Source organism: Candidatus Gromoviella agglomerans, assembly GCF_021065005.1.
GTDB lineage: Bacteria > Pseudomonadota > Alphaproteobacteria > CAJXXZ01.
This window is the reverse complement of the sequence record NZ_CP069247.1, coordinates 403,701-461,371: the sequence shown is the minus strand read 5'-3', so window position 1 is coordinate 461,371 and position 57,671 is coordinate 403,701. Positions and strand designations below refer to the sequence as shown.

Here is a 57,671-nt window from a genome sequence, read left to right as displayed (position 1 = left end):
AAACTAATAATATCAACAATAAAAGGAAAGTGAATGCAAAATATGCAACTCAAATATCAAAATCTCCACATACATTCTGTGTTTTTTTCTCTCAATCTGTAGACCAAATTCCTCAGCAATATTTGCGGTACATTAGAAATATGTTTGCTGAGAAACTTAACTTACATGGTGTGCCAGTTTTTATTGTGCCTAGGAGTAAAAATGAGCTAAAACGCTAATATTCAATCATCAATATATGCTGCAAGTTGAAATATTGTACGAATGAATGCAAAATTACAACAGACTTATTGTCACTACACATATATGGAACATAACCTTCTTCATCAGAAAATGGATAGTTTTAATGACAGAAAATTAGTGTTAAATAACTTCTTGATTGATAATTGTAATATTATTTGGAATTAAGTTGTATATTATGTCGCAATTTGCAACAAATTTTTGAATAATCTTAATATTTTTCATAAATTATTACAAACTTTACAGGACATCATTGCAAACAATGGAATTGCTTCAAAAAATCTTGAAATGAGCTAATATAATCTCTGAAAGTACAATATTTTTGAAAAAAGTACATCTTAATATTTTTCATAAATTATTACAAACTTTACAGGACATCATTGCAAACAATGGAATTGCTTCAAAAAATCTTGAAATGAGCTAATATAATCTCTGAAAGTACAATATTTTTGAAAATAGATTTAGTAACCTTTTACAAATCATTTCTTCATATTATCAAAAAAACTCTGTACCTTGTCAAAGAACCCCTTTCCCTGAGGATTACAAACACTACTCTGCGTTTCTTTATCAAATTGCAATAACAAATCCTTTTGCTTGGAATTTAAATTCACTGGTATTTCTATTTTCACTATAACATACAAATCGCCTCGAGATCCTGAATTTGTCTTCATTCCCTTTCCAGAAATACGCAATTTAGATCCGTTTTGAGCTCCAGAAGGTACGTTTAAAGCCACCAATCCATCTAAAGTTGGAACATCTAACTGTCCTCCTAAGCAAGCCATAATCATAGGTATTGGAACTTCACAGATCAAATCATTGCCATCTCTTTTGAAGATCGGGTGACTTTTTATAGATATTACGACTTGTAAATCACCATCTCTTATAGTTCCAGCCTCTCCAGCACCACTAATAATCCAATGGCTTCCGTGTTGTGCTCCAACAGGAATATCGATAGTAACAGATTTTGTACCATTTGCTAATCCAATTCCATTACAGATTGAGCAAGGATCTTTTATTTGCTTTCCAGATCCACTACAATGATGACAAACCTGCATCATTTCTAAAAATCCATTTCTAGACCTAAATTGTCCAGTTCCGTTACATGTTCTACATTTATCAGGTACAGAGCCACTCCTACTTCCAGATCCTCGACAGGTATTACATTTTACTTTTGTAGATAGTGTTAACTTTTTCTGACATCCAAAAAAAGCTTCTTCTAAAGAAATACTAACTTCAACCTGCAATGCAGCTCCTGTTTCGTTAGAAGATTGTCTAGATCCTCCAAAAAATGTATCAAAAATATCGGCAAAACCTCCAAAACCAGATCCTCCGCCAAAACCTCCACTAAAATTACCAAAACCTGAGAAGCCTTCAAATCCAGATGCATTTGAGTATCTTGAACCTTCACTTCCATGCATATCATACATTTTGCGCTTATCAGGATTACTGAGAGTCTCGTAAGCATTAGATATGGTTTTGAACTTATCTTCTGCACCTGGAGATGAATTTCTATCAGGATGATATTGCATTGCTAATTTTCTATAAGCTTTTTTTATCTCATCCTGGGATGCATTCTTAGACACACCTAAAATTTCGTAATAATTTTTCTCTGCAGCCATTTGTCCTCCATTTACAATTTGAAATGTATTAATTATGTCAAAAATATTATCATATATTATTCAAAACACATATCAGTATCAATCAATAAAATGATGAATAATAGAAAAAACATGTATATGTTTGAAGCAATAGTTTTTAGATTCAAGTAGAAATTTAAAATCTACAACAAAGCAACTACATAGAATCTGCATATCTTTGCGGAAATTCCAACATTCATCACTTCATTAAGATTTCGAGAAATTTAAATTGGAACAGAAAATATGAATAATTAAATTACTTCACAGAAAATTCAGATTATACTCAAGATATGTAACCAGCACATGCAACAAATTACAGCGAAAGTTTTCATAAAACTTTGTATAATCGCATAAACTGTTCAATAAAGATATTTATAGTCAAAAAGCTTCAATAAATTGCAACCATTCAAAAGATAGAACTTATAATACATAGCAACTCTAAATCATTCAAGCAAATCTCTTAGCCCATCAGAAAAATATACAACTTTATGCAAATCAACGCTCTTGACGAAATTGTCATTAAAAGGGAGTAATATTCCATTATCAATTTGCAAAATATCTCCTGCTCCAAAGTTATGCACATCAATGATTCGACCAACCAGCTGATCATTATCACTAAATACCTGCAATCCTAACAAATTTGCAATATAATCTTCTCCATCAGGTAAAATGGGTAACTCATTAGAATCTATATACATGAACTTACCAGCAAGAGACTGCGCTTTTTCAACAGAATCAATTGATTCTAACTCTAAAACACACGGTCTGCCGATTCTGAAACTCAACACAGAAAGTTCATGCAAAAATTCCACATCCCAATAAAAATTATACTGCAGTAGTTTTTCAAAATCATTCAAGTAAACCTCTGCAAGAACCTCGCCTTTTAGTCCACGTGGTCTAAGTACCTTTCCAGCAACAATCGCAGCCATAAATCTAGCCAGTAATCACCTTATTCACATATGGCTTTATCTTTGGAAACAAGGAGAAATCAAATCCAGCTGTTTGCAAAAGATACTTCACACGATCAGATGGATTAGCTCCAACAGACAATCTATAACGTACTCTTTCGGAATCAAATTTGAACCTCATATCATCAGTTTTTGGAACCATAGGATTATAAAACCCTAATTTTTCGACATACCTAGATCTTATTGGTCTTCTAGAATCAATAACAACTAGATAATAGAAAGGCTTGTGTTTTGCTCCAAACCTCATCAATCTCATACTCAGCATAAAAACAAAAAAAATACACGAGTTTATGATACGACATTTCATTCTATAGTCCAATATATAATTCATGAACTATTCGCAATTAAAATTCTTTTTACATATTATTCACTGTTCAAAAATTCATTCATTTACTAGAAATCATTTCACCATTTCTGTCAATTCAGCAATATAATCATTAATTGTCATTCCATTCCAAGGGCCTTGAGCAAAGAATTCACTTCCGCCTCCGGTAATTTTCATTCGTTCTAATATTTTCTTCGCATCAAATATATGACTTTCTTGCACTAAGTCCTTTGTAATCAAAACCATACAAACACCATGTTTTGACATTGAAACTCCAATAAGCATAGCACGCTTAACAGACTTTATCTTTTTAGTTAAAATCTCCTTCATAACCATGGAGTCAATATTTTTTTCGCAAAATGCATGAACATCAAAAGAATTCAGGTGAAATCTTTCGAACTCAACGCAAATGATGTTTCTTTTTTTTGACTCTTCAACCAATAGTTTTATTCTTTCAAGGGCATTTTCACTTTGAGTATTGAGCATTAAAGACAGAGTTTGGATTTGATTATTACAACGCTGAAAGCACTTTACTGCCTCCATTCCTGTTATAGCTTCAATTCTTCGAACTCCTGAGGCAACTGATGATTGAGAGACAATTTTAAATACTCCTATTTCTCCTGACCGATCTACATGAGTTCCTCCACAAATCTCTGTTGAATTTCCAATCGACACAACGAATACTGATTTTTCATATTTATCTTCAAAAGTTCCAATCGCACCATTCTTAATTGCTTCTTCTGGAGCCATAATAGACTTATATCTAAGAGAATTTTTTTGAATTTCTTCATTAACTATATTCTCAATTTGCACAATCTCATCTTCAAGTAAGGATTTATTATGACTAAAGTCAAATCTGAATTTTTTTGCATCAACGAGAGATCCTTTTTGGACAACATGCGGGCCTAAAACTCTTCTCAGAGCGGAATTTAATAAATGAGTCGCAGAGTGATTTGCCGAAACAGCCTTTCGATTAAGCTCATTCACTCGCAGAATCGCTTCTGCAGAGTCAAACGACAAAAATTTAAATTCACAAATATGAACGTATACACCATTTAATTTTTCAGTATTAAGAACATGAACCTCAAAATTATTAAATACAATTTCTCCACAGTCTCCAATTTGCCCTCCACCAGTGGCGTAAAAACATGTTTTATCAAAAACCATGAAGAGTTTATTATCATGCAATGCGTATTTTAGCAACTTTGCCTTGGTAGATAAATTATCATATCCACAGAAATCAGTAGCCGGCATTTTATATACAAATTCATTCATAAAATTCTCAGATGAATCTCTTTTCTCATGCCAAGATTCTTTAGCTTTTTCTTGATGTAAACTGTAGTATATATCGAAATCTGACTCAAACACTTCACACCCATAGCATGAAAGTAGACTTTTTGTAATATCGAAAGGAATACCGTGAGTTTCGTACAAAAAAAATGCATACTCTGCAAGATTTTTGTTTGAAACATCAGATCTCATATATCTATTTATTTCTGCCTCTGCGTTAGTCAATATATTGAGAAATTTTTCATACTCTATTTGAATGTTCATGAGTATCATTTCTCTATTTATTGATAATTCTGAGTAGACATTTCCGATAGAATCTAAAAAAACATCATAAAGCTCAGTGAGCATGCACTTTTTGTAATCTAATTTATTTATATTAAGAAATGCTCTTCGCATAATTCTGCGCAAAACATATCCTCGACCCTCATTTGAAGGAGTTATTCCATCAGACATCATAAACGCACAAGATCTTAAATGGTCAGCAATAATTCTAAATTGACTTTTGAAATCAGAATACAATTTCCCTGATAGCATTTGAATTTTCTGTATTATTGGCATAAAAATTGTTGTCTCATATGCACTTTCTTTACTTTCAAGAATTGCCATCACTCTTTCTAATCCCATTCCGGTATCTATACATTTTTGCTCTAGTTCTGTCATTTTGCCATCTTCATCTCGATTAAATGACATGAAAACTATATTCCATATTTCGACATATCGATCTTTTTCATCTCCTTGACCTGGAAGATTTCCCTCGTATTGGTGTCCTTTATCATAGTATATTTCCGAACAATAACCACATGGGCCAGTACTACCCATACTCCAGAAATTATCTTCTATTTCAATAATCCTTTCACTTTTGACAAATTGCATCCATATTTCTCTAGCTTCAAAATCACTTGGATGTATTGTTATCCATAACTTGCTCTCATCAAGATAAAGACAATGAGTTAGAAATTTCCAAGCAAGAGCAATCGCATTTTTTTTAAAATATCCTCCAAATGAAAAATTCCCCAACATCTCAAAGAATGTATGATGTCGATTTGTATGACCAACATTATCTAAATCATTATGCTTTCCTCCAGCTCTAACACATTTTTGACAAGTGGTAACGTTTTTACTTGGAGCATTTTCTAACGCAAGAAAAGCTCTTTTAAACTGCACCATTCCAGAATTTGTAAATAATATCGAAGAGTCATTTGATGGAATCACAGGAGAAGATTTCACCAATAAATGGTCATGGTCTTGAAAATATCTTAGAAACAGATCACGAATATTCACTGCACTATTACATTAACTTCTTACAACTCTATCATAAAATATAGCAATTTATATTAGATATTTTTTGAAATTTTACTATAGGCAAAAGAACATTCAAACCACTGACACTCATGCAATTCTTAGAAAATTTATAATTTGTTAGTCACATACACTTATCGCAAGAATATAAAATTCTACTAAGAGTTTCTTCCTTGCCTAGAAGTACCATTGCTTCAAAAATTCCAATTGAGACTCTACTACCTGAAATAGCAATTCTCAATGCCTGTGCAATTTCTGATAATTTCATCGATTTCATTTCTGCAAATTCTCGAGTCATGATATCAATTTTCTTCATAACCCAGTCTATTTGAGAAAGCATTTCAACATACTCACGCAAATTTCCCTTACTTTTCGCAATAATAGCAGCACTTTCTTCATCAAGATTATTTATCAAATTCTCAAAATATTCAGCAGACAAGTAAGAATCAAGCATGTGCAGCAGCACTTTTAATGTATTAGCTCTTTTTTTCATCTCAGGCAATAATTGAATAGCAAGTTGGCGATTTTCAATTTTTCGTCCAGAGAACTCTTCCAATTTTACCAATAGATCATCATTTTGCATCATATTTATGTATTTGAAATTCATATCCAGCAATTTTTGCCAATCAAACTTTGATGGAGCGGATTTTAGATCCTTTAGGTCAAAATACTGTGCCATTTGATTCAAATCAAAAATATCACTTATAGGCAAATTATGCTCTTTTTGCACTCTTTCATAACGCCAACTCAGCATGATAAGATAATTTTTTAGAGCATCAGATAAAATTCCATCATCAATGTAATTCAAAATATTTGTCACAGCATTCCTTTTTGACAATTTCGCTCCATCTGGAGCAAGCAACATCGGAAGATGAGCAAAATCTGGAATTTGCCAATCAAGAGCCTGATATATATGAATTTGTTTAAAAGTATTCGTTATATGATCTTCTCCTCGAATCACTAATGTAATATCCATATCATGATCATCCACAACAACACAGAACATATAAGTTGGCATTCCATTACTTCTAACGATTACGATATCTTGGAGATTTTCATTTTTCTGCACTATCTTTCCCTTCACTTTATCTTCTAAAATTATTTCTCCTGACTTGGGAACAATAAGCTTAATGGCAGTATTTGAATCAAAAATTTCACGATTTTTACATACACAGACATCATTTGAATTTTGTACACAATTGCATCTATAAGCTTTATTTTGGTTTAACAACATATTTGCAATTTCAATATGCCTCGATAATCTCTCAGACTGAATGACAACATCACCTTGCCAATGTATTCCCAGCCAATTCATGGATTGCAGAATAGCTTTTGTAAATTCAGGCTTTGACCTATCTGGATCTGTATCTTCTATTCTTAATCTCATTTGTGCAGAGTTTGATCTCGACTTAATATACATACAATTCACAATTGCAGTTCTTAGATTCCCTATATGAGGCATACCAGTAGGAGATGGAGCAAATCTAAGTATCTCTTTTTGATTCTTCATAAATGCAATGCAATGAAATGATGCAGTGTTTTACATGTTAGTTCACAAGTTTGCAATATTTTAGCCATAGCATAATCAACAATTGATGTACTACAATTACACAACACATAATAAATTGCCTTCAAATTACAATCTCTGGACAAAAATCAGATAATAGCTAATTTAGCATGTAAGTATCATGACAGATCAATCAATTGAAATGAATGCAAACTTTTCTATGGTGATTTGTTATACATAACAGATGTGGTATAATTTTAAATTACACTTAAAATTGCATCTTGTTTGAATCCATATCGATTTTCCAATTTTTTGTTCTACTTATTCTAGGTATTTCTTCTGGAGCTGTAGGTTTATTAATGCGATTCATAACTTTATCATTTATGATAGATGTACTATCTCATGGAGCTATTCTAGGTATAGGAATAAGCAAATATTTTGGCATTAATTTATCTCAATCGATAATTCTATCAAATCTCCTCATTGCATTCGTAATAATTTTTGTAAAAGAAATCAATGAAATGCTCGCAGTTGTATCGTACATATGCAGCGCAATGGGGTTAATTCTTATGTACGAATGTGGGTGTTATCAAACATCATATTTCTCGGGAGATGGAGCTCTATTTGACACTTTTGATATGGTATTCATATTATTATCCATGATCCTCGTTTTTGGCATTTTCATTATTAAGCGAAAAGTTCTATTATCTACAATTTTCAACAAAGAACTAGCAGAAATCGAAGGATATAACACCAAATTTGTCAAGGTAATCGCAGTATTTTGCGTAGCATGCTTAGTCAGCATAGCCATGAAAGTCGTGGGTTTAATTTGCTGCGGAAGTATGTTTTTAATTCCAAGCATGGCAACAATAGGATTTAAGTACAAAAACGCAATTTTAATGTCATCATTAATAAGCTTATTTGGAGTGCTGATGGGCATTTTATGCCAAGAATTTCTGAACTACGCCTTTAGGCCTAGCATGGTAATGGCTATCATTTCAATGACAATTATCGTAAAATTCACCTCCAAGGTTATGTACAAAAATTGATATTTTGAGTAAAAATTATAAGCTCTACAAATAAATAATTTGAATATATTGACTTTTTATTAAGCTGAATCAATAATCTAGCCGTCGTATCGTTTGTCTTATTATGTATAAAATTGCTTCTCTATTTCTATCATTCGTTTTTTTGACTTCTTTTGCTTCATCTGTAGAGAACTCTACGTCTAATTCTGAAGCTACATCAACTGAAACAAATGAAAATTCTAATCATACAGCCTCTTCTAAACAGAAGGCTACTAAACGTTCTGGCTGTTGCGAACCATCAAAGAAAGTATCGAAAAATACAAGTAATCAGAAAAATGATAATGTAAATGCTCATCAGAGTGAAAATAATACAGAAAATAGTGCAAAATCTGAGTAATTAATTTGTTTTGATTTTTGTAAATCTAGTGAATCTTTCTCAACAAGATTATTTATCACAAGTGAGCATCATTTTTTGCAATAGCCTAGATAAGTTATCCCAATTGCAGAAAATATTATCATTGGTTGATTCATTCTTGCTTTGTCATATGATCAATGTGAGCACGTAGAGAATTTACTCCCATACTGTTCTTCGCACTTGTAGTAAAAATGCTTTTTAACCCAAATAATTGCAACTGATCAGAAACAGATTGAACTGATTTATCAATTTCTAACTGCGATAATTTATCACACTTTGTCATAATAACACTTAAATCCTTGCTACAATTAGAGATAATATGAATATCAATATCTTTGAGACCAATTTTTGTATCAATTAGAATATATAACTGCTTCATCTGAACTCTGTTCATTGTTAAATAATCGAAGATCAATCCCTCCCATTCATTTTGTTGCATTTTAGATGCTTTCGAATATCCATAACCTGGCAAATCAAGTAGATTCATCTTATTTCCAACGGAAAAAACATTTATAGTCCTTGTCCTTCCAGGGGTTTTAGACACATTTGCAATATTCTTTCTAACAATTGCATTTATTATGCTAGACTTACCAACATTTGATCGTCCATAAAATACAACTTCAGGTTTGTTGAGCTCTTCCCTACAAAATTGGGAAATATTACTTATGCTAAATAAAAAATCACAATTCAAATCAAATAACTTATTCATTTATATTTCTTATTAAACCACATCTGCTGCAAAATAGACAGAATGTTACTAAAAGACCAATATATAATCAAACCAGCAGGGAATTGCGCCATCATGAAGCTAAAAACAACCGGTAGAATCATCATAAACTTCCTTTGATTATCATCAACAATACTAGCACTCGCAAATTTTTGTTGTAAAAGCATGGTCATACCCATGAAAATTGGCCACAAACCAATTTGCAAAAATGGAGGTGGATTCCACTTGATCAAACCAAACAGATTGAATAAAGAGGTAGGATCAGGCATAGACAAATCCTTTATCCACCAAATAAAAGGAGCTTGCCTGAGTTCTATACACACAAACAATACCTTATAAAGTGCAAAAAATACTGGCAATTGCATTATCATTACGAGAAATCCACTGATAGGATTAATTTTCTCCTTTCTATACAAATCCGCCAAACTCAAGTTCATTTTCTGCTTATCATTTGCATACATTTGCTTTATGTAATCCATTTTGGGCTTTAAATTACGCATTTTTGCCATCGCTAAGTGTGATTTTTTAGCAAATGGGACAAACAGAACTTTCAGAAATAATGTAAGGACTATTATGGCGAGCCCAAAATTTCCAACAACCCAATATATCCATTTCAAAAAGTATAATAAAGGTCGTGTAATGAAATATAATATTCCGAAATCTATTGCTAAATCAAACTTGTCGAGAAAATACTCATTCTTATATTTGTCTAGCAAATTTATATCTTTTGGCCCACAGAAAAATAGTGAAATAATTGAATGATCTTGATTAGAAAAGACTTCAACACCCTGAGACTCAAACTTAATTGAATCCGAAGTTGAATTTATGGACAAATCATCAGACATAGCAATGACTGTAAGCCAATATTTATCTGTGATACCTCCCCACCCTTTCTTGTTTTTGACCAAGAATTCATGATTCTTATTACTTTTTGGCACCAAATCAGAGTATTTTTTCTCAATTAATTCTCCATCAAACATTCCAACGAAACCTTCGTGAGCACTCACTATTGATGAAGTTGATTCTTCAGGAACAACATTTGTAAAATCTCGACAAATTCTAGCTATAGGTTTGAAAAAATGTGTACGATTTGATCTATTAAGAATAGTAAATTTTATCTCAAACATATAGTCTGATAATTCAGTAATATGACAAATCACCTTACAATCTTTAAGAATTTTCTCAAATTTCACCGATTTATCACAGATTTCGATGATATGCCACATAGATGGATCTTCAATAGAATTTAAAGAAAAATTCAACTCAACATACATATTGTTATTCTTTGCACGAGAATTTAATACGAAAATCTTAGATTCGCGACTGTCGGTAAATGAATTTAGACGCACAGATGAAATATAAATCTTATCTCCAACTCCAAATCCCATACTTAAAGGCTTAAGATTCAGAGATGTAATTTCATTGATAATTGATCTTTTATTCGAATTATTATCTTGCTGAACAGTCAAAACTTCAGGAGTTTTATGAGAAAAATCTAAAAAGTTGTTAAACACAAATAGTATGATAAAAGACAGCAAAGATACTATAAGTATGTTTTTGTTATCCGACACAATTTTAAAGTGGATTAATCATTAGAGATTAATATATCTCGAAAATTTGTCAATATCACTAGCAAAAGCCTTGCATTTATCATCAAAGTAAGTAAAAATATTGGAGTTAGTTTTAATTCTAGTTTGCTATGTTTTTTGAACAAACAGTTTTATTTGACGATGAGAATCATGAATCTGCACAACAGAATTCTGCAAATGATGATGACAAAAAAAATGATACCAGCAGAGATAGTATGCAAATGTTGAGTATTATCAAAGAAATGCAAAAACAGATCGAAGAAAAAGATGATAGAATAGTCAGAATGGCATCGGATATCAGCAATATCACTAAGAGGCAATCAAAATTACTTGAAGATACTCAAAATTTTGCTATTACTCGATTCGCAATTGATATCCTTTCGGTTGCAGATAGCTTAGAAAAAGCAATTGCTAGCATTTCACCAAAAGAGAAGGATTTATTAAATGGAATGGAAGCTGTATCAAAAGAGTTTTCACATGTACTCAAAGTACATAATATATCAAAAATAGAATCAAATGGAGCTAAATTTGATCCAGAATACCATGAAGCCATCAATACAGTCAGTGACTCTGAGAAAGATGACAACGCAATTGTAGATGTCTTGCGAAATGGGTATATGATAGGTAATCGGTGTTTGAGAACATCATTAGTAATCGTTAACAAACTTTGAGTTTTGCTTAATGAGATTTGCTCCATCTCCTACTGGTATGCCTCATATAGGGAATCTAAGAACTGCAATTGTGAATTGTATGTATATTAAGTCGAGATCAAACTCTGCACAAATGAGATTAAGAATAGAAGATACAGATCCAGATAGGTCAAAGCCTGAATTTACAAAAGCTATTCTGCAATCCATGAATTGGCTGGGAATACATTGGCAAGGTGATGTTGTCATTCAGTCTGAGAGATTATCGAGGCATATTGGTAAATAGATTTCTGCAACAAAGTACCATTTGAAATTGTCTTTAACTATCAAAGTATCTTATATATTGAATTTCATTGAAATCTTCTGATACTTCGCAAGCTATATTTCCGATTATGAAAGCTGCAGATTTAACGATTATGCAGTCTATAGATTTAGCTTGATTATGCCTGATTATGAATGTACAACTTGGCTGATTAAGCCACTCCCAAAGCTATAGAAATAAAGGCTTTCCCAAAAGCAATGTCACCTCGTAATATGAATCATCTTTATCATCCGCATCACTCGTATAACAAACCCTAATAATAGCATCAACTCTATCATTGTAAACATTAACAATTTTAATAAAAACACCATTTGATAATTGAATTTCTTGCATATTTTTATCAATTTTTATTCCATTTATAATCAAATACCAATAGCCTTTTATTATCACTATAGCTTGTAAATTAATGCTCTTATTTATTTTCAAATCTTTATTCTCAAAAAACATAGATTTCCGATCTTTATAAACAATCGAATTAGTATGAAATAATGAGAACAGGCTCAGAACAAAAATAACAGCATTAATCATCTTTCATAATTATTATATTCATTAGTAAATATACAAAAATTTCAGATTTATGTCTCTTCAATGTAATGTTATTTACTCTAACCAGCAGAGCATTTCTTAATTTCTTTATAAATTTCAATATATCATTTTCACTAAAGCAAAACATACTCAGCTCAACTTCATATTCCTTAAATTGGGATTTATCTAAGGCATGGACATCCACTTGCAAGTCAAAAAATTCAAAACTCTTAGCAAAATCGCTTATAATTTCAATAATCTTACTTGGTGAGTAATTTTTTTTAGACAAGCTATTTAACTTCTTCAAGTAATGCTTGTCATTAATTAGTTTCATCAAAAATTCATATTGATGATACTCGTTTGCAATAAGATTATCCAAGTAAAAGATTTCATTTTTAATATCACATAATTGCTTATATCCATATAAACAACATATAGAAAGTGTACTTACAAAAATGATCAATTTTATATATTTCATATCTATGTTTTCAAAAAACAACAACTAAAGATCTCTTGCATACCGCATCAACATCACAAAGCTTATCTTCTGAGAGATGAATTTTATCCACATAAATATCTTGCAGCTGACTTGCTAATCGACCAAAGTCCTGTCCTGAACATATCAAACCAACTTTTACTCTAACTTCTTTTTTTTCATTATAGTGAAAAATCATTTTAATTTTATTAACAACAATATGTTGTCCAAGAGCAATCCTCATATTTGAAAAAAATTGATAAATAGAGAATTCAATATTTCTATATTCAATAAATTCACTTAAAAGCTTCAATTTTTCATAATTGATATTAATATCTTTCTGCAAAGCTTGTCTCTTTAGTAAGACAGTCTCATAACCAGCTTTTTTATTATTGGCAATCTCAATTAATTTATTAACATTAGCTCCCATAAATAATAATAGAGTAGAAATGAGTATTACTATGGCAAGTACAAACCATAATTTAAATTTAATTAACAAATATAAAGAAGATTGCAAATTATTTTTTTTATTATTGTATAAAAAATACTCCGCCAGAGTAGATAAATACTCACCATTTTTTGAAGAAAGACCAAATTTTCGAGAGATTTCATCAACAGATACATTAAAGTAATTTGGATGACTATAATTCTCAATCTCTGCATTCGAAGAGATTTGAACGATTTGTAAATTATCTACCAATTCATCTGTAATATAATCAGCAGAAAAAATTTGCGTTGCATAGTGAATGGTGTCTCTTATATCATTTTCAAGAAAGAACTGAGTAAACATTTCAGACTGTTCTTGTAGTTTTACTATTCTATCAACAAACAATTCACCAGAAAATAATATGTGCTTAGCGTATTTTGAGTTCATTTTTATTATCATCAGTACTCCATTATTTGCTTGGACATAAGAACTTATCATTTCAATTTCGATACAAGTACATATTGATATAGATTTGATTACAACGTTAGATTCTAACATCTTGATGATTATCTGACATGCACTCTTATTTACAGACACGATAGAAATAAAGTTTTCATCAACTTGCTTAACTTTAAAGTAATAGTCTCTTAAATTTTTTTTAATTGATCGTTTCCATAAAAATTTTTCAAAAGTTCCTATTGTTGAAGGTATTCTCTTTATTTCTTTAGATTGAGTTAATGAATCATCATGCAAAACAATTACATGTCGGTTCTTTAGAAATTTTACAACTCTATTTATATCTGCAGAGGAGATTACCATCTCAAATGGTTGAGCAGAATACACCATTATCAATTCAGAATTTATAACAACGATGTAATCAAATTTCATGGTCATAGCATATCTATCTGATTTATCATGTCATATATAGGCATGATCGTGGAGTAAATAAGAATAATCATGATTAATCCCATAAAAATCAGAGCCATAGGTTCAATCAACTTTATCAAAAAACCTTGCATCTGTAGAAATTTCTCATAATAAAAGACACTTACTTCAGCAAATCCATCATTGAGCAGACCATACTTCTCAGAAGAGCCAATCACTTTTTTCATAAAATCTGGAAATACATCATCAGTTAGAAAAAACTCAGATAGGGAAACTCCATTTTTTATTTCGCACTCCATTTTGCTTATCACACTTGAGATAAAACGATTTTTTACAGAATTTTTCGCAATATCAATAGCATTTATCAAAAAAACAGAATTCTTTAAAAGAAGAGCCATACTATTAGAGAAATAAAATATATTCATGGTACTGATAAAATTACCTATCCATGGAATTTTTAGTGATATTTTCTGTACTGTTATATCAAAATAACTGTAATGCTTTACAAATTTCTTCATTACAATAAAAATAACTATAATTGATACTAATAAATATATCCATAAATCAATATTAAATACAGTATTCATAATATAAATAGTTATATATGGAATCTCAAGATGCATATCTATCATAAATAACATCATAGGAGATATTAAAAATTTATTAAAAAGATATGTACAGAATAACATAACCATGAACGCAATTATAGGATACCTCAAACTCTTATTTAACTTTCCTTTGACTTCTATGACTCTATCAAGGTAATGTACTATTTCCACACAAATAGAACTTAAATTACCTATCTCTTCTCCAACTATAATCAAATTGAGAATAACAGTATCAAATGTATCAGAGTGCTTGGATATTGAGCAGCCAAACATAGAACCAGAATGAATGTCAAAATTTAGAGCGTCAATAATCATTTTCATTCTTGATGATGAATGAGCCTTGACTTCTTCCAAAGAATCAACCAATGTGAGACCAGAATCTAAATATTTATTCAATATATAAAAAAATAGTCTCAGTTCTGAAAGTTCTACTCTTCTAGAAATATTATAACGTTTTTTGAGAGAAACTAAATCTCCAGATGAGATCTGCTTTATTGCATCAGTTTTAGAAATTACATTCAATCTACCACAAATAATATTTCCATTTTGAACAATCTTGTATTTAAAGTATGGAATAATTATAAACACACTACCTCCTAAACATACTGCATCAGTAATGTCACACTGCATGTTATTATATAAGAGTATATCTTAGTCCAAAATCAAAGATCTACAACTCTTTTTGCTTCAGATATTGATGTTTGTCCTATTTTTACTCTATATAAAGCATCATCCTTCAATGAAATGAATCCATTTTTTGTTACAAAAGTCTTAATTTCTGCAAATGATTTTTTGAGATATATCATTTCATTTATTTCATCATTAAATTCAAGAACTTCCGATATACAAGTCCGACCACTATATCCTGTATGGTTACAACAAGGACAGCCAACAGCTTCATAAGTTGAAGATAAAACTGTGTACTCATCACAATCTTCTGCAGCTGCATTCAGAATAATTTCATTCCCAAATCTATTATTTGCAGAATGGCCATTATCAGATATCTTCTTGCATTTATCACACAATTTTCTAATCAATCTCTGAGAGATAACCATATTTAAATTGCCAGCTAACAAATTAGGACTAATCCCCAGATCAATTAATCTAAATAGAGAACTAAAAGCATCGTAAGTATGTAAAGTTGTAAATACTTGATGACCAGTCATTGCTCCACGTATAGCCATCTCAGCAGTAACAGCATCTCGAATTTCTCCAACAAAAATTATATCAGGATCTTGCCGCAGAATTGATCTTAGTCCATCAGCAAAGCTTCTTCCAGGTATATCTTGCACACTTGATTGCCTTATCATGGGTAATTCATATTCTATAGGATCTTCCAAGGTCATTATATTAACTCCATCAGAATGAACCATAGACAGCATTGAATACAAAGAAGTTGTCTTACCAGAACCAGTAGGTCCCGTTACAACTACCATACCATGGTTTTTATGTATCAATTTATTAATAATCACATAATTCTTTGCACTATATCCGAGCTCTTTCAGTGAAACTAGAGAATATTTCTTATCTAATACTCTCATCACTATATTTTCACCATGAGAAATAGGATGAGATGAAACGCGAAAATCAATATCTCGGCCAAACAAATTAAGAGAAAATCTCCCACCTTGAGGCCTTATGCTATCAGCAATATCCATTGAAGATACAATTTTAATTCTCACACATAGCTGGTTCCAGTAATTTTTGTGCAAAACGCATATAGGTATCAATATTCCATCAACTCTTACTCTTACGCGGACAAAAAATCTTTCTGGTTCAAAATGAATATCAGAAGCAAACTTCCTAGTAGCATCTAAAATAATCGCATCTAGTAATCTAACAATTGGATTAGTTGCTTCATTTGAAGAGAAAGTATTTTTTGATCCAGATAACTCCTTAATTATACTATGTATGGATGTATTATACTCATAATACTTATCAATTGCTTGCATAATATCAGATCTACTTGCTAAAACATTAACTATCGTACACCCTTCAAAACATTGTTTTATTCTTTGCTTTGCTTGCACATCATTTATATTTGACATAGCAACTGTAACGATATCTCCGTTTTGGCTTAATGGAATTGCAGACAATTCTTGCGCTAAACTTTTTGGAAAATGATTGATCAAGTTAGTATCGATCAAAATTTTATTTAAATATACAAAATCTACTCCAGAATCCTCAGCAATAATAGATAGCAAAACCTCTTCATCAATAAATCCAAATTCGATTAAGATTCGGTCTAAACTTCTTCCAGTCTTATTGTGTTCAAATATCACACTTTCTACCTGATCTTGATTAATCAAATCAAGGGCATGAAGCCTTGACAGCCTATCTTTCACTAATCCCTTTATCTTTACCGTTGACACAAAATTAAGATATACTTAACATGATTATTATAATAAATAAGCTTTTATTAATCAATATGCATAAATTGCAAATAAAAGCATACTTATACTGTAATATATTTATTTTTTCATAAAATGCAAAAGAATCATCTACTTAACAAAGTCAAGAAAGCACTTTTTGGCAATTCTACTCTACCAAATCTCTGCATGCGATCTTTTCCTCTTTTTTGAGCTTCCTTTCGCTTTTGCTTACGATCTTTTCCAGTACATTTTTCTCCAATCACATCTTTTCTGAATGCTCTAACATCTTCTCTTGCAATAATTTTTCCACCTATTGCAGCCTGAATTATAATATTGAACATCTGTCTTTTTATGACATTTTTTAGCTTTTGACATATAGTTCTTGAAATATATTGTGCCTTATTTTTTGGAGCCATAAAAGATAGCGCATCAACTGGTTCTCCATTTATTAAAATATCTACCTTTACAATCTTCGCATCGACATACTCATCTTGTACACAATCAAAACTAGCATAGCCTGATGTTATAGATTTCAGCTTATCGTAAAAATCAAATATTATCTCGGATAGAGGCATTCTATAATCGACCATCACTCTATTATTTACATAATTTATTTGCTCTTGAATTCCTTCTCTTTCTTCACATATTTGAATTATTGAGCCAATATAATCACTCGGACATATTATCTTCACTTTCATCCACAATTCTTGAATTTTCTGAATTCTAGTGGATTCAGGCATATCTGCCGCATTATGTATATCAATTACATCTCCAGATACTAAAAATACTTTATAAGATACGCTTGGAGCTGTGCTTATTATATTTAAATCAAACTCTTCTTCTAATCTCTCTTGAATTACCTCGAGATGTAATAATCCTAAAAATCCACAGCGAAAGCCCATTCCCAAAGCAGCGGATGTTTCCATTTCAAAAGTGAAACTACTATCATTTAACCTCAATTTCTCCAAACTGTCCTTTAATTTGTTAAAATCCAGGGTATCTTCAGGATATAGACTACAATAAACAACTGCCGAAACTGGACTAAATCCAGGCAAAGCTTCTACAATATTTTTGTTATCTTCAGTGATAGTATCACCAACTGCACAATCCTCTATATGTCTTATATTTGCAATAATAAAGCCAATTTCTCCTGTATTTAGATGAGATGTATATGATTTTTGAGGTAAAAAAACTCCAACATTCTCGACAACATAACTCGCACCATTTGAAAGCATTTTAATTTTCATACCTTTTTTAATACATCCATCTTTCACTCTAACAAGAGTCACAACTCCCATATACGGATCGTACCAGCTATCTATGAGTAAAGCTCTCAATTGCCCATCGATCACACCTGCAGGAGGTGGTAACGTCAGAATAGCCTCAAAAACAGATTGAATTCCAATACCTGATTTTGCAGATATCTCCAAAGCTCCCTCTGCTGATATTCCAATCACGTCTTCGATACTCCTTTTTGTCGCATCGACATCAGCAGCGGGCAAATCTATCTTATTCAAAACTACAATAATTTCATGATTTACATCAATTGCCTTATAGACATTTGCCAAAGTTTGAGCTTCGACACCTTGCGAAGCATCAACAACTAGTAAAGACCCTTCACACGCAGCTAAAGATCGGCTAACTTCATAACCAAAATCAACATGACCAGGAGTATCAAGCAAATTTAGCTGATAATCAACTCCATTTTTATCAACATACCTCAATCGAACAGTTTGTGCCTTTATCGTAATCCCTCTTCTCCGTTCTATATCCATACTATCCAAAATCTGGTCACGCATCTCTCGCTGAGTAACTGCATTTGAAAATTCTATCAGTCTGTCAGCAAGAGTAGATTTCCCGTGATCTATGTGAGCAATAATCGCGAAATTACGAATTTTGTTAAGCATATATGATTGAAGATAGAATATTTCGGCCAATTATAATATTTTTTTCATGAATCTCAAAATATATTAGATTTGAGTTGTGTATTAAGTGAAATACAATATTAAATGTCAATATCATTATTGAAAGTAAAGTCAATATATTGTATTCAAAAAAACACTGCAAATATACTATTATTAATAAAATACATCAGATGGGTCTACATGTAAACAAAATAGTAACATCTGTCATATTTGAAGAATCTACAAAAAGTCTAGTAGAATTTACTTAAATTTCGATACTCACTGAAATATCAAGTCAAACTTCTCATAAAATATTTCGTTATATGGATTAAATAGCATAAATTCCTTCATGTGAATTCATCTCATTTCACCAAACACAATCGATCTATCCTTCTATAAACATCAAATTCACTTCTTAATTTTCTCCAGACGATCAGCGAATCGAAGTTTTGCTCCATTTTGCTCAGCAACAGATATTACGATATTATGCAAGTTAGTCAAATCAATATCTTGAAACGTACGATCGTTTAGTCTGACAATGAATTTCAACCCAATTGAATACGTATCACTATCTTCAAGATCAAAAACATCAAATAGCTTGCATTGCATAACGATTTCATCACAAAAAAACTTTGAAATTTCACTCATAATTTTTTGCACTAAAAGATCAACATTCATATCGCACTTAACTTCAAATGAGAAGTCCTTGCTTACGGATTGCTGACAAGACAGAAAATCATTTGCGTTTTGAGGATTACATTGCAAAATAGATGATATATTCAATTCAAACACACCAAATTTCTGCTTTATATTATAATTTTTCAATAAAATTCCTTTGCAGTAGCCTATATAACCAATATTTTCTCCAGAACAAAAAACTGCTGCGCCATCAATATAGCGTGAAATATCTGGATCCACCAATTTTTCCAGCTTGAAATCATTTGTATTAACACTACACATAGCTAACAAAGACATAACCTGAGATTTAATGGTTAACATTGTTGGCTCCACATCACTCACCCAGCCAAATTTAGTGAAAGGTAGCAATCCACTTAAGAATAAAGATTCAGAATCTATATCATGATAGATGCTACCTAGCTCAAAAAATCCAGTTGCATCAATTGCAAGACTGTTGTGATACTCAAAAGTAGATAACAGACCATGCAAAAGACTCGTACGCATAACGGCCATATCTTTACTAATTGGATTCCTTATCTCAATCAATTCATTTGAAGAAAAAATTGCAGCAATGTTTTTCGGAATAAAAGACCAAGTAATTACCTCAAAATATCCAATAGAAGCAATAGCTTTTTTAAGAAAAATCAAAAATTCATGATTAAGATTGTTATTTTTATTGACTTCAACTTTATAGTGAACTAATGGCTGTTCAGGAATACTGTCAATTCCACTAATACGCATTATCTCCTCAATCAAATCTTCTTCAACGGCAACATCGTACAATCTACTTTGTGGTATGGTAATTTCATTCCCATTTACACCAAAATCAAGCCTCTTCAATATATTCTCAACTGTATTGACATGGATATCATAAGCTAAAATTCTTCGTAACTTATTTAAAGACAAATGAATTTTTTGGTTGGACAATACTTCACAATCTTTTAAGGACTCATTCACAGAGATAGATCGAACTTCAGCAAATGAAGAAATCATCGAAATTAACCTCATGAGCCCAAATACTGCAATTTCCAGATTTTCTCCAGCATTCTCCAAATACAATAGATATTCATTGTTATTTTGTGTACAACTAAAACGCAGATTCATCTCCATTGCGATGTATTCGCAAGCAGCATTCAAAGCAGAATCGAATTTGATAGATGAAGACCTCAAACGAGTCTTTTTCATTAAATCCAGATCATTATCGCACAATAATACAGAACAACTCACTGCAGTTTCATTTGATTTCGATATCAGAACATCATTTAAACTTGCATTTTCCGCAAAATTCATAGCAACATATCTTAGAAGATCATTAACTTTTGAATAGTCATTTAATATGCTAATCAAATTATTGTTTGAGAATACATCAACTCTCATTTTACCTAACTGACAAGCAGACAACTCCCGAGCTATATCAAGAATGCTATTTGCATTTTTTCTATTATGAGTAAATTGAATATGAATAATATCAGAAATATAATCCATCACATGACTTTCATTCAAACATTTACCAACATCAGATTCACTCAAAATCATTGACAAATCAGCAATTCCATCACTTTCAAACCAATTACTTAGACCAATTTCATCATATGAACAAAGCATTCCATTGCTTTCTACTCCTCGAATTTTCACTTGTTCTATTATCATGCCTGAAGGCATCATAGTATTAACAGGAGCAAGTATAGAAATCATTCCAGGATAAACATTCTTAGCTCCACAAACTATCTGTAATTCATGAATACCATCAAATACGCGACAAACCGATAGCTTATCAGCATTTTCGTGTTTATTGACTTTCATAACTTTGCAAATTTTGTACTGATGTAAATTGATCGGAACATACATGCAAACTTCACTCTCAAATCCAATTACACTTAAAACATCACAGATTTTATCTGTAGAAAGAAAATGATCTCCAAAATTCAAGTAATCATTTAACCATTTAACAGCAATTTTCATATTAATTCTCCATCAAAACGGCAAAGAACCGTATTTATTCAACCAACGTATATCAATTCTTCCGTAAAAGTTAGAGAGCGTTGGAATATCTTTAATTAGCATAGTCATTCTTTCAACTCCAATACCAAACGCAAAACCTGTAAACTTCGATGAATCAATTCCACAATTGCGAAAAACACTTGGGTGAATCATTCCAGAACCCAATATCTCAATCCAATCACACTCATCTTCATCATCTTTGCTCACAACAACAAGCTTATTGTTAACTCTTCTGCAGCCAATATCTATCTCAATAGAAGGCTCAGTAAATGGAAAGTAGCTGCTTCTCATACGAATTTTCACATCATTTGACTCAAAAAATTCGCGACAAAATCTCAAAAGGCACCATTTTAAATTAGCTAAAGTTATATCTTTTCCAACAACAAAACCCTCAATTTGGTGAAACATAGGAGTATGAGTACTATCTTGATCTGATCGATAAACACGCCCACTAGAAATTATTCTAACCGCATCCACGCTTGAGAAATTGAAAAATATCTCCTGATTTAATACATAAGCACGTAATTTTGCTTCAATGTTCTTAGATAACTCCTTAAGAACATGAATCTGAGCATTAGAAGTGTGAGTGCGCAACAAAACATCATCTTGAATATAAAAAGTATCACTTGCTGACCTAGCAGGATGATCTGCACTTATATTTAATCCTGTAAAATTACAGTACTCATTTTCTATCTCATTTGTATAGATATGTTGAAATCCCATTTGATCAAATATATTATGTAGTTTAATCATCGCAGCAGTTAAAGGATGCAATTTTCCAATTGATATCTGACTCACTGGCAATGAATATTTATCATTCGCAACAAAATCGATAGAGATATCAAACTCATTTGCTTTTTCATCAATAGCACTTTGCGCCTTAGATTTGATCTCATTGATAAACTTACCAACACTAGATCTATTCGCAGAATCAATATTCTTAATCATTTTTGTAAGATCATTCAACATTCCATTTAATTGCGATTTAAGAGAGTCTAACTCATTCTTCGATTGGCACACTCTAATATTTCGAATAATCTTCTCAATTCGCTCGTGATCAATAAGAATTGTGTTCAACATAATAAACAATATCTTTTGAGAATTTGATCAGTATTAGAATAAAATGTCAATTCAGTAGACTCATTTCATGTTTATTACAAAATAACATAATAACTCAATCTAACATGTGGAATTTCGATAGTAATCAAAGCATAATTCGAATATAATTCATGAAAACTCACTATAAGAATATGTTTTCTAGCCTCAGTCAAAAACTCACTTCGATCATTTCAAAAATGAGGACAAAAGGGGTTCTCAAACACTCAGATCTTGAGTCATCTGTTCAAGATATAAAAATGTGCCTACTCGAAGCCGATGTATCTCTATCTGTCGTAAATAAATTAATCACAACAATTGTTGAAAAAGCAACTGGAACAAAGAAAATCGCCAACCTCATGCCTGTACATATACTATTGAAAATTTTGAAAGATGAAATAATTCACATTTTATCAGAAAATAATAGAGATATAGATATTCAGAAAGGAAATAATATAATGCTCGTTGGACTGCAAGGAAGCGGCAAAACAACAAGTTGTGTAAAATTAGCAAAATTCTTGAAAAATATGAAAACTCTCATAGTGTCAGTCGACACATATCGTCCAGCAGCTATCGAACAGCTATCTATAATAGCAAAATTAAATCACATAGAAGTTTTTGAGAGCGACAGTACACAACCAATCACTAGACTGAAAGATGCGTTAAGTTACAAAAAACTAAACAATTATGATGTAATGATTATTGATACTGCAGGTAGAACGCAACTTGATAACCAAATGATGGAAGAAATAAAGCATTTAGCTGATATATCAAATCCATCAGAAATAATTCTGGTAGCAGACAGCGCAACAGGACAAGATATTCTCACAATCACAGAAGGATTCAGCAAATTCGTCAATTTAACCGGATTCATACTTTCAAGAGCAGACGCAGATAATAGAGGAGGCGCTGCGTTATCTCTATCTTATGAAACGAAAAAACCAATATTTTTTGTAGGAATTGGTGAAAAAGCTAGCGATATTGCCGAATTTAAACCCGATCGCATTGCTTCTCAAATTCTGGGACAAGGTGATATAATGAGTTTAGTTGAAAAGGCTATCACTGTCACAGAACGAGAAACTCAACTTGAATTGGAAAATAATATGAGATCTGGAAAATTTGATTTGAATGATATGAAGAAACAATTCTCCATCATGAAAAAAATGGGAGGTCTATCTGGAATATTAGCATTTATGCCAGAAATTGGAATCACAGATAACGTCAAGCAACAAGGACAAAACTTGATGAAAAAAATGGGATCAATAATTGACTCAATGACACCAAAAGAAAGAAGTAATCCATCGATTATTAATGCATCTCGCAAAACAAGAATCGCAAAAGGAAGTGGCACTCATGTTTCTGATGTGAATAATCTGCTCAAAAAACACGAACATATGCGCAAAATGATGAAGACTTTATCAGCCAAAACAATATCGAAGATGAAATGATTCGTAAACTATCTTTACATTAAAAAGAGAAAAAATTTTAAGAGATTTGCAATATTCTCAAAAAAAAACAATCAAATACAAGTGAAGCAGAGCAAAACATGTTGCAGACCATATGCAAGATCTCAAAACATAACAATATTTCAATCAGAAATAAAATAGCTCTAAACTCACTCAAATGGGAATTATCAAATCATATAAAAATAGCTCCAAATTTCATTTAAAAATCAATCATTTTGATCGAGCATTTTACGAAACATCTGCTGAATTTCATCCTTTATCACTTTATCAATCAAATGACGATCATTCATCACAATATCCTTTACAGTAAGGAATATCATTTCTCTGTTATCATCAAGCCAATCCATCACAATATCGTATAGAAATTCTCTAAATTGATCCTTAGGTTTAATTTCAATCTCGCTAATATCATTAAGTTCTCCTTCTTCATTTTCAAAAAGATTATGATGTAAAGACCGCTCTGGTTCAAAGGACTTCTTCTTACTATCCTCTATCACACGCTTAACGGTACGTAAAACATCATCCATTGAGTCCATTCCATTTCGATCTGACATCTTTGAGTTTAAATGCACCACAGTCAGGATTATTTCATACTATTAGTACAAATAAAAGCACTGCATTAATATCATATGATTAACAAAAAGCTTTGTTTGAAAAAACCCAACACAAAATATAGTCTTAAATATATCATGTATTAAAAATATAATTTAACAAAAATTATAACAAATAAACATATGTATGTTGCACTAAATAAGTAAATTAATCAATAATAATTTTTTATAGTCAATAAATAACAGAATATGCACATTATAAGACTTCTCTTTTTAATGCAATAACAAAATAAAATCTACAATTCCAATATTTGGTAAAAAATTTACAAAAATTATGAAAGGCTTTTTAGAAAAATTAATATAAATAATATGACTAAAAGATACTACAGTGGAACTCATGGCTATGATAAATGCTAATATAGCTAATTAATGGATTGCCGTTGAGAAATGGAGAAAATCAACTCACAATCCAGGCGCCAAATTAACAAACAGTATTCTTACAACGAACTATCAATAAAACATAACCGCAATTCTCAAAGTTTAAATGTGATATGCATATATAACCTCTTTATCTTTAAAACCTTTTTATTTTAATCTTTTTTTAATTTTTTCATTCTTCCTAACACTTGAATTAACTTTCACCTTATTATTCACTTGCTTTAAAGATCTAATAAGTCTAAAACTCTTCACAGCATTCTTCTTTTTAGTAGCAGCTGCACCTTGTACGAAACGTACTCTTTGATCAAAAGATGGAATTTTCTTATCAACGACTCCATCAATGAAGTTTTTACCAAAAATGTAGATATACGACCTAATATTCGTTAATTGACATTGAGACCATGAATCCCAATAATCAACACAAGAGTCAATATAACCATCTATTGCCTGAATGTAATTATCAAATGAACCTCCTCCATCAACATACATATTTCTTTCCAGAAAATATAGCTCATAAGATGCTTGCATAGCCTTTTGACTAGCCTCGAATCTATCGAAAGCAAATTCACATTCGTGCTTCTGAGCCAAAACATCTCCAATAATCTTCTTTTGCTCATAGGCTTTTCTCTTCTTTGCAGCTAAAGTTTGCATCTTTGCTTCATTCAGAGTAGAAGAAATCACTTTAAACAAATCCAAAGAAACCTCAATATATCCTTTCCCTTGAGAAGATTCCATGTCATGCATATTTCTACCAGTCTCCAACAGCAAATTTATATCTAATCCAGACTGTCTAAAACGCTTTTGCTTAATTTGTTTAATTTCAATTCTATGTTCAATTTGAGTTTTCTTCATTGAAGTATTATTTGCATTAATCAATTCGATAACTCTATCATCTGATAGCTGAGCAATATTCGGAAGGTGCAAATTATAAAATTTCACACAATCTCTGTTTAATAAAAGACGATGCTTATCTTGATGAACTTTGATAGTCTGTATGTACTTCTTTCTATCCAATTCAAGCTTTCTAAGTTTCATCTTTGCTTTAACCAAATCAGATCTTTGCCTTAGCTGATAAGATCTTCCAACATCATCAACAAATTTTCGATAATAGTTAATAAAATAATCTATCATTCTCAATTTTTGAGTCTCTGCAGCAATCCTTACAGAATTTTCAACTAATTCAACCAAATCTTTTGCCTGTGCATCAATCATCTCAACATCTTTAACTGCAACCACTTTTGCACGCTCCAAGCCCATCTCAACAGATTCCATAGCAACATTCATGAGATTATATCCAAATCTAATACCGACATCACCCACTCCATTCATATCATACTGATCATGAAATTGCTTATTATATCTAGCAAACGCCTGAGCTGAAGGCAACAATGCAGAAACAGCATGAACTTTTGCAGATCGTTTTAAAGCCAATAGCTTAAACCGCAATGCTTGATTATGACTCAATTTTTTAATTTCCATCATCAAATCTGATACATTATCATCACTCTCAATATCAGTCAAAGAAGGAAGATGAGCGATTTCTCTCTTATATATGTTTTCACTAACACTACTAGTAACGGAATTAGTCAGAGCACAAGCACAAAATAACAACAACAAATGAGCCTTCATGTTAACGATAAAAATAAAAATACGCGATGATTCTTACATAAAAAATACTTCAGCACAACAAAAATCTTACTAATTTTATGTTATTAATCTTCCAAAAGAAATGACATGAATGTATAGTTTATCATAATTTTAAAAAATATATATGAATAAAAAGGCCATGTTTGCTTCAATTTCTGCAGGAATTACTTGTGGTTACGCAAATTTACCTATTTTAAACGAAATTTCATCATACATCATAAGTCTATTTATATCTTATTTAAAACTCATAAGTTTACCAATAGTATTTGCTTCTATAACATCCGCATTATCAGGAGATAATTACAACAATGTAAAGCAATTATTGACTCGAGTATTGAAATACACTTTGATTACAACTGCAATATCTTGTTTAGTAGCACTTATTGTATTCACAATCTTCTTTCACTCAAAAATGAACACAAAAATTCTCACTTCATCGATAAATTTTTCTCCAATAATTCAATACTTTATAGATGTTTTTCCTAAAGATATATTTTCTCCATTTGTCAATCACAATCCATTAAGTATAGCCATATTAGCACTTATCATAGGCATGAGTTCAACAAAATTAAGCAATACACACAAACGAGCCATTCATGAATTTTGCAATTTATTCATGCAAATGCTTTTTGAATGCACAAAAATAATCAATAACATATCTCCGATCATGTTCTGGGCTTTTAGCCTATCAGCAGTAAAAGAAATTCAACTCAGTTCTGCATCATCAGACATAATAACGTGCGTACTATGTATCGTAATTGCAAATTTAATACAAGCATTTATATGCTTGCCAATTTTTCTAAAAATCAAAGGGATTTGCCCAATCACATTAGCAAAAAAATCAATGCCAGTACTCACTTTTGCATTCTTTTCAAAATCATCATCTGCCACTCTTCCATTAGCAATCGATACATGCGAGAAAGAGCTAGATATTTCTTCAAGAATATCAAAATCTGTCCTTCCAATGTGCACAATCATAAATATGAACGCATGTGCGGCATTCATATTAATCTCATCAATGTTTGTCACAATAATGAACGGGTTCGAAATGAGTATTTCCAACATTTTTACAATCTTCGTGGTATCAATTATATCAGCAATCGGTAATTCTGGATCCCCTATGGGTTGCTACTTTATGTCATGCGCATATTTGGAATCGGTAAATCAAAATATATCAATCATGAGTGCAATTTTACCATACTATCTCTTAATAGACATGCTCGAAACTGCAACTAATGTATGGTCAGACTTGAGCGTATGTAGTGTGGTAAATAGAGAAAATGCAAAAGATTAAAGATAAATTGATTAAATGAACTAAAAAAGTTGATTGATTTCAAGTTAATATATATGATCTACTTATCTCCTTTTATTTTATTAGTATGGTATTAAATCTAACAGCACTATTTGTAATATTTGCATTAACAACAACATTTTCAATGCATTCCAGGAAAGAGCCTATATTAGGTGATAAACAAGAGGAAACTAACAGTCAAAAAAATACTCTCAAAGAAGATTGGCTAGAACAAAACAATCAATTATTAGAAGATACAATCAAAATGAAAAAAGAAATGGAAGTACTATTCGCAGAATATCAAGTTTCCCAAGCAAATGGATATAAGAACATGCCTGATTTATTGAATGAACTCGCAAAATATAAACAGCAACTGTGCTCAGTCAACAACAAGTTCAAGCATTTACGAGAAGCATTTCTATCACGGCCAGCTGATGATATGCAAGAGAAAGCATTAGGAGATCCAATGGTTAATATATTCAAAGTTATCGTCGAATGCGTACAGCTAGACTCTGATTGTATGAAGATTTACTTCGCAGGTTTAGGTATTGGAAAAAACATACAAAACCCTTCATAAATTAACATAACTTAATGCTGATTACTGAAGATACATTTCAAAAATTAAGATTTTGATGAATAAAAAAATCATAAAGCAATAGACCAATGATTAAAATCTATGCAATGTGTTATACAATCAAAACGCAAATATACAGCAGAACTATATAGATGAATTATATTGTAGAATTTTTATATAAAATTAGAAATAACATTAAGTTAAAAAAACATAAAATAATATTACTCAAACAAGAAAGTAAAGTGAATGACAAGAACAATAAATACAAAATTAGCATATAATACACCAACTAATTCAACATTTTTGGGAGTTATAAAAATACTTAACTGAGTCCAGATAAATAGCCTCAAATGAAATACAAAGAATAATACGTTAACAGTAAAAATTGAATAAAATTCATACTTTATTGCATTAATTCAGTATCAAAATTGAACATAAAAGTTAAGAGTAATATTGGGAATGATGATCAAAAAATTTATTGTATTGCCAAAACTCACAACTACATGTACCATTAATCACGTGCCCAGGTAGCTCAGTCGGTAGAGCAATGGACTGAAAATCCATGTGTCGCCGGTTCGATTCCGGCCTTGGGCACATTGTTTGGCTATAGATATCAAATTTTTGCCAGATCGAAGCAATAACACAACATATGTTAAGTTGTGTAGTAGTATAAGTATTTTTAGGAAGCATTTTTTGAAAAGATCTCAAAAAATCGAACTTGACTAGGTATTTTCAAGCATACGGAAGGTAGTATAGTCGACTCTCGCCAAAGATGCAATTAAACATAATCAGAGATCAAAACAACATCCTGTTTTATTGCGAGCATGAGCTGTTATTTTTGAAGATTTTGGAGAAAAGCAGATACTTATAAAACTCCATAATAATAATTTAAACATCTCGAGAGAACTGTAAAATTCACTAAGCAAATTTTATCTGAAGAGAAAATCTTGCGAATTGTCATATATAGATAAAAATATCGAAAATAGTACAACATCATTACAGATGAACGAATGAAAAAAAACAGATTTTTTTATACAAATCATTATAAACAAATCCACTTTGCTAAAATATTTGCTTATTTTCTCAAAAATCAAACCTTTATTGCACTATCGATAAAATTAGGCAAAAAGTTTGGAGCACTAATAGAATTTTCATGATATATAGCAAATACAAACAAAAATTAAAATAAATCGTGGAAACTTCACTCAAAACTGAAGTAAAAGAATAAAAGCACAGCTTAAAATATGAGACAGACATCTCCACAGTAGGATAACACAAAGTGTATCAATACTATCCCTGTAAAAGAAACAAGAACGCAAACTAAACTACTTATTTTCCTCAGATGCATTTTCAGAGGAAGAGTCCGCAGCTTGCGCAGAAGACTTATATATATCCTCTCCCACTTTCATAGAAGCTTTACGCAAAACATCAAGACAGCTCTTGATTTCATCCAAATTATCTCCATTTACCACTTCTTTCATCTTAATGATGGCACTCTCGAGTGCTGATTTATTCTCTGCCGAAATTTTACTCTCGTGCTCTTTCAAAGTAGTTTCAGAAGAGTGAATCAAAGAATCCGCATCATTTTTGCACATTATTAAATTTTTCCTCATCTCATCAGCAGATTTATTGGCTTCACTATCTTTAATCATACGATTAATTTCTTCGTCACTTAAGCCACCACTAGACTGAATAGTTATCTTTTGCTCCCTACCTGTGCCGGCATCTTTAGCAGAAACATGCATTATACCATTTGCATCTATTTCAAAAGTAACCTCAATTTGCGGCACTCCCTTAGGGGCAGGAGGAATATTATCGAGATTAAAGTTACCAAGCAACTTATTATCAGCAGCCATCTCCCTCTCACCTTGACAAACCTTAATTGAAACAGATGTTTGATTATCAGCAGCAGTAGAAAATATCTGAGATTTTTTTGTAGGGATTGTCGTGTTTCGATCTATTATTCTTGTAAACACTCCACCTAAAGTCTCAATTCCCAAAGATAAAGGAGTAACGTCAAGAAGCAGAACATCATTAACTTCTCCAGATAGAACTCCACCCTGAACAGCCGCCCCTAATGCAACAACTTCATCCGGATTGACACTCTGATTTGCCTTTTTACCAAAAAATTTCTCAACAGTTTCAACAACTTTAGGAGTACGAGTCTGTCCTCCAACCATGATCACTTCGTTTATATCAGAAGCCTTTAACCCAGCATCTTCAAGAACTTTTTTACAGCAAGTTATAGACCTTTCAACAAAAGGGATAATTAAACTATCGAACTTAGCACGCGTCAATTTGACAAACAAATGCTTTGGACCAGATGCATCAGCTGTAACATACGGAAGATTTATTTCAGTCTCCATCGTACTAGACAGCTCAATCTTCGCCTTTTCGGCAGCTTCTTTTAGCCTTTGTAGTGCAATTTTATCATTCTTCAAATCCACTCCGGAAGAAGCCTTAAACTCATCTATAGCATAATTAATTATTGCATTATCAAAATCTCCACCGCCCAAATGAGTATCTCCATTCGTCGCCTTAACCTCAAAAGAACCATCAGAACCTTTTTCCAAAACAGAAACATCAAAAGTTCCACCGCCAAAGTCATAAACTACTATCATTTCATCAGATTTTTTATCTAACCCATATGCCAAAGCCGCAGCTGTTGGCTCATTTATGATGCGCAATACATCCAAACCCGCAATTTTACCAGCATTTTTGGTAGCCTGCCTCTGAGAATCATCAAAATATGCTGGAACTGTTATTACCGCTTTGGTAACAGTTCCTCCAAGGTAAGCCTCTGCGGCTTCTTTCAATTTTCTCAAAACGGCTGCTGCAATTTCTTCAGGACTCATATCTTTACCATTAACAGAAACCCACGTATCTCCGGAAGAGCTCTTAGTAGTTTTATACGCCAAGACATCTTTATCTTTTCCGGCAACGAAATCGTCCCATCTCTTACCTATAAGACGCTTAGACTCATATATAGTACCATGTGGATTTGTAACTGCCTGTCTCTTGGCAGGATTTCCAACCAAAGTCTCACTTCCCTTAAAAGCAACAACAGAAGGAGTGGTCCTCATTCCTTCAGCATTTTCGATTACTTTTGGAGATCCACCTTCCATAACAGCGACGCAAGAGTTGGTAGTTCCAAGATCAATTCCTATAACTTTAGATATATTTTTAGACATAATCACCTCACAGCCAGCTCAAAGTCCCAAAACGGCAACTCAGAGCCACAACTAAAACCATGTAGATTATGCAGATGTGCAATTATATTTGTCAAGAACTTTTTGTACATCAAGTAAATAATCAGTGAGGTTTATCGATCATCCCTATGATGTCATTATCAAAAAAACCATCAGCAACAATATAGACCTCAGATGACTCAGGCCTACTTGCATCAGGTTTGAACAATTTCACAGACCTAAAATATTTTCTATATTGCATAACAACTCTGTTATTTCCAAACTGAAATTGCTTGACAATTGCGATGCCACCAATTTTTAAATTCTTGATACAAAATTCAAGGACTTGGCAAGCTATATCCTCAATTTTAAACACATCACACTGCTTATTACCAGAAAGAGGTGGAGCTATATCACTAAGCACTAGATTTGCTTTCAAATTCAAAACGGATTTAATCCTTTCTTGAGTTTCTTGTGTACAAAAATCTCCATTAATAAAAGTGACATTATGAATTGGTTTCATATCTATCAAATCAACTCCGACTATCTTATGAGATTCAGAATTTTGTCTCACAACTTGTGTCCATCCACCTGGAGAGCAACCTAAATCCACAATCACCATATTTTTTTTTGAAAAAATCTTAAATTTATCATCAATTTGGATTAGCTTAAATGCAGCTCGAGATCGATAATGCATCAACTTAGCTTTGTGAACATAAGGATCATTTATATGCCGAAGCATCCACTTTTTTGATGAAGTCTTAAAATTTTTATTCACCACTTTTTGCATTATCTTTTATCTCGTATTAGATATGTAATAATCCCATCTCTCACTCCTCTATCAGCAGCAGCTATAGGAAGGTAAAATATTGAATGTATCGTCCTTAATATTATTGCGCTATCAACAAGGTATTTTTGCTTTTGATTTGCAACAAAATGTATATCTTCATCTTCTGTGATACAAATATTTAGCAAATGGTCAAGCATTCTATTTAAATCTTCAACTCTCAACAAGAAGCCATGAACTAATTGTCCGTAATAAGTTTCAGATTTAAGCAAAATATTCACGAGAGAATTTATCGTACCAGATACTCCAATCATCTGAACATCACATTTAGATATATGCTTAAATATCTCATTTTTATTAAAAAACTTCAAAATTTCCTGATGAATAAACTGTCGTTTTGCCTCTTTAATCTTATTATCATCAGGATCTGCAATTGTAATAAATCCATAAGGGACAGATATAAAATCGATCATATCTATATTTTTACTATGATATCTATTTTCAAACCAAGATATTTCAGTACTGCCACCACCTATATCAAACACTATGCCGTATTTGTACTTTGAATCCATTATATCTATACATGCCATCGTCGAGAAATATATTTCTCTTTCTGCTGAAATTATCTTCAGATCAAGTCCAGTCTCTTCTTTCACAAGTCTAATAAATTCAGGTGCATTTTTAGCACTTCTACAAGCTTGAGTAGCGACATAAAGGCTTTTTTTAATCTCATATTGTTCTATTCTTTTGGCACATTCTTTTAGAGTTTTAATGCCTCTTTCCATAGCTTTTTGTGATAACACTCCTGTTGTATGCAAATTTTCTCCGAATTGAGTAATTCGAGAAAATGTATCCAATATTCTGACTCTTCCATCAACATTTGCAGCAATCGTCAATCTGCAAGCATTAGTTCCTAAATCTATGGCGCTATATACATCAGAACGCTTTTCCATCAAAAATCAATCAGTAATATTGTTTATAATACTGCAAACATTGCAATTTTACTATTGACATTTTTCATTAGTCAGATGATGATTCATTATGTCCCTTTCGTCTAGAGGCCTAGGACTCAACCCTCTCACGGTTGCAACAGGGGTTCGAATCCCCTAGGGGATGCTTATGAGTTTAAAATCATATCAGGTTGGTTTTTTTGCTGAGAGATTTGCAATTAATCATCTGTGGGTTATGGGATTTTACATATTAGAGTGTAGAAAAAAAACACCTTACGGGGAGATAGACATAATTTGCTCAAAAGGCAAGAGGATCATGTTTTGCGAAGTAAAATTTGGTAAAAATGTAGAACGCGCAACTTCATCAATAAAAAGCAAACAAATGATAAGGATAGTTAATGCTGCAAATTACTGGCTATCACAGAATCAAGAGTATAGCAATTTTGAGTGCAGCTTTTGTGCAATCATCGTCATTCAAGGAAAACCAATCTTATACATTCCAAATGCATGGCAATTAGATTGATAACCTGAATATCAGGTCATAAAAATCATATACAAATATTATGATTTAAAACATATTCCACTTTTGTAACAAATATTTTGATCAACTGCGTGATCCTTAATACAAGGAGGATTCAAAAAAATACATTTGTTATCAACAGACAAACAACTTTACTGAGCGGAGAAAAACCACATCATTTGGATTAAATAATTTCTTAATTATCTGTAAAACATGCAATTCATGTGTATTAGGACAGTCATAAAATACAATAACAATATTATTTGAAATAATAATTTGATATTTCAAAGCTTGCTCTTCAGTCATCAAATAAATAGACTTCATTTCATCGATGGTAACATCTCTAGTTGAATCAATCTTTATAAGACTTGATGGATCTTTTATGATCACACGCTTAATTTCTTTCACGGAATCACATGCTTTTAGTAGTATCTTAAGGTCATTTAGAGCAATATATCCTTCTATTTTCATGACATTACCTGAGAAGCTCAAAATAGCTTCGTGCATATCAACATTTGAATCAAGGAATTTGACTCCATATTTGAGTTTAGAGATTACAAATCCATTTAATGATTTTTTATTTAGCAATCTCTTTTGATTTGAGATAGCATTTTGGTATACAAAATCTGATCCACTTGATATAGCACTACCAATTAGTATTGGAGTACAAGAAGATAGAGTAAAACAACCTACTGAAACAATTATGAATAAAACAAGAATTTTAGTTCTTTGAAAAAGCTTTCTCATAATAACTATATCAAGAGTAATTCATAATATCAGAAGTCATTAGATTATCAATTTTCCTTATTCTTGATGTAGATTGCAACACAAACAAAATTTCAAATATAGATACATATACACAGGATTAATAATCTTCATATTGATTCCACTTGCCAATTTTTTTTATTTCAAGCTTAAGATTAACATTAAATTTACTATAAACCTTCTGCTGAATATTCTGAATCAAGATGCTAATATCACTTGCTAAGTTACCTTTATTGATAATAAAATTCGCATGTTTTGGAGAAATATATGCTTCTCCAACATTTTTCACTCCTACTGCATCAATAAGTTTCCAAGCTGAGCAAATTAATCCAGTTCTATTATAATCTCGAACATTACAGAATGTACTTCCTCCTGTCTTTGCATTCAATGGCTGAGTATCACTTTTCTTTTTCATTATTAAGCTCATATGATCTCGAATTTTATCAAATTTTGAGTATTTTAGTCGAAAAACACCTTCGATGATGATGTATTCATCTGGTATATTTGATTCACGATAGGAATATTTTATGTCATCTTTATAAAGATAGAAGATATTTCCAGAAAAATCCATAACCTTTACTCTTACAATCGAATCAAATGTTTCTTGAAAAAATGAACCAGCATTCATTTTGATAGCGCCACCAACCGAGCCTGGAATCGTACATAGAAATTCCAAACCAGACAATGAGGCATTTGCAGCAAAATTTGATAACACTAAATCCAAGCAACCTGCTCCAACTTTTATACAATTCTCGTGGATAGTAATTTTTGAAAAATAATTTGAATTCAGCTTTAAAGTCACTCCACCTATTCCGTTATTTGATATTAATAGATTTGACGCACATCCTATTACAGTAATTTTGGAATTATGAGGAAATGTTTTGAGAAAAAGTCTTAACTCATCACAATCAATAGGCTCAAATAGCAAATCAGCTTTTGTTTTAATTCCAAACCAATTAGGAATTTCCGCATTAATTTTGCAAAATTTAAATTTGTTAGCGTAATAGTGCAAACTCACGTCTTGTCGTATAAAAAATCATCACTAGTATTTCATAATTAATTTTATCTTGATACTATCATTTCTGGTATATAATGTTCTTTATGAAAATATTTGTAGATTTAGATGGAACTTTGCTAAGAATAAGCAGCAGATCATACATTATGAGATCACTTGATTTTTTCCACAAAGCTCGCATTTACTTTCTTTACTGTACATTTCGCCCTGCAAAAGCCAAGGCTTTTATGTCAAATATCACAAAAACTGATATGTTCGATATAATAAAAGAAGAATGTAGAAATATTTGCTCAAACAAAAACACATATTGCAAAATAATTAATGAATCAGTAATGAGATACATAATTCAATTACGAACTCAAAAATGCGAGATATTTCTAGCAAGCGGGGCAAATGAGGTAATTTGCTCTCAAATCGTCAACGATATCAACTCGATCATATCAAAAGATCTTGATCTTAAAGGATTATTCACTAGTTTCATTGCTAGTAATGATAAAATCAATGCAGTATCTCAAAACAAATACAAACTAATTTTAAGCTATCTTCAGACAAATTTTGTGCATAGAAAGGACAATAAATTTACATATATAGGCAATTCATTTCAAGACATCGCAATATGGAACAATGCAGGGAGTGTAATCGCTTGTAACGCAGGCAGAATGCTAAAATTTGTGTTAAAATTGCTATTCAAAGATAGAAAACCTATGATATTCATATAATTCAATAAGAAATCTTGCACAAATTGTAGTATTAAATATAAACATAGGAGTTATAATCTTCAAACGAACAAATATACTAAGAAAGCAGATAATTGCAATAAACTCCAAAAAATCCAAGTAAAAGTGTAATGATTGATTTGCAACAAAATCACATATAAGCCAACAGAGCCAAAAAACGAGCTCTAGAAATTGCCTGTGCAACCATATTCTGCTGCTTCATTGATAACTTAGTAATAGTCCTAGGTAAAATCTTAGAAACTCTGTTCATATATTTCCTAATAAAATCTATATTTTTGTAATCAATTCCAACTTCATTGACAACAGCTTCATCTGCCCCACGAGACAACAGTAATGGATTCATCTTAAATTCATTGACTCTCACCACCATATAGCGAACGATACTCTTATCAAACTTTAACTTATCCTTAAGATTATTCAAACTATCAACACTCAATACAAGCCTAAAAACTATATAATATCCACGACGATTCTTAGCAATTTCGTAGGCCAACCCACGCAGACCACACATATCAACACCATGAACAGAAGCTCCAATATCATTTACAAAACCTTTCAAGGCATCAACATATCCATTAACCTGCGCAGGAGAAAGTCCTTGCTCAAGTATAATGACTAGCTCATAATTATTAATAGCCACAACAATAAAAAATATCAACAATCTGATTCTATAAATTTCAAATAACTTTTACAATACACAATAGACAATTTTTAGACTGCAGATTCATCAAAAAACAAGAGAATCAATTAATACACCTTTACATAATAATACTCAAAATTCATTTCATAGAACGCAAGACTTCAATAACATTCAACATATCTTCTGGCATATCAGCTTCAAATACCAACTTCTTTTTCGTAAATGGATGTACAAAACTGATGCAATAAGCATGTAAAGCTTGTCTACCAAAATCAACCAATTCATTAATTTGCGAATTACGGTATCCATAAGTAGAATCACCAATTATAGGACATCCGATATGCCTCATATGCACGCGAATTTGGTGTGTACGACCAGTACGCAAAGAACATTCAACCAAGCTAGCAACATTTCCACGGGAGGGAGAGGAAAAAACTTCTAATACTCTATAAAAAGTCACTGCATTCTTTCCACCTTCTTTCAGAACGGACATTTTTTGCCTAAATGAAGGATGTCTACCGATATTAGTCTGAATGATACTTGCTCTAGGGAATGGGACATTATGAACAAAACATTTATATAGCCTTCGCGCACTTTTAGTAACAAATTGATCAATTAAATTCTGTCGAGACTCAAAATTTTTAGCAATAATTATTAATCCACTTGTATCCTTATCTAGCCTATGAACAAGATAATACGATGTATTCAAGGAAAGAGCACGATGAAAGAGACCATTTAATAATGTAGAATCTTTATGTCCAGGAGCTGGATGTACAACCAATCCAGGTTGTTTGTTTATTATCAAAATATCTTCATCTTCATAAACAACATATATAGGAACTTCTTGCGGGACTATTTGATCATCAAAAGAGAATATAGGTACTATAAGGGAGATAACATCACCACTTCTAATCAAATTAGAGCACCATTCTACGTCAAGATCATTAACTTTTACTAAACCACCACAGACAAATTCCTGAATCTGAGAGCGTGATATATGAGAATAAGCCTCCATAGGAGAGACAAAATTATACAATACAGAATCCAATCTAGACTTACCGTTAACTAAATCTCCATCAGATACTATAAACTTTAAAACATCACCGTTAATCATATTAGAGTTTAGCTACGAATTTATCTTATTTTTCATTACATCACTCATTTTAAAAACAACTCTTTTACTTGCTGGAATTAAAATTTCTTCACCAGTTCTGGGATTTCTTCCATTCTTTTCCTTTCGCTCTCCAACCTGGAACGAACCAAAGCCACTAATTTTTACTATGTCACCAGATATAAGGGCCTCAGATATGGAATCGAAACAAGCACTCCAACAATCTAATGCTTGCGCCTTAGTGACTCCAGCAATATCAGCAATCTTTTTCACCAAATCGTCTTTATTCATATAATGAAAATAAAAAAACCATATTTGTATATATCCTGATTTATCAGCACAGTCAATAAAAATTTAAATTAAGAGTGAGCGCAGTAGGGATCGAACCTACGACCATTTGCTTAAAAGGCAAATGCTCTACCGACTGAGCTATACGCCCAACGCGCTTATCATACATTTAAATAACAAAAATTACAATGGAGTTTAAGTCAATAAATTCTATTATGTCAGAATATAATTCATAAATTCATATCAATGAAGCATAAGATGTTTTTAATAAATTTCCTCAAAAAGAATCAAATTTTGTGGAAAATGATAATATTTTCATAATTTCCTTACAAGCAGCTTCAATCTGTGGATCAAATTCACGAGCATAATTAATTGGAGATATATCAACAAATTCATGAGGCTCAACACCAACATTTTCAATCTTTTTACTAGAGTACATTTTAAATGCATGCTCTGGCTGAGACGTAATTCCTCCATCTATAAGTGAGAATTTTGTATCTATACCAACTACACCACCCCAAGTTCTTTTCCCAAATACCTTACCCAATTTCATTTCTTTAATAGCCATGACAAACATATCGCCATCTGATCCTGTTTGTTCATTGCACAAAAAGACAATTTCCCCTCTTCTTGATTCAAAAGGATAGTTAATGACATTTGAACTCCATCTATTGAAGTCATATCCTAAACTAATCTGCGACAACTTCTCAAGAATCAGAGTAGAAATATTCCCTCCTTCATTAAATCTCACATCAATTACTATACCATCTTTGAGTCTTTCACGAGCAAATGACATACAAAATTCAGCATACCCTCTTGAAGACATATCAGGAATATGTATGTAACCGACTTTACCATTAGTGAAATCAGACACAAATTTTCTGTTATTATTCACCCACTCTCTATATATATGGAATCTATTACCTGATGATGAGCCATTAATCACAAGTTGTTTAACTCCATTTTTTGTTAGAGCAACCACATTCACGGTAGGAGAACTTCTCTCCAAAACATGATCTGGAGAGATATCTCGCGTAAGTTTTATTCCATTTATAGATAGGAGAAAATCTCCAACATTGAGAGGAATATCAGAATATAACAATGGTGAAATATTCATAGAATCTCCGGAATATATTTTCTTAATCTTGTAAGCAAATTCTTCACATATGCCAGCTTCTTGAAGGATTTTAAAAAAATCACCCTCAATTTTATCAAATGTAAATTCTGCACATAGAGAGATGTGCATTCTTTTAGAGAAGTCTGCATCTCCAGGAGAGATAACATAAGCATGAGAGCACATCAAATCACCATGAAATTCTTTAATGATCTCATTTAGGTCATTTCTATTAGAAAGCTTATGCATAACTTGTTTGTATTTGACTGATATTTTATTTAAATTACGAGCAACATTCTCAGACCAAAAGAAATCATTTTGCAATCTAACAACCTCATTAAATATGAACTCTCTCTCTTTTTTCAGATCTACCTTAAGATTTATTTTGGCAAGATCAATCCATCCATGATTTTTATAGGATTCTTGAGAATCTGGCCTATCTCCAGCTTTCATCAAACGCAATTTTGAGTTATTACTTGAGCTATAGATCAACCACTTACAATTTTGAGACAACTCTACGTGATTTACACCAGTTACAATTTCTTCTTCTTTCAAAGAAGAGAAATCGTATGATTGAATTACAAATTCAGAATTTTCAGAGTCGTGTTTTGTTACCCACATGACTTTTCCATTAGTAGGCAAAATATCAACAAAATCTCCAGCATCAACTGGAAATGGAATAATTCTATTTGAAATACCATTCATATTGATTGCGAAATTACTTTCTTCATCAACAGATGCTTCTCCAAGAACAAATGGAGATCGAACACTATCTCTCAGAGTCAACAAATAAGGTTTTGAAGAATTTTGAAAAAACATTGAAAATTTCACCTCTCCCCATTCTGGCTTAAAAATACTCTGAGAACAAAAGTACATATACTTTCCTGAAGGACAAAAACGAGGAGCAAAATTAACAAATCCATTTTGCACTACCGTAATACAATTTCTTTCTTTTATCGAGAAGAATTTTATATCTGAAATAGAATCATTCACATGATAAGTATATGCAATCCATTCATTATTAAAGCTCCAACTAGAATCAGACATCCACCCAATAGACTTATCAATATTCAAAACCTCTCCTATTTTGAGTCCATTTTCATCTATTTTATCAAAAATATGAATCAATTCAGCAGATTGCTCCGCATCATTCTTCTTATCATTTTCATCCTGCTTTTGACTGACTTCATGGAGAACTTTCATCAAAAAAAGTTCATTTCTATGATTAGCAATAGCTAAATAGCAACCATTTCTCGAAGGATTAATATCAACAATTCTACCAAAATCATGATCAAAAATCATACATGGAGCGGAAGGGTCAATAATTTTATATATCGCAATAATGTCTTTAGACCCATCATCTATAGCAGCTATAACATAATTTCCAAATATTTTCGCAATTTTAAATCTGTAATTTATTGTAGAATGCACCTGAGTTGCTCCAGATAACCATGGGTGCATCAAGAAGAGACGTCCTCTCGATATAATGGATACAATCTCATGATCATCTTTAACAGAGAAATCATGCAAATACTTTGATGCATCAACCATTTTAGGTAAAGAAAAATTATTATTTGAGCAATTTAAATTCACTAAATTTATTTCAGAAGAAGCTGAATTCAGTAAAAACAGCTCTCCTCCACAACTATAAACGAGATTTTTTGATATAGGACATATAGAAAATTCAGTGACTGAAAAATCATCATGAAAAGTATGCTGAATCACTTTATTATCTACAAGATTTACTGAAAATATATTTCTCTGCTGCACGCAATAAGTCTCACCAGGCATAGCATCAAAATTCACACAATCAGTCCCATCTTTTTCTGATATAAAAAAAACACTTTGATCAATAAGCACTCCCTTTTCAGGGTTACCAAGAGAATAATTGAAGAAATCACGTGATTTATCTTCAAGCAAGCAGAAAGAATCATTTTCACAATTATCAACAACATTTTTCAAATTAACAGAAAGTTTCTCATTTACAAGAAATTCATTTTCAATCTTTTTTGCTAATATCTCTCCTACGCAACCACCTCTATAACCCTTCCACTGAGTAAATCCATATCCATTACGTGATAAGACCAAAAATCGCTCAGAAGCAGAAGGGAGAGAGACAAAATTCCCATATCCAAAAGGCAAGCACCCAATATCTGTCTGATCGTACACATTAATATAAAACAGTTTATTTATTCTAAAAGGAGATTCGTGCATCGAAGCAAATATCACGTAATCATGATAGAAACACACAACACTTGAGACAAAATTTTTATAAGTCAATCTCTTCACTTCTTGAGAATTAAGGTCATATAAATAAACATCACTTCCACCAGAAACATTACTAGTAAATGCGACAAATTTATCATTAGAGCAAATATGTCTACAATAACCAAATTCAGTCACCAAGCAGCATGTGTACTCACCAGATTTACGCCAAATATTTCCACTTAAAGTAAAATATAAATCATCTCTATAAATCGAAGGATAACGCAGATATCCAGACATAAAACTCCCTTAAATCTAATCACTGACTATTTTGTCATTATCTTGCATAAAATTCATACCCTTAATGATTAAAAATCCTGGAATTGAAGCAATAGATATGATACAGAAGAAATAATTCCAACCTATAGCCTCTACCAAAAATCCTGATAGAGCTCCGAATCCATATTTCCCCAATGCATCAAAAGCCTTTAAAACCGACAATTGAGAAACAGCGAATTTAATAGAGCAGCAATTCATCTGATAAGTAAAAAAAACAGTCATAGTAAATCCGTGAACAATTTCTTGAATAGTAATACTCAAGTAAAGGAGATAAATATTTGCTCCAACAAAATTCTGCAGAAGCAATACTGGTCCAACAAGCAAACTAATCAAAGATCCAACACACAAAATTCTGGCAAAATCAAATTTTTGAATTGATAATCCAGCTATAAATCCACCTACTAATGTCATAAACATGCCAAATGTATTATCAACAAAAGCCAGATCCATTTTTGAGAATCCTATACTAAGATGAAAAATCTTATGAAGATTCCCCAATAAATGATCATGAAGAGTATAAAACAACATAAACATGATAATTCTCAATATATTGGAATTTATAAACAACTCACTTAAAGGCGTAATTATAGAATTTCTAAAATTTTTAAACAATGATTTCGATTGCTTTATAACAGGTATCCTGATAACTTCAGGCAAATTCACATTACAAATAAAAAAGATACCAGGAATTACAATCATTAACATTATACGGTAGACCCAAATCCAAGATATGTATTCAGATATGAGGAGAGCTCCAGCAGACACTGCAATAACACCAATCCTAAAGCCCAGAACATTCATAGCTTCACTATTTCCCCACATATTTTTATCTATTATCTCCATTTGAACAGCAAGAGAGAGAATATTGTAGCTCGCAATAAAAAAATTCGCACAGAAAATAACAGTAAAAAACATGAGACGACTGTTATTCACATCTATCAAAGTCAATAATAACAAACATGAGATTGTAACAAATGAACAAAGGATAAGCCACGATCTTCTCAAGCCCAATTTTCTGGACAGAAAAGGTATTTCGATAGAATCGAACAAATGAGCCCACAAAAACTTAAATGCATGAGGAGTATTCAGAACTGACAAAAGAGTAATGCTCGATATACTAAATCCCTCTTCGACCATCCAAATCATTAATGTTGAGCCGGTAAGATAATATGGAATTACACCAACAAAATTCATTATTGCAACAAATTGCATACGTTTATTTGATAATACTGGAAGTATATATTGAAAAAACGAAAAAATAGAAGTAAAGCAGAGGATCAATTTCTTAAAAAGCGCGTGAAAATTTGCAATAGCTTCAGGCATAATCACTCCGCAACGTAGAATAAAGGCACTGCATAAGTATAAACATGCCATACAGGAAAATTGTACAAAAAACAGAGAACTTATTCAAGGTAAATGTCGGGGCGGAAGGATTCGAACCTACGACCCTCTGCTCCCAAAGCAGATGCGCTAACCAGACTGCGCTACACCCCGCAGGGATAATATTATAGGTACGAATAACATTTGTAAATAATCAGCTGTAAAATTGGTTGACAAAAACTATATTTAAATCACAACAGACTTATTAAACGAATAAAATCGACTGAATCGCAAGACATTTTTCAATCATACACAATCATTTTTGAACATCTGCTAAATACAAATTATTTTCTGATCATACTGTTATATAAAGACATGAGAGATTCCCGCAAATTATCTTGTTGAACAGAATTTATACTTGATAAAATATCTTGATTTTGATTAATAAGTGTCACTTTAATATCTTTTTTACTTTCATTAACTGGCCGATAGTAAAATTGCTTCAAAGTAATTCTATTTATATAATGCCTACCCATAACAGCATTAATATTATCAATTATCTCTCTCATATGATGCATAAAGAATACTGCTTTGTAGGATGCTATGGACACGTACATCAAATCCAAATACACTTTTTCTGGATAACTAAATCTCCATAAATCTCCAGGTATGATACGATACCAGGATGAAAATATAGCACTAGGAATATTGGTAGCATCATCAATTATCTTTTGCATATTCAGTGAGATATTTTTCATCGCAATAAAATATACCGATATATTAAGATACAAACAATTGTTCAATAAAGTCAAAAGATATTCAATATGAAGTAAAATTGATCTATAATATCCAATTAATTAATTGGTATTTCATGGATTTCGATATTATTCAAAGAGTGCTATCATCTATCATTGTTGTAACTGCAACTTCCATCAGTGTATATTATGGAGGATTAGTTTCAATTTTGTTTTTCTCCATATGCTTTATGTTTGCAATCGTCGAGTGGTACAAAATATCTTTTGCAATATGTGCAAAAAAATCATGTACGAACACAGCTGAAGTGCTAAAGCAATTTTCGAGATTTGAGATATACAAATTCTTGAGCCTAATCATGATTGGAAGTTTATATATCTTCTTCGGATTATTTTTCATGGCATTTCATTCTTTTTTTTGTGATTACCAAATAGTAGGATACATAGTTGGAATTTGCTGGATTACAGACACATCGGCATTTATATCTGGAAGATTAATGGGAGGAAGAAAATTAGCTCCACACATTAGTCCTGGAAAGACATGGTCTGGCTTTTTGATTGGAGTATTAGTAGGATACATTTCTAGTATCATATTTAGCGCTATTTTCTTCACAAAAGTATTGTGGTTTCAAGGTTTATTTATATGTATAATATCTCAACTTGGTGATTTACTCGAATCTTTTTGCAAAAGAAAAGCAAATATAAAAGATAGCGGGAACATAATTCCAGGTCACGGAGGTATGTTAGATAGAATAGATAGCATTCTCGCTGCTTCATTATTTTATTTCTTGTTTTTATAGAAAAAATTCTCTTTTATTAAATAAATGCAAATTCTTATGTTTGGTAATTTCAAATCAACTTTATTTTTCGTATTTTACTGAAGATCAATCATCAAGTTGATATTTTTGGAGAGGATGGTATTTTTCTATCACACTCCGCATCGACTTTGACATAACATGAGTATATATTTGAGTAGTACCAACATCACTATGACCAAGCAAGTCCTTTACTTCAAGTATATTTGATCCATTATCTAGCATATGAGTCGCAAACGAATGCCTAATTCCATGAGGAGAAATCTTAATATTCAATGATGATTTTCTTACAATTTCATTTAAAATTTGGCCAATTCTTTGCCTGGTCATATATTTACTTTGAGATCTATCACTCCCAAAAAGCCAATCATTTGAATGCAATCCGTAAACTCTTATGTATTCATCCAAACAACGCATCGCTTGATTAGTGAGAGGAATGATTCGCTCTTTTTTCCCCTTTCCGCAAACTGTAAGTAAGAGATCATTTTCTATAATAGAAAAATTTGATAATTTAATCTTTATTAACTCTGATACTCTGATTCCTGTTGCATACATTATTTCTAAAATCAAACTCACCTTCAAACCATACTTTGAATTATCTTTGTAAGAAAAATCGATTAGTTGAATCATCAAATTTTCATTAACAACTATCGGAATATGTCGCTTAACTCGAGGAGAATCTAGATTAACGGTAGGATTGTGATCAATTATCTTCTCATTTAGCAAGAATTTAAAAAATCTCCGCACACATGATAGCGTCCTAGCAATAGAATTTGCACTTTTAGGTGTATCGTACAACCATGATATGAAATTCGTCAAATTCTCTGGATTACAATTTTTCAAAGCAATTTCAGCACATTGAGGATAAACACATATTTTATTAGTTTGAGATTTTGCTTTAAAACTCAATGAATTCACGCACCTATGTCGATCTACAACAAACACATCTTTTGAATCAGACTCATATGAGCAATTAACATTTTCAACAATAGAAACGGAATTAATTTCAGTCTCAGAAATATATCTACATAAAAGCTTCACATCTCTTTTGTAAGCATCGATCGTATTGATAGAAGAGAATTTTTCTGCAGACATAAAATTCAAAAAATCGCATACAATACACATTCAAATAATTACTTTTTGTTGGTAAATCTCATTCTATTTATAGAATCGAACACAACATTAACTATTCCATCAATTTCAGAACGAGCAACAATATGACTTAAGCTCAAACTCGCAGAATCATCAAATACAGTCAACCCTGATCGAAATAGATCTCTAAATATCGATCTTTCACACAATCCAGGAGCTATCTTGAATCCACATTTTACAGATAGCTTTTTGAGGATATCATCTACGACAGAGGATTTAGGATTTGAATTTAATCTATTTTTTACAACGATCCATTCTATATGCTCTCGAGCTCTTGTAGCTTTCTTCTTTTTCGCTTCCCAAAAAACGTCAGTATATAACCCAAATCTCACTCTATCGTTCTCTTCTATATCGCCAATCATATCCAAATCAACGAGACTATTATTGATAGGAGTAATCACAACATCCGCATAAGAATGAGATAACAACATTAGCTCATTTATATTCCCAGGAGTATCTATAACTATAAAATCATAACTTGATGAATTTTGTATAAAATTCTCCAAATCGATTTCATGATTTCCAGTTAATCTCAATTCTCTCTTCAATTGATCAAATAGAGAAAGATCATGCCCATCAATTTTCGAAGATGTCAGTATAGAATAATGAGGCATTTTTATATTCTCATTGTGGAGTAATTCTTTTGATCTATTTACAAAATATCTACACATAGTCCCTTGATTAGTATCGCAATCAACAACACTAACATTAAAGCCAAGATCCATCATTCTCACAGCAAAGTGCACAGCCAGAGTAGACTTTCCCGTTCCACCTTTTGAATTGCCAAAAACTACTATAAAAGGATTCATATTGCCTCATCTTTGTATATTATTGGAAAAATAATCTCGCATTGCGGTCAAGATTCTATTTACAGTTACTCTAGAAGGCTCATCAAAGCTATCGACCACAATATCAGCCTTAGAATAGACAGGTCGTCGCTCATCTAGCAATACTGTCAGCTCTTGTACTGTTATCTGCGCAGAGAGATGCTGTCTATTTTCTCTATGAACCACGCGCTTATGTAATAACTCAACATTTGCATTAATCCAAATGCTCAGACCATATTTGTGTATAACATCCATATTAAACATAAAAGCTCCATCTCCAGTAGACAAAACACAAATTTGTCCTTCCAATCTATCAGCAATTACATTTGATTCTATCTGTCTAAACTCTCTTTCTCCCCAAAGTTCATATATTTCTTGTACACTATGGTCAGTAGATTTTTCAATTATCTCATCAGAATCGTGAAAGGGCAGCTTTAACACTTGAGCTAATTTACGCCCAATACTACTCTTTCCTGCGCCCATCAACCCAACCAGCACAATAGATTTAGATAAGGCAAAATCACAAACACCATCGATAATTTCATTCATATATGTCTCTTCTCCAATATAAAAAAACTTCAGAAAAATACCCCACACAGATATCAAATCAGATTTATCTTAATAATGCAATAACTCTCAAACTAGCGTATAGTATGACAATATGCACTACATGTATATACCATAAATGCAAAAATATTAATTTTCAAATCAATGAAATCAACAAAATAACTTAAAAAAAAATTTCATTCTCAAAAGATTTATAAAATCTAAATTATATGCGATCATCTGTATTAATAACTTTTAATACTAAATCAGATCAGATTTATGATAATAAATAAACGTATATTACTAAAAATATCTGGAGAATTTTTGGGCGCCCCACCTGAATTTAAATCTATGGACAAAATAATAACATTTATTAATAAATTACTTAATATATCATGTAAAATATCAATAGTAGTAGGCGGGGGAAACCTCATTCGAGGAAGAGAATTTTCTCAAAACAGAGTAATATCTGACCAAATGGGAATGATAGCAACAATAATAAACAGTTTAGCTATTCAAAACAATATTTCAAACTCAACATGCTTCTCTAGCATTCCGATGATGGGGATATGCGATCAATACAATTTCATTCAAGCAAAGAATATGTTTGATAATGGAAGAGTTGTATTATTTGCAGGCGGTATAGGGAACTCTCATTGCTCAACAGATGTTTGCGCGGTTATAAGGGCTCTAGAAATGGAATGCGATTTTGTACTAAAGATGACAAGTGCAAAAGGAATATTTGATAGTGATCCAAAAATCAATCCACAGGCTAAATTTATTGAAGAAATTTCATACAAAGAGGTAATTGATCGAAATTTACATGTAATGGATATTGCCGCAATTGCCATAGCTAGAGATAGTGATCTCAAAATATTGATATTTTCTTTAGATTCGGTAATTGATGATATGTTCACTAATCGCACAAGTTTCTCTTTAATCAGGCCTTGAGTATCGAAAAAATTACATCATTCCTTAACATACAAAATGAATTTACTCCATTGATTGATTACAAAAGTTGAATATTCATTGCAAATTCTGTCTTATAAATTTCTAAATTAATTCAATTTAATCATCGATGCTTTAATTGAAGTCTCACCATCAGCTTCTATATGAATAGATGCATCTGCCTTAATCTTGACATCTGGAGCTTCTAGGCTTATTTCAGCGTTTGCATGAACCTCAACATTATTTAAATGCAATTCCAAAGAACCATCATCGGAATGTATGCGCAAGTTCTCAGAACGCACCTCTGCATCATCTAAGCGAGCAACAAATTTCTTAAAATCAAATCGCGTATCTTGAGATTTTATATCAATTAAATTGCCATTAATCCTAATTTCATCAACCTCAACTTTTGGATCTCGCCCACGAATCTCAATTTTATCAGCAGAAATTATTATAGATGGAGCATCAATCTCAATCAAAGTATCGGAGCATAATTTCATTTCTTTTACCGCATGGATCTCAATTTTGCCAGTTTTCGTCTCAATTGAAAGATCTCTATGAGAATAAATTCCTACCATATCTTCACCAACCTTGTTAACAAACTTGATTTCATTAACATTTTCTGAATCTGCTGGATCAATTTGCGCAATCCAATATTCAACTTCATGCTGACCATCAGAAACATATTTCACCTTATTAGCTCCATTAGGCACTCCCCCAACAATAATAGGTGCATTTGGATTGCCGTGAATGAATGTCACTAAGACTTCTTGACCAATTCTTGGCATATGGAAACTACCAGACCGATGTCCTGCAGCATTATGAGCAACCCTTGTCCAAGCAGTTATAGTCTCATCCTCATCTTTAACAGATTGCCAGTGAAACCTTATCTTCACATCTCCATTTTCGTTTGTATATAGAGCTCCAGGCACATCTCCCTTTCGTCCAATTACAATTGCAGTTTCTTGTCCAGGCACAATCGGTCGAGGAGTAAGCAACTTAGGCCGAAAATGAGTATCTTTATGTACTCCTACAAAAGTCGCACTATAAGGGAGTTCATCATTTTCTTGACTTGAGAAAATTTGCTCACAACTGGTAACAAAATAATCATTATTAAACTCATCAATTGTATGTTTTCTGACTTTTATTCTCTTTCCAGCCGCAAGAGAAATGTATGTCGTGTTGCCGTAAAATATTTTGTGAGCACTATCTTGGATATCAGACAGTTTTTCTGCATATTCCTGAGATTTAGAATCCATACTCGTATAATCAAAAACTCTATCTCCATACCTCTTTGAAGCAACACTTTCATAAAATCCTTCATCAACAACTGGAACATCATACTTAAACTGTAGAACCTTATTTGATTTTGGAATTAATTTATGTTCCATTGCTATAAAGGTAATTTTATTGAGATCAAATGCTTGAGCATGATCAATATTGTAAAAATCACACCTATCTACATCTTCATCAGGGATTTTATCAGCGATAACAATCAATTCCTTATCTTTGGATTGCTCAGAGTAGAAGAAAATGCCCTCCTCTTCTAGTAATCTGCATACAAAATTCAAATCACTTTCATTATACTGAATATAAGTGGAATGTATTTGACTATCTGTAGTAGCAACTGCTCGATTTTCAAATTCTATATGATGATCTTCTCTTAAAACTTTCTCTAAAATTTCCGATGTTGTCTTTTTTTGAAATACTCGATAAGAATTCGTTTGACTTAATAACCATAACTTAGGGCGAATTACAACTTCAAAATTAGCAACTTTACCGTCTTCGTCGACCCTATATCGATGAGTTACTTTTCTTGTCAGTTTTTCGATAACTCCGTGATAATATCTTTTATATTTATATTCCTTACTGAGCTCAACATCAATTCGTACTTCTTTGCCTGGTGACAAAAGCATATCGACAAAATCATGCCTCTCACTAAATTCTGTAACAATACGAAAACAAGTTGAAACTTCATCAATCACAACCATACGTTGCAATTTATGCTCTTTTTCATCAATCTTGAGAGTCAATTCTATATACATGCAAAAAAGCATTTTATTTGACATAAAAGTATCATACAATTTTGAGTTATTACACGTGTTTTTCATAAAATATGAAGGATAATAAGATAGACATACCATACCTCGAAGAGATTTTTAATAGAAACAAATTGACACATCTGGAATACTCAAACAGCGAAATGACGATCATTCTGAAAAAGGAAAATTTACAACAAAATATTGCTGATTATTCAATTCATCAGCAACAGTCTGCTCCAACCGTTGAAATGGATTCAACAAAAAAATTCAAATCTACCGCAGTTGGCATATGCTATTTAGCAAGATCTCCAGAATCAGAGCCATTTATCAAAGTTGGATCTATAGTGAAAAATGGAGACACTCTTTTCATTGTTGAAGCTATGAAAGTAATGCAAGATATAAAAGCAAATTTTGATGGCACAGTGAAGAAGATACATGTTATCAATGGATCACCAGTTGAGTATGGACAGGTTTTGCTTGAATTTGAGTGATTCATTTCGTTTTACCAGCTCTGAGTTATTTCATACTACTTTTGCAATTACGTAGTCATGTTCAACATTTCCCAGATATAATGTATATTTAGAAAAGTAATTTCAAAAATTCGTGCATAACGCAAATGAATTAGTACATTTTTTTCAAAACATTTTTTTCTCTCAATTTGACTCAATAACCATAACATTCTTGACCGTAACAATCATCATTGGAATTTTTATTGCTATCAATACTAGTGATAAAAAATTGATTTCAGCAATATTTCTACTTGGAATAGCAATGTGTGGAGTCGTAATATCAAACAATTTAATTGTATTTTTCACATTTTGGGAAGCTCTATCAATAATAGGTTATTTTCTAGTAGGATTTTACAACAAATCAAAAAAAGATGCCATCACTGGTTTTATTTCAAATATGTTTGGTAGCTCATTTATGTTGATTGGATTTTTAGTCCTTCAACATAATGATATTTATAGATTCTCAGATCTATCTGACATTACATTGCCTCCATTTTCAGAATTTTTGGCCTCAATCTTCATATCGATATCAATTGCAGTAAAATCAGCGCAATTCCCTCTCAGCTTTTGGCTTGTCAGATCAATGAGCGCAAGCGCATCAGTAAGCGCATATCTTCATTCTTGCACGTTAATAAAAGCTGGCACATACCTAATGCTGCGACTTCTTCAATTTGATGGATTTAGCTTAATGTACAAAATAATGCTAACAATATCCATTATTAGTACGATATTCAATGCAATTGAAAGTAAAAATGCTTCTCATATTAAGCATTTACTAGCAATTACAACAATGAATCAAGTGAGCGCAATGATATTTAGCATATGTATATGTGCGTTGTATACAAAGGACACTATTGATAATGCAATCGAAGCAATCCTAATAAATTTATCACTCCACGCTTTATACAAATCTGCATTATTTGTTCTTACATCAAATAAAGGATTTGTTCTTAGAAATAATATATCAATAGCGACAAAAGATATTTTATACTTAGTAATTGCAATATCAACAGCAACTTGGTTACCAATAATCAACGGAGCAAAGAGCATATGGTTCATACATAACAGATTTTCATTATTCACAATTATCGTTCATGCATTCAATATCTCAATTTTTTTTCACCTCTTTATCAAGAGTATAAATCAAAATTTAATAAATTGTTCCACGTGGAACATTTTCTCTAAATCGCTTATATCAACACACATCAATTTGAGAAAATTGTTAATATTTGTCATTGAATTGCTACATTCTAGAATGGCTCTAACATTTCTTGCAACAATTATCAGTTTTAGGATATTTTTTGCAAATTATGGTCAAAATTTATCACATGCAAATTGTAAGAGTTACATATTTTTCTACGGAAGCACAATCCTTATTGTATTTGTACTTATATTTATAAAGACAAAAACACCTGAATTTCAAAAAAACGAAGAATTTGCAAGAATTCCACGATTAATATCAAAAAAAATTATAAGACACTTAGTTCCGCATGATAATTTATCGCAAATTATAAAAACAAGTTGTATCATCATAAGCGCACTGATTTTAGCTCTCATAGATTGGAGTTCATTTACAATTGTATATATAAAACGTCCAAATATTTTTGTGCTTATATCAAATATACTAACATTATTTGGACTAATGTTACTCATGAGACAAAAAAGCACATTCATGACGGTCATTTTTGCTGGATTAGTTGGAACAGGAGTAGGAATGATTTACCTATCTATAGGAGCAATAGATGTTGCTATCACTCACTTTTTATGTGAATCAATAAGCTTGATTTTTATGATGACATTGATTAAGAATGTCAAATTAAATTCTACAAAATTAAGTAAAAATAGCAAATATATCTCAATATTATTTGGATTTTGCATATTTTTATTGTTTATATCGATGAGTACATTGGATTTTAATAATTCACTTGTAAATTCATATGTGAAATCATGTAACAATGCCCCCAACGTAGTAAACATGATAATAACAGATTATAGAGGATTTGATACATGGGGAGAAATGATGGTTCTCATAATTTCTGGACTCATAATATTTTCAGTCCTAAAATCAAAAAATATCACCATTCCAAAACATTCGTTATCTAGAGTCAATTTTCTCTATAATGCAGTAATTATCCTTGCTATCATTTTAGTATTTATATCATTTTACATGCTAATAAATGGACACAACGTTCCAGGTGGTGGATTTATTGCAGGACTCATTTTATCGTTGATATTGATATTTTGTGAAGTACACGAATTTTTAAAATTCAACATAAAGAACGAAACATTTATGAGAATATTAAAAATGAGTATTGCTATATCGATTATCACATCGGTCACACCTTTGTTTTTTGAAAAAACATTCTTTACAAATATGATAAACAATATCTCTCTTGCACTTTTCTTTGATTGCGGAATAATGTTAAGCGTAATATCTTTGATTGGTCTACTAAAAAATGGATTATATAACAATAGTCACAACATTTAGCTGCATTATAGGTTGCGGAATATATACATTACTCTCAGAGTGTAAAGTTCGAAAAATTATTGGACTAACATTGCTAGGTTACGGATTTAATTTGCTAATACTAGCTTGCGGGGAGTTTGAAAGTTTTTCACCCGCATTTTTGCATAAAACAATTTCCGATAAAGTTACAGAGCCAAACTCTAATTTTGTAAAGAATTGGAAAATGAATAAATATGAATTATTTTCAATTGATGAATTATTGAGTTATGAGCAAAATTATCTTGTACCAGAAGAGTTTTTCACAAATGAGAATGATTTATGTTTTATTAATTCAATGAATTTTGATCAATTTTTCAGTAAATTTCCAGTTTTTCTACAATTTTTCAATATGAACAATAAGATTTTTGCAAAAATATATTATGAAATAAATTTTTTGTATAAAAACACTTTACAAATCAACAAAATAGCACATGAACAATACAAGCTAGGAGCAGAAAATTGCGCTCAAAAATTTTCAATTTCATATTTTGGAGAAAGATTTCGCATCAAAAATCAAAAAAAGCATAAAAATTTCTGTTCAAAAGAGGATAAAAATGTCCTAAGAATTGTTAAAAAAAATCTCAGGTATAATGCAATCTTCGTTAAATTGTTCCACGTGGAACAATTCCGTGCGAACTTTTCTGATATTTTTGCAAATTTGATAGATTCAAAACTGACTCTCCATAAGGCTTTTTCTACAAAAAATGTTGTTACAATCGAAAAATTTCTTGATTTTGATAAAATCACAAACTTAATTCTCACCAAAAATAGCACAAAAAAAATGTCAAATCCACTTGCCCAAGCGATGATTTTGACCTCAATCGTTATAAGTTTAGCAACTTTTATGATAATTATATCCCAATGGATTCATTGACTTAATGAGAGATTTTTGTCAATTTAAGAGGAGTTTTTTGCTTCTGAGATAATAATCTTTAATCTTGTTTTTAATTGTACTACTTCGTGTTATTATCAGTAAATTTTGTTGAATTTGTAATGAATTTTCCAAACATAAAAGACATGATTAATTTGAGTGAATTTTCGATCGATCCAATAAGTCAGTTTAAGATAAAAAAGATCTTTGATGTCCATTTGTTCGGCATTGACATTTCGCTGACTAATTCAGCGTTAATGATGATTATGGGAGTGATAATATTCATCTCGATCACTTATTTTTGCTGTAGAAAAATCAATGGGACTCCAACAAAACAACAAATTATGCTAGAAATAGCGATAAAATTTGTGAAAAAAATAGTTCATGAGCACATAGGGAAAGATGGAGAGAAGTACTCTGCATTTATATTTTCTTTATTTTTTTACATTTTGATGGGAAACATGCTTGGAATGATTCCATTTGGATTCACGTTCACTGCACAAATTGTTGTCACGACATTTCTATCAATGTTTGCATTTTTAATCTCAATTATAATAGGATTTAGAGCACACGGATTAAAATTTTTATCGATATTTATACCGAAAGAAACTCCGAAATATATACTCCCAATATTAATTCCAATCGAAATAATCTCATTCATTTCTCGCCCATTTAGCTTAGCAATAAGACTTTTTGCAAATATGGTTGCAGGACATGCAATGATCAAAGTTTTCGCGAGTTTTGTGATAATATTGGGAATAACAATTGGCGTTTTGCCATTTTCGATAAACGTAATTTTGGTTGGTTTTGAGATAATGGTTGCTTTTTTACAATCTTACATATTTGTAACGCTGACATCAATATATATCGGAGATGCATTAAATCTAGGATCGCATTAACTCATCAAATTGGAATAAATATACTATGACAATTTTTATTTTCAAATCTTGTTATAAAGATAATGAATTTAACTAGAATTAAAGATGTTTCCAGTTATAATGCACTACATGCCTTAAAATTCAATTTATGGATCTGATATTTGCTGGAGTAAGAGTGAAATGCCATCATAGCCCTATAAGGCATAAAACACTGAAAGAAACTAACCACGATACTGTTGGACCAAAGAATAGAGCAATCTTAACAGTCATGGACTTCAAACCATTTGAGAACATTCCTGATTTTGATGAATGCAGATCACCTCTAAATCCATTAGGGTTCCCAACATTTACGGGATTTAAAGGACCTTGTAAACCTGGAGTTCATGCTCCATGGAGCAGAGGGCACAAAACAATCAGACATAACGGTGAACCAATTTTGACAAAAGAATCTCATTGCATGTGTGAATTTGCTATGGGAAGAATCGAAATCGAAGAAGAAGATCAGCATTCTGTAACTTACACTGAGTAAATTTAAAAAAACAAGGTTGATAAAAGTATTTTTTGAATGAAATGTTGTTTATTAAATGTATTTCGATAATAATATTTCTCAAATCATCAAAGATTTCTCAATTTTTTTTACACTTATTTGTAAAATTCACAAAGCGACCTTAATTAAATTATTCAAGGACAGATTTCAATTACGAATTATATGATATTGAATGAACAACAATCAAGATAATGAGATTATTTTCAAAATTCGACTAATTTCCAATGCATTTTGGCATGATATTTCAACAACTATTCCTTCATTTCGAGCTTCTACCTTAACGCTAAGATTTAGTTTCTCAGCAATGAAATCCTGAATTCTAGTCAATTCTTGTTGATCTTCAATCACTGAAATTTTCTTTAATTTGTCATTACAAGAGTCTTTGACTGTCAAATTTTTCAGATTTTCAATCTTTTTTGAAAAATCACTTGCTCCTTTGGTAATATTTTCATACTCTCTCACACTCAAGCCTTTTGTAACTATCATTTCCGCATCTTGAAGACAATTTTTTGACTGAAGGAGAATTTTTGCATGACCAAAAGAAAGTAATCCATCATTAATCATTGATTGAATTTTTTCTGGTAGATTCAGTATTCTTAGAATATTTGCCACATGACTTCTGCTTTTACCTATACGATCAGCAATTTTCTCTTGAGTGTAATGAAAAACAGTAATTAGATTTTGATAACCATGAGCTTCATCTATTATAGTTAAATCCTCTCGCTGAATATTTTCTAGCAACGCCATTTCACAAGCAATATCATCAGTAACAGATAAAATATGTGCTGGGATTTTGCTCAATCCTGCAATTTTTGCAGCACGTAGTCTTCGTTCTCCAGCCACCAATTCAAATTTTCCATCAGAGGACTTGCGAACAATAATAGGAGTAATTACTCCATTTGCAATGATAGAATGTGATAATTCCTGTAATTTAATCTCATCGATGAATTTTCTTGGTTGGTAAGGATTAAGGATAATATCATCACATAGTACATCAGAAATATTTGATGATTGATTGCCAATCAAGGCTGATAACCCTTGTCCAAGAACTGATCTTTTCATCAAACCATTTCACAATTATTTTGACATTTTACTGAGAATTAATGTATATAGCAATAATTGAAAAAACGTAAATATATATTTAAAAAAATATTTATAAGTATTACCGAAAAAGCTAAATGATAATGAATTTGATATTGAGACTCATTACATGAATGTAATTTTTAATAAAAAATACAATATCAAAATTTTCAGAATTCAACGAATACTTTTTTTGTTTTCAATATGATTATCATGTCATTTGCTTGACATTCAAAAAAATATTTCAACAGCTTTCTGTCTCATATCCCAAATCGTCGATCACGATTATAA

General features: G+C 31.6%; 51 protein-coding genes and 4 tRNA genes (2 of these 55 cut by a window edge). 19 read left to right on the top strand and 36 right to left on the bottom strand.

The window, feature by feature from the left end; translation table 11 throughout:
• Positions 1-218, top strand: partial view of a ribosome biogenesis GTPase Der gene (der, locus tag Gromo_RS02015; RefSeq protein ID WP_231158798.1) — the 3' portion only. It extends 1,123 nt beyond the left edge of the window; the window shows 218 of its 1,341 coding nt (coding positions 1,124-1,341); its start codon lies beyond the left edge, outside the window; its stop codon occupies positions 216-218.
• A 498-nt stretch (positions 219-716) separates the two neighbouring features.
• On the opposite strand, the gene dnaJ is transcribed toward der, so the two are convergent.
• The 5 genes from dnaJ to Gromo_RS01990 form a co-directional block, all read right to left on the bottom strand.
• Positions 717-1,856, bottom strand: coding sequence for a molecular chaperone DnaJ (gene dnaJ / locus Gromo_RS02010; RefSeq protein WP_231158797.1), 1,140 nt, complete (start codon positions 1,854-1,856; stop codon positions 717-719).
• A gap of 461 nt (positions 1,857-2,317) precedes the next feature.
• Positions 2,318-2,803: a ribosome maturation factor RimM gene (gene rimM, locus Gromo_RS02005; protein WP_231158796.1), complete on the bottom strand. Its 486-nt coding sequence runs from the start codon at positions 2,801-2,803 to the stop codon at positions 2,318-2,320.
• 4 nt (positions 2,804-2,807) lie between these two features.
• Positions 2,808-3,173 (bottom strand): 30S ribosomal protein S16, encoded by a 366-nt coding sequence (gene rpsP / locus Gromo_RS02000; RefSeq protein ID WP_231158795.1) that lies wholly within the window; start codon positions 3,171-3,173, stop codon positions 2,808-2,810.
• A gap of 69 nt (positions 3,174-3,242) precedes the next feature.
• Positions 3,243-5,738, bottom strand: coding sequence for an alanine--tRNA ligase (gene alaS / locus Gromo_RS01995; RefSeq protein ID WP_274381147.1), 2,496 nt, complete (start codon positions 5,736-5,738; stop codon positions 3,243-3,245).
• A 142-nt stretch (positions 5,739-5,880) separates the two neighbouring features.
• Positions 5,881-7,266 carry a glutamate--tRNA ligase gene (locus Gromo_RS01990; RefSeq protein WP_231158793.1) on the bottom strand — a complete coding sequence of 462 codons (1,386 nt, stop codon included), beginning with the start codon at positions 7,264-7,266 and terminating at the stop codon, positions 5,881-5,883.
• Positions 7,267-7,622: 356 nt separating this feature from the next.
• Here Gromo_RS01990 and Gromo_RS01985 point away from each other — a divergent pair, with 356 nt between their 5' ends.
• Entirely contained in the window at positions 7,623-8,312 is a 690-nt protein-coding gene (locus Gromo_RS01985; protein WP_231159297.1) for a metal ABC transporter permease, read from the top strand.
• Between the two features lie 103 nt (positions 8,313-8,415).
• The gene (locus tag Gromo_RS01980) at positions 8,416-8,688 is read left to right on the top strand and encodes a hypothetical protein (protein WP_231158792.1); all 273 of its coding nucleotides are present in this window, start codon (positions 8,416-8,418) and stop codon (positions 8,686-8,688) included.
• A gap of 130 nt (positions 8,689-8,818) precedes the next feature.
• On the opposite strand, the gene yihA is transcribed toward Gromo_RS01980, so the two are convergent.
• Positions 8,819-9,415, bottom strand: a complete 597-nt coding sequence (yihA, locus tag Gromo_RS01975) for a ribosome biogenesis GTP-binding protein YihA/YsxC (RefSeq protein ID WP_231158791.1) — start codon at positions 9,413-9,415, stop codon at positions 8,819-8,821.
• Positions 9,412-10,560, bottom strand: coding sequence for a membrane protein insertase YidC (gene yidC, locus Gromo_RS01970; RefSeq protein ID WP_476577885.1), 1,149 nt, complete (start codon positions 10,558-10,560; stop codon positions 9,412-9,414). The genes yihA and yidC overlap by 4 nt, the downstream gene beginning before the upstream one ends.
• A 572-nt stretch (positions 10,561-11,132) precedes the next feature.
• Between yidC and Gromo_RS01965 the strand changes: the two genes are divergently transcribed.
• Both Gromo_RS01965 and Gromo_RS01960 read left to right on the top strand, forming a co-directional pair.
• Positions 11,133-11,693, top strand: coding sequence for a nucleotide exchange factor GrpE (locus tag Gromo_RS01965; RefSeq protein WP_231158789.1), 561 nt, complete (start codon positions 11,133-11,135; stop codon positions 11,691-11,693).
• A 10-nt stretch (positions 11,694-11,703) separates the two neighbouring features.
• Positions 11,704-11,955: a glutamate--tRNA ligase family protein gene (locus Gromo_RS01960; RefSeq protein ID WP_231158788.1), complete on the top strand. Its 252-nt coding sequence runs from the start codon at positions 11,704-11,706 to the stop codon at positions 11,953-11,955.
• Positions 11,956-12,159: 204 nt separating this feature from the next.
• On the opposite strand, the gene Gromo_RS01955 is transcribed toward Gromo_RS01960, so the two are convergent.
• The 8 genes from Gromo_RS01955 to pheS form a co-directional block, all read right to left on the bottom strand.
• Positions 12,160-12,438 (bottom strand): hypothetical protein, encoded by a 279-nt coding sequence (locus tag Gromo_RS01955; RefSeq protein WP_231158787.1) that lies wholly within the window; start codon positions 12,436-12,438, stop codon positions 12,160-12,162.
• 73 nt (positions 12,439-12,511) lie between these two features.
• On the bottom strand, positions 12,512-12,850 hold the full coding sequence (locus Gromo_RS01950) for a hypothetical protein (RefSeq protein WP_231158786.1): 339 nt from the start codon (positions 12,848-12,850) through the stop codon (positions 12,512-12,514).
• 154 nt (positions 12,851-13,004) lie between these two features.
• Positions 13,005-14,306 carry a hypothetical protein gene (locus tag Gromo_RS01945; protein ID WP_231158785.1) on the bottom strand — a complete coding sequence of 434 codons (1,302 nt, stop codon included), beginning with the start codon at positions 14,304-14,306 and terminating at the stop codon, positions 13,005-13,007.
• Positions 14,307-14,308: 2 nt separating this feature from the next.
• Positions 14,309-15,499 carry a type II secretion system F family protein gene (locus Gromo_RS01940; RefSeq protein WP_231158784.1) on the bottom strand — a complete coding sequence of 397 codons (1,191 nt, stop codon included), beginning with the start codon at positions 15,497-15,499 and terminating at the stop codon, positions 14,309-14,311.
• A gap of 74 nt (positions 15,500-15,573) precedes the next feature.
• Complete coding sequence (locus Gromo_RS01935; RefSeq protein WP_231158783.1) at positions 15,574-17,283, bottom strand: GspE/PulE family protein; 1,710 nt, start codon at positions 17,281-17,283, stop codon at positions 15,574-15,576.
• A 125-nt stretch (positions 17,284-17,408) separates the two neighbouring features.
• Complete coding sequence (lepA, locus tag Gromo_RS01930; protein WP_231158782.1) at positions 17,409-19,190, bottom strand: translation elongation factor 4; 1,782 nt, start codon at positions 19,188-19,190, stop codon at positions 17,409-17,411.
• Between the two features lie 405 nt (positions 19,191-19,595).
• Complete coding sequence (ytpR, locus tag Gromo_RS01925) at positions 19,596-21,827, bottom strand: YtpR family tRNA-binding protein (protein WP_231158781.1); 2,232 nt, start codon at positions 21,825-21,827, stop codon at positions 19,596-19,598.
• Between the two features lie 12 nt (positions 21,828-21,839).
• Positions 21,840-22,946, bottom strand: coding sequence for a phenylalanine--tRNA ligase subunit alpha (pheS, locus tag Gromo_RS01920; RefSeq protein WP_231158780.1), 1,107 nt, complete (start codon positions 22,944-22,946; stop codon positions 21,840-21,842).
• Positions 22,947-23,116: 170 nt separating this feature from the next.
• On the opposite strand from pheS, the gene Gromo_RS01915 reads away from it, so the two are divergent.
• The gene (locus Gromo_RS01915; RefSeq protein ID WP_231158779.1) at positions 23,117-24,409 is read left to right on the top strand and encodes a signal recognition particle protein; all 1,293 of its coding nucleotides are present in this window, start codon (positions 23,117-23,119) and stop codon (positions 24,407-24,409) included.
• Between the two features lie 224 nt (positions 24,410-24,633).
• Here the strand turns inward: Gromo_RS01915 and Gromo_RS01910 are convergent, their stop codons facing one another.
• Together Gromo_RS01910 and Gromo_RS01905 are read right to left on the bottom strand one after the other, a co-directional pair.
• Entirely contained in the window at positions 24,634-24,981 is a 348-nt protein-coding gene (locus Gromo_RS01910; protein WP_231158778.1) for a hypothetical protein, read from the bottom strand.
• A 582-nt stretch (positions 24,982-25,563) separates the two neighbouring features.
• Entirely contained in the window at positions 25,564-27,045 is a 1,482-nt protein-coding gene (locus Gromo_RS01905; RefSeq protein WP_231158777.1) for a hypothetical protein, read from the bottom strand.
• 142 nt (positions 27,046-27,187) lie between these two features.
• Here Gromo_RS01905 and Gromo_RS01900 point away from each other — a divergent pair, with 142 nt between their 5' ends.
• The 3 genes from Gromo_RS01900 (at position 27,188) to Gromo_RS01890 (ending at position 29,522) form a co-directional block, all read left to right on the top strand.
• A complete protein-coding gene (locus tag Gromo_RS01900; RefSeq protein WP_231158776.1) occupies positions 27,188-28,357 on the top strand; it encodes a dicarboxylate/amino acid:cation symporter in 1,170 nt (389 codons plus the stop codon).
• Positions 28,358-28,442: 85 nt separating this feature from the next.
• On the top strand, positions 28,443-28,931 hold the full coding sequence (locus Gromo_RS01895) for a hypothetical protein (protein WP_231158775.1): 489 nt from the start codon (positions 28,443-28,445) through the stop codon (positions 28,929-28,931).
• A gap of 518 nt (positions 28,932-29,449) precedes the next feature.
• Positions 29,450-29,522 (top strand) — tRNA-Phe (locus Gromo_RS01890).
• 731 nt (positions 29,523-30,253) lie between these two features.
• Here Gromo_RS01890 and dnaK read toward each other — a convergent pair.
• The 3 genes from dnaK to Gromo_RS01875 form a co-directional block, all read right to left on the bottom strand.
• Positions 30,254-32,107: a molecular chaperone DnaK gene (gene dnaK / locus Gromo_RS01885; RefSeq protein WP_231159293.1), complete on the bottom strand. Its 1,854-nt coding sequence runs from the start codon at positions 32,105-32,107 to the stop codon at positions 30,254-30,256.
• Positions 32,108-32,240: 133 nt separating this feature from the next.
• Positions 32,241-32,906 carry an RlmE family RNA methyltransferase gene (locus tag Gromo_RS01880; protein ID WP_231158774.1) on the bottom strand — a complete coding sequence of 222 codons (666 nt, stop codon included), beginning with the start codon at positions 32,904-32,906 and terminating at the stop codon, positions 32,241-32,243.
• Positions 32,906-33,856: a Ppx/GppA phosphatase family protein gene (locus Gromo_RS01875; RefSeq protein ID WP_231158773.1), complete on the bottom strand. Its 951-nt coding sequence runs from the start codon at positions 33,854-33,856 to the stop codon at positions 32,906-32,908. The genes Gromo_RS01880 and Gromo_RS01875 overlap by 1 nt, the downstream gene beginning before the upstream one ends.
• Positions 33,857-33,946: 90 nt before the next feature.
• On the opposite strand from Gromo_RS01875, the gene Gromo_RS01870 reads away from it, so the two are divergent.
• Together Gromo_RS01870 and Gromo_RS01865 are read left to right on the top strand one after the other, a co-directional pair.
• A tRNA-Glu gene (locus Gromo_RS01870) sits at positions 33,947-34,019 on the top strand.
• 3 nt (positions 34,020-34,022) lie between these two features.
• Complete coding sequence (locus tag Gromo_RS01865; RefSeq protein WP_231158772.1) at positions 34,023-34,376, top strand: YraN family protein; 354 nt, start codon at positions 34,023-34,025, stop codon at positions 34,374-34,376.
• A gap of 132 nt (positions 34,377-34,508) precedes the next feature.
• Here the strand turns inward: Gromo_RS01865 and Gromo_RS01860 are convergent, their stop codons facing one another.
• Positions 34,509-35,120 (bottom strand): hypothetical protein, encoded by a 612-nt coding sequence (locus Gromo_RS01860; RefSeq protein ID WP_231158771.1) that lies wholly within the window; start codon positions 35,118-35,120, stop codon positions 34,509-34,511.
• A 118-nt stretch (positions 35,121-35,238) separates the two neighbouring features.
• Entirely contained in the window at positions 35,239-36,156 is a 918-nt protein-coding gene (gene murB, locus Gromo_RS01855; protein WP_231158770.1) for a UDP-N-acetylmuramate dehydrogenase, read from the bottom strand.
• Between the two features lie 74 nt (positions 36,157-36,230).
• On the opposite strand from murB, the gene Gromo_RS01850 reads away from it, so the two are divergent.
• The gene (locus Gromo_RS01850) at positions 36,231-36,872 is read left to right on the top strand and encodes a hypothetical protein (protein WP_231158769.1); all 642 of its coding nucleotides are present in this window, start codon (positions 36,231-36,233) and stop codon (positions 36,870-36,872) included.
• Between the two features lie 148 nt (positions 36,873-37,020).
• Here the strand turns inward: Gromo_RS01850 and rpsF are convergent, their stop codons facing one another.
• From rpsF to Gromo_RS01810, 8 genes are all read right to left on the bottom strand, one after another.
• Positions 37,021-37,530, bottom strand: a complete 510-nt coding sequence (gene rpsF / locus Gromo_RS01845; RefSeq protein ID WP_231158768.1) for a 30S ribosomal protein S6 — start codon at positions 37,528-37,530, stop codon at positions 37,021-37,023.
• Between the two features lie 139 nt (positions 37,531-37,669).
• On the bottom strand, positions 37,670-38,644 hold the full coding sequence (locus tag Gromo_RS01840) for an RluA family pseudouridine synthase (protein ID WP_231158767.1): 975 nt from the start codon (positions 38,642-38,644) through the stop codon (positions 37,670-37,672).
• Positions 38,645-38,656: 12 nt separating this feature from the next.
• Positions 38,657-38,932, bottom strand: coding sequence for an HU family DNA-binding protein (locus Gromo_RS01835; protein ID WP_231158766.1), 276 nt, complete (start codon positions 38,930-38,932; stop codon positions 38,657-38,659).
• A 75-nt stretch (positions 38,933-39,007) separates the two neighbouring features.
• A tRNA-Lys gene (locus tag Gromo_RS01830) sits at positions 39,008-39,080 on the bottom strand.
• Between the two features lie 126 nt (positions 39,081-39,206).
• Positions 39,207-42,548, bottom strand: a complete 3,342-nt coding sequence (locus Gromo_RS01825) for a S41 family peptidase (RefSeq protein WP_231158765.1) — start codon at positions 42,546-42,548, stop codon at positions 39,207-39,209.
• A gap of 15 nt (positions 42,549-42,563) precedes the next feature.
• Positions 42,564-43,910 carry an MFS transporter gene (locus Gromo_RS01820; protein ID WP_231158764.1) on the bottom strand — a complete coding sequence of 449 codons (1,347 nt, stop codon included), beginning with the start codon at positions 43,908-43,910 and terminating at the stop codon, positions 42,564-42,566.
• 96 nt (positions 43,911-44,006) lie between these two features.
• Positions 44,007-44,081 (bottom strand) — tRNA-Pro (locus Gromo_RS01815).
• 170 nt (positions 44,082-44,251) lie between these two features.
• Positions 44,252-44,665 carry a hypothetical protein gene (locus Gromo_RS01810; protein ID WP_231158763.1) on the bottom strand — a complete coding sequence of 138 codons (414 nt, stop codon included), beginning with the start codon at positions 44,663-44,665 and terminating at the stop codon, positions 44,252-44,254.
• 113 nt (positions 44,666-44,778) lie between these two features.
• Here Gromo_RS01810 and Gromo_RS01805 point away from each other — a divergent pair, with 113 nt between their 5' ends.
• Entirely contained in the window at positions 44,779-45,459 is a 681-nt protein-coding gene (locus Gromo_RS01805) for a phosphatidate cytidylyltransferase (protein WP_231158762.1), read from the top strand.
• An 84-nt stretch (positions 45,460-45,543) separates the two neighbouring features.
• Here the strand turns inward: Gromo_RS01805 and Gromo_RS01800 are convergent, their stop codons facing one another.
• From Gromo_RS01800 to Gromo_RS01790, 3 genes are read right to left on the bottom strand one after another with little or no spacing between them, the layout of a single operon-like run.
• Positions 45,544-46,569: a tyrosine-type recombinase/integrase gene (locus tag Gromo_RS01800; protein ID WP_231158761.1), complete on the bottom strand. Its 1,026-nt coding sequence runs from the start codon at positions 46,567-46,569 to the stop codon at positions 45,544-45,546.
• Between the two features lie 38 nt (positions 46,570-46,607).
• Positions 46,608-47,435, bottom strand: a complete 828-nt coding sequence (locus Gromo_RS01795; RefSeq protein ID WP_231158760.1) for a division plane positioning ATPase MipZ — start codon at positions 47,433-47,435, stop codon at positions 46,608-46,610.
• A gap of 6 nt (positions 47,436-47,441) precedes the next feature.
• The gene (locus Gromo_RS01790; protein ID WP_231158759.1) at positions 47,442-48,002 is read right to left on the bottom strand and encodes a shikimate kinase; all 561 of its coding nucleotides are present in this window, start codon (positions 48,000-48,002) and stop codon (positions 47,442-47,444) included.
• Positions 48,003-48,278: 276 nt separating this feature from the next.
• Here Gromo_RS01790 and Gromo_RS01785 point away from each other — a divergent pair, with 276 nt between their 5' ends.
• Complete coding sequence (locus tag Gromo_RS01785) at positions 48,279-48,950, top strand: uridine monophosphate kinase (RefSeq protein WP_231158758.1); 672 nt, start codon at positions 48,279-48,281, stop codon at positions 48,948-48,950.
• A gap of 107 nt (positions 48,951-49,057) precedes the next feature.
• Here the strand turns inward: Gromo_RS01785 and Gromo_RS01780 are convergent, their stop codons facing one another.
• Positions 49,058-51,058 (bottom strand): type VI secretion system Vgr family protein, encoded by a 2,001-nt coding sequence (locus Gromo_RS01780; RefSeq protein WP_231158757.1) that lies wholly within the window; start codon positions 51,056-51,058, stop codon positions 49,058-49,060.
• Positions 51,059-51,063: 5 nt separating this feature from the next.
• Between Gromo_RS01780 and Gromo_RS01775 the strand changes: the two genes are divergently transcribed.
• The 5 genes from Gromo_RS01775 (at position 51,064) to Gromo_RS01755 (ending at position 56,282) form a co-directional block, all read left to right on the top strand.
• On the top strand, positions 51,064-51,480 hold the full coding sequence (locus tag Gromo_RS01775) for an acetyl-CoA carboxylase biotin carboxyl carrier protein (RefSeq protein WP_231158756.1): 417 nt from the start codon (positions 51,064-51,066) through the stop codon (positions 51,478-51,480).
• A 190-nt stretch (positions 51,481-51,670) separates the two neighbouring features.
• Positions 51,671-53,986 carry a hydrogen gas-evolving membrane-bound hydrogenase subunit E gene (mbhE, locus tag Gromo_RS01770; protein WP_231158755.1) on the top strand — a complete coding sequence of 772 codons (2,316 nt, stop codon included), beginning with the start codon at positions 51,671-51,673 and terminating at the stop codon, positions 53,984-53,986.
• A complete protein-coding gene (locus Gromo_RS01765) occupies positions 53,955-54,878 on the top strand; it encodes a hypothetical protein (RefSeq protein WP_231158754.1) in 924 nt (307 codons plus the stop codon). The genes mbhE and Gromo_RS01765 overlap by 32 nt, the downstream gene beginning before the upstream one ends.
• Positions 54,879-54,997: 119 nt before the next feature.
• Positions 54,998-55,774 carry a F0F1 ATP synthase subunit A gene (locus Gromo_RS01760; protein WP_231158753.1) on the top strand — a complete coding sequence of 259 codons (777 nt, stop codon included), beginning with the start codon at positions 54,998-55,000 and terminating at the stop codon, positions 55,772-55,774.
• A 127-nt stretch (positions 55,775-55,901) separates the two neighbouring features.
• Complete coding sequence (locus Gromo_RS01755) at positions 55,902-56,282, top strand: DUF4280 domain-containing protein (protein ID WP_231158752.1); 381 nt, start codon at positions 55,902-55,904, stop codon at positions 56,280-56,282.
• Between the two features lie 201 nt (positions 56,283-56,483).
• On the opposite strand, the gene Gromo_RS01750 is transcribed toward Gromo_RS01755, so the two are convergent.
• Positions 56,484-57,362 carry a ParB/RepB/Spo0J family partition protein gene (locus Gromo_RS01750; protein ID WP_231158751.1) on the bottom strand — a complete coding sequence of 293 codons (879 nt, stop codon included), beginning with the start codon at positions 57,360-57,362 and terminating at the stop codon, positions 56,484-56,486.
• A 278-nt stretch (positions 57,363-57,640) separates the two neighbouring features.
• Positions 57,641-57,671 carry the final stretch of a polyprenyl diphosphate synthase gene (gene uppS / locus Gromo_RS01745; RefSeq protein ID WP_231158750.1) on the bottom strand. 818 nt of this gene lie beyond the right edge of the window, so 31 of the gene's 849 nt are visible here — the last part of the coding sequence; its start codon lies off the right edge, out of view; its stop codon occupies positions 57,641-57,643.

Bases quoted from the DNA above. Each gene is read 5' to 3' on its own strand.
- dnaJ (WP_231158797.1), bottom strand. From the start codon at position 1,856: ATGGCTGCAGAGAAAAATTATTACGAAATTTTAGGTGTGTCTAAGAAT.
- rimM (WP_231158796.1), bottom strand. From the start codon at position 2,803: ATGGCTGCGATTGTTGCTGGAAAGGTACTTAGACCACGTGGACTAAAA.
- rpsP (WP_231158795.1), bottom strand. From the start codon at position 3,173: ATGAATTATATATTGGACTATAGAATGAAATGTCGTATCATAAACTCG.
- Gromo_RS01990 (WP_231158793.1), bottom strand. From the start codon at position 7,266: ATGAAGAATCAAAAAGAGATACTTAGATTTGCTCCATCTCCTACTGGT.
- Gromo_RS01985 (WP_231159297.1), top strand. From the start codon at position 7,623: ATGCGATTCATAACTTTATCATTTATGATAGATGTACTATCTCATGGA.
- Gromo_RS01980 (WP_231158792.1), top strand. From the start codon at position 8,416: ATGTATAAAATTGCTTCTCTATTTCTATCATTCGTTTTTTTGACTTCT.
- yihA (WP_231158791.1), bottom strand. From the start codon at position 9,415: ATGAATAAGTTATTTGATTTGAATTGTGATTTTTTATTTAGCATAAGT.
- yidC (WP_476577885.1), bottom strand. From the start codon at position 10,560: ATGTTTGAGATAAAATTTACTATTCTTAATAGATCAAATCGTACACAT.
- Gromo_RS01965 (WP_231158789.1), top strand. From the start codon at position 11,133: ATGTTTTTTGAACAAACAGTTTTATTTGACGATGAGAATCATGAATCT.
- Gromo_RS01960 (WP_231158788.1), top strand. From the start codon at position 11,704: ATGAGATTTGCTCCATCTCCTACTGGTATGCCTCATATAGGGAATCTA.
- Gromo_RS01955 (WP_231158787.1), bottom strand. From the start codon at position 12,438: ATGTTTTTTGAGAATAAAGATTTGAAAATAAATAAGAGCATTAATTTA.
- Gromo_RS01950 (WP_231158786.1), bottom strand. From the start codon at position 12,850: ATGAAACTAATTAATGACAAGCATTACTTGAAGAAGTTAAATAGCTTG.
- Gromo_RS01945 (WP_231158785.1), bottom strand. From the start codon at position 14,306: ATGAAATTTGATTACATCGTTGTTATAAATTCTGAATTGATAATGGTG.
- lepA (WP_231158782.1), bottom strand. From the start codon at position 19,190: ATGCTTAACAAAATTCGTAATTTCGCGATTATTGCTCACATAGATCAC.
- ytpR (WP_231158781.1), bottom strand. From the start codon at position 21,827: ATGAAAATTGCTGTTAAATGGTTAAATGATTACTTGAATTTTGGAGAT.
- pheS (WP_231158780.1), bottom strand. From the start codon at position 22,946: ATGTTGAACACAATTCTTATTGATCACGAGCGAATTGAGAAGATTATT.
- Gromo_RS01915 (WP_231158779.1), top strand. From the start codon at position 23,117: ATGTTTTCTAGCCTCAGTCAAAAACTCACTTCGATCATTTCAAAAATG.
- Gromo_RS01910 (WP_231158778.1), bottom strand. From the start codon at position 24,981: ATGTCAGATCGAAATGGAATGGACTCAATGGATGATGTTTTACGTACC.
- Gromo_RS01905 (WP_231158777.1), bottom strand. From the start codon at position 27,045: ATGAAGGCTCATTTGTTGTTGTTATTTTGTGCTTGTGCTCTGACTAAT.
- Gromo_RS01900 (WP_231158776.1), top strand. From the start codon at position 27,188: ATGAATAAAAAGGCCATGTTTGCTTCAATTTCTGCAGGAATTACTTGT.
- Gromo_RS01895 (WP_231158775.1), top strand. From the start codon at position 28,443: ATGGTATTAAATCTAACAGCACTATTTGTAATATTTGCATTAACAACA.
- Gromo_RS01880 (WP_231158774.1), bottom strand. From the start codon at position 32,906: ATGCAAAAAGTGGTGAATAAAAATTTTAAGACTTCATCAAAAAAGTGG.
- Gromo_RS01875 (WP_231158773.1), bottom strand. From the start codon at position 33,856: ATGGAAAAGCGTTCTGATGTATATAGCGCCATAGATTTAGGAACTAAT.
- Gromo_RS01865 (WP_231158772.1), top strand. From the start codon at position 34,023: ATGAGTTTAAAATCATATCAGGTTGGTTTTTTTGCTGAGAGATTTGCA.
- Gromo_RS01860 (WP_231158771.1), bottom strand. From the start codon at position 35,120: ATGAGAAAGCTTTTTCAAAGAACTAAAATTCTTGTTTTATTCATAATT.
- Gromo_RS01850 (WP_231158769.1), top strand. From the start codon at position 36,231: ATGTTCTTTATGAAAATATTTGTAGATTTAGATGGAACTTTGCTAAGA.
- Gromo_RS01840 (WP_231158767.1), bottom strand. From the start codon at position 38,644: ATGATTAACGGTGATGTTTTAAAGTTTATAGTATCTGATGGAGATTTA.
- Gromo_RS01835 (WP_231158766.1), bottom strand. From the start codon at position 38,932: ATGAATAAAGACGATTTGGTGAAAAAGATTGCTGATATTGCTGGAGTC.
- Gromo_RS01825 (WP_231158765.1), bottom strand. From the start codon at position 42,548: ATGTCTGGATATCTGCGTTATCCTTCGATTTATAGAGATGATTTATAT.
- Gromo_RS01820 (WP_231158764.1), bottom strand. From the start codon at position 43,910: ATGCCTGAAGCTATTGCAAATTTTCACGCGCTTTTTAAGAAATTGATC.
- Gromo_RS01810 (WP_231158763.1), bottom strand. From the start codon at position 44,665: ATGAAAAATATCTCACTGAATATGCAAAAGATAATTGATGATGCTACC.
- Gromo_RS01805 (WP_231158762.1), top strand. From the start codon at position 44,779: ATGGATTTCGATATTATTCAAAGAGTGCTATCATCTATCATTGTTGTA.
- Gromo_RS01800 (WP_231158761.1), bottom strand. From the start codon at position 46,569: ATGTCTGCAGAAAAATTCTCTTCTATCAATACGATCGATGCTTACAAA.
- Gromo_RS01795 (WP_231158760.1), bottom strand. From the start codon at position 47,435: ATGAATCCTTTTATAGTAGTTTTTGGCAATTCAAAAGGTGGAACGGGA.
- Gromo_RS01790 (WP_231158759.1), bottom strand. From the start codon at position 48,002: ATGAATGAAATTATCGATGGTGTTTGTGATTTTGCCTTATCTAAATCT.
- Gromo_RS01785 (WP_231158758.1), top strand. From the start codon at position 48,279: ATGATAATAAATAAACGTATATTACTAAAAATATCTGGAGAATTTTTG.
- Gromo_RS01780 (WP_231158757.1), bottom strand. From the start codon at position 51,058: ATGAAAAACACGTGTAATAACTCAAAATTGTATGATACTTTTATGTCA.
- Gromo_RS01775 (WP_231158756.1), top strand. From the start codon at position 51,064: ATGAAGGATAATAAGATAGACATACCATACCTCGAAGAGATTTTTAAT.
- Gromo_RS01765 (WP_231158754.1), top strand. From the start codon at position 53,955: ATGGATTATATAACAATAGTCACAACATTTAGCTGCATTATAGGTTGC.
- Gromo_RS01760 (WP_231158753.1), top strand. From the start codon at position 54,998: ATGAATTTTCCAAACATAAAAGACATGATTAATTTGAGTGAATTTTCG.
- Gromo_RS01755 (WP_231158752.1), top strand. From the start codon at position 55,902: ATGGATCTGATATTTGCTGGAGTAAGAGTGAAATGCCATCATAGCCCT.
- Gromo_RS01750 (WP_231158751.1), bottom strand. From the start codon at position 57,362: ATGAAAAGATCAGTTCTTGGACAAGGGTTATCAGCCTTGATTGGCAAT.